The sequence below is a fragment of the Erythrobacter sp. BLCC-B19 genome (assembly GCF_028621955.1).
Classification (GTDB): domain Bacteria; phylum Pseudomonadota; class Alphaproteobacteria; order Sphingomonadales; family Sphingomonadaceae; genus Erythrobacter.
The window spans coordinates 2,993,600-3,050,378 of the sequence record NZ_CP117516.1 but is presented as its reverse complement, the minus strand read 5'-3'; the positions used below and the strand labels follow the sequence as shown (position 1 = coordinate 3,050,378).

53 protein-coding genes and 2 tRNA genes (2 of these 55 cut by a window edge) are annotated in these 56,779 nt (G+C 65.7%); 27 read left to right on the top strand and 28 right to left on the bottom strand.

The features are described 5' to 3' along the window. Positions 1–2,166, top strand: the 3' portion of a protein-coding gene (locus PS060_RS14350) for a ComEC/Rec2 family competence protein (protein WP_337960222.1). 60 nt of this gene lie to the left of the window's left edge; only the last 2,166 of its 2,226 coding nucleotides appear in the window; the start codon falls outside the window, past its left edge; the stop codon is at positions 2,164–2,166. A gap of 145 nt (positions 2,167–2,311) precedes the next feature. On the opposite strand, the gene lexA is transcribed toward PS060_RS14350, so the two are convergent. From lexA to PS060_RS14305, 9 genes are all read right to left on the bottom strand, one after another. Further along, positions 2,312–2,995 (bottom strand): transcriptional repressor LexA, encoded by a 684-nt coding sequence (lexA, locus tag PS060_RS14345; RefSeq protein ID WP_273984086.1) that lies wholly within the window; start codon positions 2,993–2,995, stop codon positions 2,312–2,314. 196 nt (positions 2,996–3,191) lie between these two features. Further along, complete coding sequence (locus tag PS060_RS14340) at positions 3,192–4,385, bottom strand: molybdopterin molybdotransferase MoeA (RefSeq protein ID WP_273984085.1); 1,194 nt, start codon at positions 4,383–4,385, stop codon at positions 3,192–3,194. Beyond that, entirely contained in the window at positions 4,382–4,855 is a 474-nt protein-coding gene (gene moaC, locus PS060_RS14335; RefSeq protein ID WP_273984084.1) for a cyclic pyranopterin monophosphate synthase MoaC, read from the bottom strand. Before moaC ends, PS060_RS14340 begins: the two co-directional genes overlap by 4 nt. Further along, on the bottom strand, positions 4,852–5,652 hold the full coding sequence (gene trpC, locus PS060_RS14330; RefSeq protein ID WP_273984082.1) for an indole-3-glycerol phosphate synthase TrpC: 801 nt from the start codon (positions 5,650–5,652) through the stop codon (positions 4,852–4,854). The genes moaC and trpC overlap by 4 nt, the downstream gene beginning before the upstream one ends. Positions 5,653–5,759: 107 nt before the next feature. Further along, the gene (gene trpD / locus PS060_RS14325; protein WP_273984080.1) at positions 5,760–6,752 is read right to left on the bottom strand and encodes an anthranilate phosphoribosyltransferase; all 993 of its coding nucleotides are present in this window, start codon (positions 6,750–6,752) and stop codon (positions 5,760–5,762) included. After that, the gene (locus PS060_RS14320) at positions 6,749–7,360 is read right to left on the bottom strand and encodes an anthranilate synthase component II (RefSeq protein WP_273984077.1); all 612 of its coding nucleotides are present in this window, start codon (positions 7,358–7,360) and stop codon (positions 6,749–6,751) included. The genes trpD and PS060_RS14320 overlap by 4 nt, the downstream gene beginning before the upstream one ends. After that, the gene (locus PS060_RS14315; protein ID WP_273984075.1) at positions 7,357–8,232 is read right to left on the bottom strand and encodes a phosphodiester glycosidase family protein; all 876 of its coding nucleotides are present in this window, start codon (positions 8,230–8,232) and stop codon (positions 7,357–7,359) included. Before PS060_RS14315 ends, PS060_RS14320 begins: the two co-directional genes overlap by 4 nt. Continuing rightward, complete coding sequence (locus tag PS060_RS14310) at positions 8,229–9,758, bottom strand: anthranilate synthase component I family protein (protein ID WP_443112386.1); 1,530 nt, start codon at positions 9,756–9,758, stop codon at positions 8,229–8,231. Before PS060_RS14310 ends, PS060_RS14315 begins: the two co-directional genes overlap by 4 nt. Before the next feature lie 19 nt (positions 9,759–9,777). After that, positions 9,778–11,715: a peptidylprolyl isomerase gene (locus PS060_RS14305; RefSeq protein WP_273984073.1), complete on the bottom strand. Its 1,938-nt coding sequence runs from the start codon at positions 11,713–11,715 to the stop codon at positions 9,778–9,780. Between the two features lie 246 nt (positions 11,716–11,961). Between PS060_RS14305 and tpiA the strand changes: the two genes are divergently transcribed. The 3 genes from tpiA (at position 11,962) to PS060_RS14290 (ending at position 15,019) form a co-directional block, all read left to right on the top strand. After that, positions 11,962–12,735, top strand: a complete 774-nt coding sequence (gene tpiA / locus PS060_RS14300) for a triose-phosphate isomerase (RefSeq protein ID WP_273984071.1) — start codon at positions 11,962–11,964, stop codon at positions 12,733–12,735. 127 nt (positions 12,736–12,862) lie between these two features. Continuing rightward, a complete protein-coding gene (gene secG / locus PS060_RS14295; RefSeq protein WP_273984069.1) occupies positions 12,863–13,255 on the top strand; it encodes a preprotein translocase subunit SecG in 393 nt (130 codons plus the stop codon). 126 nt (positions 13,256–13,381) lie between these two features. Next, complete coding sequence (locus tag PS060_RS14290; RefSeq protein WP_273984066.1) at positions 13,382–15,019, top strand: CTP synthase; 1,638 nt, start codon at positions 13,382–13,384, stop codon at positions 15,017–15,019. Between the two features lie 459 nt (positions 15,020–15,478). On the opposite strand, the gene PS060_RS14285 is transcribed toward PS060_RS14290, so the two are convergent. Next, positions 15,479–15,958, bottom strand: coding sequence for an Hsp20 family protein (locus PS060_RS14285; RefSeq protein ID WP_273984064.1), 480 nt, complete (start codon positions 15,956–15,958; stop codon positions 15,479–15,481). Positions 15,959–16,105: 147 nt separating this feature from the next. On the opposite strand from PS060_RS14285, the gene grxC reads away from it, so the two are divergent. The 4 genes from grxC (at position 16,106) to PS060_RS14265 (ending at position 17,782) form a co-directional block, all read left to right on the top strand. Further along, on the top strand, positions 16,106–16,369 hold the full coding sequence (gene grxC / locus PS060_RS14280; RefSeq protein ID WP_273984062.1) for a glutaredoxin 3: 264 nt from the start codon (positions 16,106–16,108) through the stop codon (positions 16,367–16,369). A 13-nt stretch (positions 16,370–16,382) separates the two neighbouring features. After that, entirely contained in the window at positions 16,383–17,204 is an 822-nt protein-coding gene (locus PS060_RS14275; RefSeq protein ID WP_273984061.1) for a carbon-nitrogen hydrolase family protein, read from the top strand. 6 nt (positions 17,205–17,210) lie between these two features. After that, entirely contained in the window at positions 17,211–17,678 is a 468-nt protein-coding gene (locus tag PS060_RS14270; RefSeq protein ID WP_273984060.1) for a DUF1178 family protein, read from the top strand. A gap of 27 nt (positions 17,679–17,705) precedes the next feature. Then, a tRNA-Arg gene (locus tag PS060_RS14265) sits at positions 17,706–17,782 on the top strand. A 152-nt stretch (positions 17,783–17,934) separates the two neighbouring features. On the opposite strand, the gene PS060_RS14260 is transcribed toward PS060_RS14265, so the two are convergent. Then, the gene (locus PS060_RS14260; RefSeq protein WP_273984059.1) at positions 17,935–19,161 is read right to left on the bottom strand and encodes an MFS transporter; all 1,227 of its coding nucleotides are present in this window, start codon (positions 19,159–19,161) and stop codon (positions 17,935–17,937) included. 125 nt (positions 19,162–19,286) lie between these two features. Here PS060_RS14260 and PS060_RS14255 point away from each other — a divergent pair, with 125 nt between their 5' ends. The 4 genes from PS060_RS14255 (at position 19,287) to PS060_RS14240 (ending at position 23,480) form a co-directional block, all read left to right on the top strand. After that, positions 19,287–20,456: an acyl-CoA dehydrogenase family protein gene (locus PS060_RS14255; protein WP_273984058.1), complete on the top strand. Its 1,170-nt coding sequence runs from the start codon at positions 19,287–19,289 to the stop codon at positions 20,454–20,456. A gap of 129 nt (positions 20,457–20,585) precedes the next feature. Then, positions 20,586–20,888, top strand: coding sequence for an FtsB family cell division protein (locus PS060_RS14250; protein WP_273984057.1), 303 nt, complete (start codon positions 20,586–20,588; stop codon positions 20,886–20,888). A 156-nt stretch (positions 20,889–21,044) separates the two neighbouring features. Then, entirely contained in the window at positions 21,045–22,112 is a 1,068-nt protein-coding gene (gene pdhA, locus PS060_RS14245) for a pyruvate dehydrogenase (acetyl-transferring) E1 component subunit alpha (protein WP_273984056.1), read from the top strand. Between the two features lie 3 nt (positions 22,113–22,115). Next, the gene (locus PS060_RS14240) at positions 22,116–23,480 is read left to right on the top strand and encodes a pyruvate dehydrogenase complex E1 component subunit beta (protein WP_273984054.1); all 1,365 of its coding nucleotides are present in this window, start codon (positions 22,116–22,118) and stop codon (positions 23,478–23,480) included. Positions 23,481–23,507: 27 nt separating this feature from the next. Here the strand turns inward: PS060_RS14240 and PS060_RS14235 are convergent, their stop codons facing one another. The 3 genes from PS060_RS14235 to PS060_RS14225 are packed head-to-tail and all read right to left on the bottom strand — an operon-like array spanning position 23,508 to position 26,808. After that, positions 23,508–24,197 (bottom strand): TadE/TadG family type IV pilus assembly protein, encoded by a 690-nt coding sequence (locus PS060_RS14235; protein WP_273984052.1) that lies wholly within the window; start codon positions 24,195–24,197, stop codon positions 23,508–23,510. Further along, on the bottom strand, positions 24,197–24,829 hold the full coding sequence (locus tag PS060_RS14230) for a TadE/TadG family type IV pilus assembly protein (RefSeq protein WP_273984051.1): 633 nt from the start codon (positions 24,827–24,829) through the stop codon (positions 24,197–24,199). The genes PS060_RS14235 and PS060_RS14230 overlap by 1 nt, the downstream gene beginning before the upstream one ends. Then, the gene (locus PS060_RS14225) at positions 24,826–26,808 is read right to left on the bottom strand and encodes a vWA domain-containing protein (protein ID WP_273984050.1); all 1,983 of its coding nucleotides are present in this window, start codon (positions 26,806–26,808) and stop codon (positions 24,826–24,828) included. The genes PS060_RS14230 and PS060_RS14225 overlap by 4 nt, the downstream gene beginning before the upstream one ends. A 248-nt stretch (positions 26,809–27,056) precedes the next feature. On the opposite strand from PS060_RS14225, the gene PS060_RS14220 reads away from it, so the two are divergent. Both PS060_RS14220 and PS060_RS14215 read left to right on the top strand, forming a co-directional pair. Continuing rightward, complete coding sequence (locus PS060_RS14220) at positions 27,057–27,716, top strand: hypothetical protein (protein WP_273984049.1); 660 nt, start codon at positions 27,057–27,059, stop codon at positions 27,714–27,716. Positions 27,717–27,782: 66 nt separating this feature from the next. After that, the gene (locus PS060_RS14215; RefSeq protein ID WP_273984048.1) at positions 27,783–28,223 is read left to right on the top strand and encodes a hypothetical protein; all 441 of its coding nucleotides are present in this window, start codon (positions 27,783–27,785) and stop codon (positions 28,221–28,223) included. A gap of 3 nt (positions 28,224–28,226) precedes the next feature. On the opposite strand, the gene trmFO is transcribed toward PS060_RS14215, so the two are convergent. Next, positions 28,227–29,612 (bottom strand): methylenetetrahydrofolate--tRNA-(uracil(54)-C(5))-methyltransferase (FADH(2)-oxidizing) TrmFO, encoded by a 1,386-nt coding sequence (trmFO, locus tag PS060_RS14210; protein WP_273984047.1) that lies wholly within the window; start codon positions 29,610–29,612, stop codon positions 28,227–28,229. A gap of 70 nt (positions 29,613–29,682) precedes the next feature. On the opposite strand from trmFO, the gene PS060_RS14205 reads away from it, so the two are divergent. Continuing rightward, positions 29,683–30,348 (top strand): lysoplasmalogenase family protein, encoded by a 666-nt coding sequence (locus tag PS060_RS14205; protein ID WP_273984046.1) that lies wholly within the window; start codon positions 29,683–29,685, stop codon positions 30,346–30,348. Positions 30,349–30,428: 80 nt separating this feature from the next. Here PS060_RS14205 and gyrA read toward each other — a convergent pair whose 3' ends face one another. Further along, positions 30,429–33,206, bottom strand: coding sequence for a DNA gyrase subunit A (gyrA, locus tag PS060_RS14200; RefSeq protein ID WP_273984045.1), 2,778 nt, complete (start codon positions 33,204–33,206; stop codon positions 30,429–30,431). Positions 33,207–33,543: 337 nt separating this feature from the next. Here gyrA and PS060_RS14195 point away from each other — a divergent pair, with 337 nt between their 5' ends. The 3 genes from PS060_RS14195 to PS060_RS14185 all read left to right on the top strand — a co-directional run bounded on the left by PS060_RS14195 (position 33,544) and on the right by PS060_RS14185 (position 36,453). Beyond that, on the top strand, positions 33,544–34,893 hold the full coding sequence (locus tag PS060_RS14195; protein WP_273984044.1) for a hypothetical protein: 1,350 nt from the start codon (positions 33,544–33,546) through the stop codon (positions 34,891–34,893). Between the two features lie 139 nt (positions 34,894–35,032). Further along, positions 35,033–35,992: a lipoyl synthase gene (gene lipA, locus PS060_RS14190; protein ID WP_273984043.1), complete on the top strand. Its 960-nt coding sequence runs from the start codon at positions 35,033–35,035 to the stop codon at positions 35,990–35,992. Then, positions 35,992–36,453 carry a type II toxin-antitoxin system RatA family toxin gene (locus PS060_RS14185; RefSeq protein WP_273984042.1) on the top strand — a complete coding sequence of 154 codons (462 nt, stop codon included), beginning with the start codon at positions 35,992–35,994 and terminating at the stop codon, positions 36,451–36,453. Before lipA ends, PS060_RS14185 begins: the two co-directional genes overlap by 1 nt. Here PS060_RS14185 and PS060_RS14180 read toward each other — a convergent pair. From PS060_RS14180 to PS060_RS14170, 3 genes are read right to left on the bottom strand one after another with little or no spacing between them, the layout of a single operon-like run. Beyond that, positions 36,414–36,929, bottom strand: coding sequence for a CinA family protein (locus tag PS060_RS14180; RefSeq protein WP_273984041.1), 516 nt, complete (start codon positions 36,927–36,929; stop codon positions 36,414–36,416). The two genes, PS060_RS14185 and PS060_RS14180, sit on opposite strands and share 40 nt — an antisense overlap. Before the next feature lie 9 nt (positions 36,930–36,938). Continuing rightward, complete coding sequence (locus tag PS060_RS14175; protein ID WP_273984040.1) at positions 36,939–37,493, bottom strand: hypothetical protein; 555 nt, start codon at positions 37,491–37,493, stop codon at positions 36,939–36,941. Beyond that, entirely contained in the window at positions 37,490–38,668 is a 1,179-nt protein-coding gene (locus PS060_RS14170) for a bifunctional 2-C-methyl-D-erythritol 4-phosphate cytidylyltransferase/2-C-methyl-D-erythritol 2,4-cyclodiphosphate synthase (RefSeq protein ID WP_273984039.1), read from the bottom strand. Before PS060_RS14170 ends, PS060_RS14175 begins: the two co-directional genes overlap by 4 nt. A gap of 79 nt (positions 38,669–38,747) precedes the next feature. Between PS060_RS14170 and dusB the strand changes: the two genes are divergently transcribed. The 7 genes from dusB to hflX all read left to right on the top strand — a co-directional run bounded on the left by dusB (position 38,748) and on the right by hflX (position 48,130). Beyond that, on the top strand, positions 38,748–39,764 hold the full coding sequence (gene dusB / locus PS060_RS14165) for a tRNA dihydrouridine synthase DusB (RefSeq protein WP_273984038.1): 1,017 nt from the start codon (positions 38,748–38,750) through the stop codon (positions 39,762–39,764). Positions 39,765–39,767: 3 nt separating this feature from the next. After that, on the top strand, positions 39,768–40,862 hold the full coding sequence (locus tag PS060_RS14160) for a two-component system sensor histidine kinase NtrB (protein ID WP_273984037.1): 1,095 nt from the start codon (positions 39,768–39,770) through the stop codon (positions 40,860–40,862). 3 nt (positions 40,863–40,865) lie between these two features. Then, positions 40,866–42,308 carry a sigma 54-interacting transcriptional regulator gene (locus PS060_RS14155; RefSeq protein ID WP_273984036.1) on the top strand — a complete coding sequence of 481 codons (1,443 nt, stop codon included), beginning with the start codon at positions 40,866–40,868 and terminating at the stop codon, positions 42,306–42,308. Positions 42,309–42,408: 100 nt separating this feature from the next. After that, positions 42,409–44,637 (top strand): sensor histidine kinase, encoded by a 2,229-nt coding sequence (locus PS060_RS14150; RefSeq protein ID WP_273984035.1) that lies wholly within the window; start codon positions 42,409–42,411, stop codon positions 44,635–44,637. A gap of 46 nt (positions 44,638–44,683) precedes the next feature. Next, positions 44,684–46,066 (top strand): nitrogen assimilation response regulator NtrX, encoded by a 1,383-nt coding sequence (ntrX, locus tag PS060_RS14145; protein ID WP_273984034.1) that lies wholly within the window; start codon positions 44,684–44,686, stop codon positions 46,064–46,066. 160 nt (positions 46,067–46,226) lie between these two features. Beyond that, positions 46,227–46,811, top strand: coding sequence for an RNA chaperone Hfq (gene hfq, locus PS060_RS14140; protein WP_273984033.1), 585 nt, complete (start codon positions 46,227–46,229; stop codon positions 46,809–46,811). A gap of 50 nt (positions 46,812–46,861) precedes the next feature. Beyond that, complete coding sequence (hflX, locus tag PS060_RS14135) at positions 46,862–48,130, top strand: GTPase HflX (RefSeq protein WP_273984032.1); 1,269 nt, start codon at positions 46,862–46,864, stop codon at positions 48,128–48,130. Between the two features lie 6 nt (positions 48,131–48,136). Here the strand turns inward: hflX and mazG are convergent, their stop codons facing one another. The 9 genes from mazG to PS060_RS14090 are packed head-to-tail and all read right to left on the bottom strand — an operon-like array spanning position 48,137 to position 56,116. Beyond that, positions 48,137–48,904: a nucleoside triphosphate pyrophosphohydrolase gene (gene mazG / locus PS060_RS14130; RefSeq protein WP_273984031.1), complete on the bottom strand. Its 768-nt coding sequence runs from the start codon at positions 48,902–48,904 to the stop codon at positions 48,137–48,139. A gap of 38 nt (positions 48,905–48,942) precedes the next feature. Then, positions 48,943–49,140 carry a hypothetical protein gene (locus tag PS060_RS14125; RefSeq protein WP_273984029.1) on the bottom strand — a complete coding sequence of 66 codons (198 nt, stop codon included), beginning with the start codon at positions 49,138–49,140 and terminating at the stop codon, positions 48,943–48,945. Next, complete coding sequence (locus PS060_RS14120) at positions 49,137–49,919, bottom strand: MBL fold metallo-hydrolase (protein ID WP_273984028.1); 783 nt, start codon at positions 49,917–49,919, stop codon at positions 49,137–49,139. The genes PS060_RS14125 and PS060_RS14120 overlap by 4 nt, the downstream gene beginning before the upstream one ends. Beyond that, a complete protein-coding gene (locus tag PS060_RS14115; RefSeq protein ID WP_273984026.1) occupies positions 49,916–50,692 on the bottom strand; it encodes a TatD family hydrolase in 777 nt (258 codons plus the stop codon). Before PS060_RS14115 ends, PS060_RS14120 begins: the two co-directional genes overlap by 4 nt. Then, positions 50,692–52,245: a methionine--tRNA ligase gene (metG, locus tag PS060_RS14110; RefSeq protein ID WP_273984023.1), complete on the bottom strand. Its 1,554-nt coding sequence runs from the start codon at positions 52,243–52,245 to the stop codon at positions 50,692–50,694. The genes PS060_RS14115 and metG overlap by 1 nt, the downstream gene beginning before the upstream one ends. Continuing rightward, positions 52,238–53,194 (bottom strand): DNA polymerase III subunit delta', encoded by a 957-nt coding sequence (locus PS060_RS14105; protein ID WP_273984021.1) that lies wholly within the window; start codon positions 53,192–53,194, stop codon positions 52,238–52,240. The genes metG and PS060_RS14105 overlap by 8 nt, the downstream gene beginning before the upstream one ends. After that, positions 53,191–53,832 (bottom strand): dTMP kinase, encoded by a 642-nt coding sequence (gene tmk / locus PS060_RS14100; RefSeq protein ID WP_273984019.1) that lies wholly within the window; start codon positions 53,830–53,832, stop codon positions 53,191–53,193. Before tmk ends, PS060_RS14105 begins: the two co-directional genes overlap by 4 nt. Beyond that, positions 53,829–55,013, bottom strand: coding sequence for a D-alanyl-D-alanine carboxypeptidase family protein (locus PS060_RS14095; RefSeq protein WP_273984018.1), 1,185 nt, complete (start codon positions 55,011–55,013; stop codon positions 53,829–53,831). The genes tmk and PS060_RS14095 overlap by 4 nt, the downstream gene beginning before the upstream one ends. Positions 55,014–55,066: 53 nt before the next feature. Then, entirely contained in the window at positions 55,067–56,116 is a 1,050-nt protein-coding gene (locus PS060_RS14090) for a lytic murein transglycosylase (RefSeq protein WP_273984016.1), read from the bottom strand. Positions 56,117–56,203: 87 nt separating this feature from the next. Between PS060_RS14090 and PS060_RS14085 the strand changes: the two genes are divergently transcribed. Both PS060_RS14085 and PS060_RS14080 read left to right on the top strand, forming a co-directional pair. Beyond that, positions 56,204–56,293 (top strand) — tRNA-Ser (locus PS060_RS14085). After that, positions 56,253–56,779: the 5' portion of an energy transducer TonB gene (locus tag PS060_RS14080; protein ID WP_273984014.1), read on the top strand. Its footprint extends 187 nt past the window's final position; the window shows 527 of its 714 coding nt (coding positions 1–527); its start codon is at positions 56,253–56,255; its stop codon lies off the right edge, out of view. The genes PS060_RS14085 and PS060_RS14080 overlap by 41 nt, the downstream gene beginning before the upstream one ends.

Below are 56,779 nucleotides of genomic sequence, written 5' to 3'. Positions count from 1 at the left end.
GCCGCCGGGTTCGACCGGGCACCATGGCTGGCGGTGCTGTTTGCTGGCGGGATCGTGTGCTGGTTCAGCTTGCCGCAGATGTGGCAATGGTGCGCTGCGCTGGCGGGCAGTGCGGGCACCGCGCTTGCTGCTCTGGTGCTCTGGCCGCCGGGAGGTGCAGCCGATGAGACGCGGGCCAATCTGCGCCTTGCTGTTTTTGCCTGCGGCCTGGTGTTCGCCTTGGGGATTGCGGTCGTCTGGGCGCGCTCGGCGATTGTCGGCGCGCCGCCGGTCGCTGCGCCCCTCGTGCAGATCATCGACGGGCGCGTGCTTGAACGCGAGGATCAACCCGCCGAGGGGCGACTGCGCCTGACGCTGGCAGTGCGCGGGATCGGCGATGGGCCCGAGGCCGCGATCGCGCGCAAGGTGCGGGTCAATGTCCCGCTTGCCACCTTTGGTGAGAACGGGCTTCCGGCCGGACTGGCCGAGGGCGCGGTGGTGCGGCTGCGTGCACGGCTGATGCCGCCGGCGCCGCCGATGCTGCCCGGCAGCTACGATTTTGCCCGCGCGGCATGGTTCAAGGGGCTTGCGGCGACCGGAACAATGATCGGCCCACTCACCTTGCTCCATCCCGCGCCCGAGAGCGGCGGTCTGGCGAGCCTCCAGCGCGCGCTGGCCGCCCATGTTCGCGCACAGGTGCCTGGCTCGCCCGGAGCGATTGCGGCGGCCTTTGCGAGCGGCGACAGGGGCGGGATTGCGCCTGCGGATGAAGTGGCGATGCGCGATTCCGGCCTGACGCACTTGCTCTCGATCAGCGGTCTTCACGTCAGCGCGGTGATCGCGGCGGCATATGTGCTGGCCTTGCGGCTGCTGGCGCTGTGGCCGGGGTTGGCCTTGCGGGTGCGGCTGCCGGTGGCGGCGGCGGGCGCCGGGGCGCTCGCGGGGATCGGTTACACGCTTCTCACCGGGGCCGAGGTGCCGACGGTGCGCAGCTGCGTTGCGGCCTTGCTGGTGCTGGGCGCGCTGGTCGCCGGGCGTGAGGCGCTGTCCTTGCGGATGGTCGCTGTCGCCGCTGGTTTTGTGCTGCTGCTATGGCCCGAGAGTGCGATCGGGCCCAGCTTCCAGATGAGCTTTGCCGCGGTGCTGGCCATCGTCGCGCTCTCGAACAGCGCCCCGGTGCGCGCCTTTCTGGCCCCGCGCGAGGAGCCGTGGTGGGCCAGCATCGGCCGGCGGGTCGTGATGCTGTTCGTCACCGGCGTTGTCATCGAACTGGCGCTGATGCCGATCGTGCTGTTCCATTTCCACCGCGCTGGCATTTACGGTGCCTTTGCCAATGTGATCGCGATTCCCTTGGTGACATTTGTCTCCATGCCATTGATTGCGCTGGGTTTGCTGCTTGATGCGGTGGGGTTGGGCTGGCCTGTGTGGTGGCTGGTGGAACGCTCGCTCGCGCTCTTGCTCGGGATCGCGCACCTGACGGCGGGGCAGGCTGGCGCGGTCACATTGATGCCGCAGATCAGCGGGGTGACGGTGGCGCTGTTCGCAGCCGGTGGCCTGTGGCTTGCGCTGTGGCGCGGGCGGGTGCGGCTTGCAGGGTTACTGCCCGTCGGTCTGGCGAGCCTGCTCGTCTGGGCGACCCCGATCCCCGATCTGCTGGTGGCGGGCGACGGGCAGCAGGCGGGGATCACGCTTGCCGGGCCTGATGGAGAGACCCGCCTTCTGGCGCTGCGCGACAGCCGCTCGGCCTATACCCGCGACAATCTGATGGAACTGGCAGGCGTTGCCGCGGAGCCTGTACCGCTGGCCGAATGGCCCGGAGCGCGTTGCTCCTCGGCCTTCTGTGCCATCACGCTGCGGCGTGGCGGGCGGGACTGGTCCTTGCTGCTCGGACGGGGGCGGGCGCAGGTGGAGGAGCGCGCTCTGGCGGCGGCCTGCGCCGAGGCAGACATCGTTGTTTCGGAACGCTTTCTGCCTCGATCCTGCCGCCCGCGCTGGTTCAAGGCCGACCGGCGGATGCTCGAACGATCAGGCGGGCTTGCGGTTGATCTGGAAGCGCAAAGCATCACCACGGTTGCCGCGAGCCAGGGAGAGCATGGCTGGTGGCAGCCACCGGCAACACGCGCCCTGCCGCCAGAGCGGAGTATCCGGAAAGCTGCGATGATGCGGCAAAACCCTGCGACACCGTGACAAAAACCTGCGATGCGCCGACAGGAGCAGGGCAGGCGGGCACAAACGATGCGGTGCAGGGGCCGCCGCCACAATCCAACACGTCAGCCAGACCGATCAGGCCGGAAGCGCAGGGCTCGCGCCCTGCCTTCCGGCCCGCCTGTCGTCAGTGGTAGCGCCGCAGCAATCCGGCCAGCTTGCCCTGCACCTCGACTTCGCCGGGGGCATAGAACTGCGGATCATAGGCCGCATTGGCCGGATCGAGCCGCACCTTGCCGCCTTCGCGCCGCAGGTACTTGAGCGTCGCTTCCTCGCCGCGCACCAGTGCCACCACGATCTCGCCGTCGCGCGCGGTGTTGGTCCGCCGCACCAGGGCGAAATCGCCGTCGAAAATCCCGGCCTCGACCATCGAATCGCCCGAGACTTCGAGCGCGTAATGTTCACCCGGGCCAAGCAGCGCAGCAGGCACCGGCAGGGTCGACTGGCCTTCCAGCGCCTCAATCGGGGCACCCGCCGCGATCCGGCCGTGGAGCGGCAGTTCGATCACGTCATTGGCCGCTTCAGGCGCGCGCGCTGCCGGAGCAGGCATCGCCACGACATTGTCCCCCGCAGGCGCAGGCCGCGACGGGGTGGTATCGCCCGGTTCACGGATCACTTCGAGCGCGCGCGCCCGGTTGGGCAGGCGGCGCAGGAAGCCGCGTTCTTCCAGCGCGGAGATCAGCCGGTGCACGCCCGACTTGCTCTTCAGATCGAGCGCTTCCTTCATTTCCTCGAAACTCGGCGAGATCCCGGTTTCTTCCAGCCGCTGCTGGATGAAGACGATCAGCTCGCGCTGTTTTGCGGTCAGCATTGGTCAAACTCCTGTGGTCGCACCCACAACGCCCCCATGCTGGAGGCGCCGTGCCAATCCCTTGCGTGCGCCAAGAGGCACCCCGAAACAGGTGCGTTGATTGCACTTGTCGTCCGCCATTAAGGTGAACGAACAAGGAACAATTAGGAAACTAAATTACCCGAGTCAAGCGCGCCCGACGGCAAAACCGCGCAAATCAGCCATTTCGGAGCTGGAACACCGGAACGGGCGAGCCGGCGGCCAGCATCGGGGCGTGGGCGGGACGGTCGATCAGCGCGTCAGCAGCAGCCAGCGCCGACAGCGCCGAGGAATCCTGCGATCCGGCAAGGCGCACGCTCTCGCCTCTGATGAGGGCCCGCAGGAATTCGCGCCTTGGGCCGACCGCGGGGAGATCCTCGGCTGCCGCCATGATCACGGCGCGCGGCAAGGGCGCGGGATCGCCCATGCTGGCGCGCACCAGCGGAAGCGCGAAAAGGAACGCGGTGACAAAGCTCGATACCGGATTGCCCGGCAGCCCAAGGATGACTTGCGAGCCCTTGGCACTCTGGCGTGTGGCCACCAGCAGCGGCTTGCCCGGTTTGATCGCGATCTTCCAGAAGGCGATTTCGGCCCCCCAGTCCGCCAGCGCGGGCTTGATGAGATCGTGATCGCCCACCGATGCGCCGCCCGATGTGATGAGGATATCGGCCCCCTCGGCCAAGGCCAGCGCCTCGGCGAGCGCGGCGCGATCATCGGGCACCGGGCCAATGCGGGTGACCTCGCAGCCGAGCGGGGCGAGCATCGCTGCGATCATGGCCGCATTGCTGGCGGGGATCTGGTGCGGCAGGCAGTCAGCCGGATCGCGGGCAAGTTCGTCCCCCGAATCCATCACCGCAACCTTGACCCGGGCCGCGACCTCGATCGAGCCATGCCCGGCGGCCAGCACTAGCGCGAGACGGGCCGGGGTCAGCCGGGTGCCGCGCGTCAGCAGCAGGTCGCCCGCGTGAAAATCGAACCCCCGCGCACGGATGTGCCGCCCTGGCGGCGGAACTTCGGTTGCCGTGATGATCCCGGCCTCATCGCGGGCATCTTCCTGGAGCAGCACCCGGTCGGCCCCCGGCGGCACGATCGCGCCGGTCGAGATCCGCACGCACTGATTGTCCGACAGAACCTCGCGGAAGGGTGATCCGGCGCGGCTTTCACCCACCAAGCGCCACGGGCCTGCGCCCGGCGCGAGTGCATAGCCATCCATCGCTGACAGATCGGCCGCGGGCTGGGTGCGGGCGGCGCGGATGTCCTGCGCGATGCACCGACCTGACGCGGTATCGACCGGCACGGTTTCATGGGCCGGCTGCGGCGCGAGGGCAAGCAGGCGGGCCTGCGCGTCTTCGAGCGCCAGCGGCGCGCTCAAGGCTGCGCGCTCCAGTCGCCGGACTTGCCGCCGGTCTTGGCGATCAGGCGGACTTCGGAGATCACCATGCCCTTGTCGATCGCCTTGGCCATGTCATAGATTGTGAGGAGTGCGATGGAAGCGGCTGTCATCGCTTCCATTTCCACGCCGGTCTTGCCGGTCAGCGAGGCTGTGGCGGTGGCGCGGATCGCGCTTTCCTCATAGGCGAACTCGATATTGACGGCTTCGAGCCCGAGCGGGTGGCACAGCGGGATCAGCTCGCCGGTGCGTTTGGCGGCCATGATCCCGGCGATGCGCGCGGTGCCGAGGACATCGCCCTTGGGGGCATTGCCTGCGCGGATCGCTTCGAGCGCCTCGGCCGACATGGTGATCCGCCCCGAGGCGACCGCGCGCCGCGCCGTGGCGGGCTTGCCGCCGACATCGACCATGTGGGCCGCGCCGCTGGCATCGAGGTGGGTGAGTTTGCTCATGCCGCCGCTTGTGCGCCGAGCAGCGTTCGGGTGGCACTCGCAATATCGTCAGCCCGCATCAGGCTTTCGCCCACAAGGAAGCTGCGCACGCCTGCGGCTTCGAGGCGCTGGCAATCGGCATGGGTGTTGATCCCGCTCTCGCCCACGATCAGCGTGCCGGGCGGCATCAGCGGGGCGAGCCTTTCGGTGACGGCGAGCGAGGTGGTGAAGGTCTTGAGGTCGCGATTGTTGACCCCGATCAGGCGCGATTGGAGCGTGGCGGCGGCGCGTTCGAGCTCGGCCTCGTCATGGACTTCGACCAGCACGTCCATGCCCTGTTCGCGCGCGGCGGCTTCGATCTCGGCCATCTGCGCGTCGGAGAGGGCGGCGACGATGATCAGGATCGCATCGGCCCCGATGGCGCGGGCTTCGAGGCATTGCCAGGGATCGACCATGAAGTCCTTGCGCAGCACCGGCAGTGCGCAGGCGGCGCGGGCGGCGATGAGGTAATCCTCGTGCCCCTGAAAATAGGGCGCGTCGGTGAGGACGGAGAGGCACGCGGCACCGCCTGCTTCATAGGCGGCAGCATGGGCGGCGGGGTGGAAATCGGCGCGGATCAGGCCCTTGGAGGGGCTGGCCTTCTTGATCTCGGCGATCAGGGCATAGCCGCTGGCGGCGCGGGAGCGCAGGGCAGCCTCGAACCCGCGCGGGGCGCTCTGCGCGGCAGCAGCCCCGGCGAGCGCGGCGGGGGTGGTCGCGGCCTTGCGGGCGGCGACTTCGAGAGCCTTGTTGGCGCAGATTTCTTCGAGCTTGTTCAATTCAAAAACCGTTCGTGCTGAGCCTGTCGAAGCACCGTTCTTCGTCTTCAAGCGGCAGATAAGGGGAAGGACAGCCCTTCGACAAGCTCAGGGCGAACGGGAATGGGTTATTTGGCGAGCGCGATCCATTTCTCCAGGAGCGCCAGTGCCGCGCCTGAATCAAGCGCTTCGGCCGCCATCGCGGCCCGCTCGCGCCAGTCCGCGCCGCGCCCGGCGACCAGCAGCGCGCCCGCCGCGTTGAACAGCACCGCGTCGCGGTAGGGGCCAGGGGTGCCCATCAGCAGCGCCTTCAATGCCGCCGCGTTGTGCTTGGCATCATCGCCCCGGATCGCTTCGATCGGCGCATGGGGGAGGCCCGCCGCGCCCGCATCGACCCGCTCCATGGTGAAGGCATGGCCGGTCACCACCGCGACCTCGTTGCCGCCTGCGAGGCTCAACTCGTCGAGCCCCTCGTCGCCCGAAACGATCAGCGACTTGCCGGTGCCGAGCCGCGCCAATGCGCCCGCATAGATCGGCACATAGGCAGGCCGCGCAATGCCGATCAGCTGGCTGGTGACGCCTGCCGGGTTGGAGAGTGGGCCCATCAGGTTGAAGATCGTGCGCTGGCCGATCCGCACCCGGATGGGCTGGATCCGCGCCATTGCCGGGTGGTGGTTTCTGGCGAACAGGAAGCAGATGCCGATTTCCGCGAGGGTCTTTTCGGCGGTTCGTCCCGCCGCGTCCATGTCCAGCCCGAGCGCTTCCAGTGTGTCCGCAGCGCCTGCTTTCGAAGATGCCGCACGGTTGCCATGCTTGGCGACCGGCACCCCGCAGGCCGCGACCACCAGGCTGACGGCGGTGGAGACATTGAGGGTGTGGTGCCCGTCGCCCCCCGTGCCGCAGACGTCGATTGCGCCTTCGGGGGCATCAATCGGGATCAGCCGCGCCCGCAGCGCCCGCGCCGCGCCCGCGATCTCGTCCGCCGTCTCACCGCGCGCGGAGAGGGCGACGAGGAACTGCGCGATTTCGTCCTCGGTCGGCGCGCCATCGAGCAGCACGCCGAACGCCGCCTCGGCCTCGGCCTCGGACAGGGGTGCGGTGATATCGGGCAGGGCGCTCATGCCGAAAGCCTTGCGGGCAGCACCGGATCGAGACCGCACAGCTTCACGAAGTTGGCGAGCAGCGCATGGCCATGCTCGGTGGCGATGCTTTCGGGGTGGAACTGGACCGAATGGATCGGGAGGCTGGCGTGGCGGAAGCCCATCACGCTGGGGTGATCGCTGCCGGGCGTTTCGGCATGGGCATTGGCGACCAGCTCCGGCGGCACATTCACCACCTCAAGGCTGTGATAGCGCGTGGCGATGAAGGGCGAGGGGAGCCCTTCGAACACCCCCGTCCCGTCATGCGTCACCGGCGAGGTCTTGCCATGCATCAGCCCCCCGCGCTGCACCGTCCCGCCGAAATGCTGGCCGATGGCCTGATGGCCGAGACACACGCCCATCAAGGGCTTGCCCGCATCGGCACAGGCCGCGACCAGATCGAGGCTGATCCCCGCCTCATTGGGCGTGCAGGGGCCGGGCGAAATCAGGAACCCCGCCGCATTGGTCCGCAACGCCTCCGACGCGGTCAGCGCATCATTGCGCTCGACGCGCACTTCGGCCCCCAACTCCATCAGGTAATGGACGAGGTTGAAGGTGAAGCTGTCGTAATTGTCGATGACGAGGATCATTGTGCCTCTGCCTCTGCCTCTGCCGATGGCTCTGCCGTCGGAGCCGCCTTTGCCGCGCGCTTGCTCACCAAGATGATCGGCCCCACGCGGCCCTTGTCCATCCGGGCGGTGGCCGGGTCCCACAGGCTCGACACCTGCCCATCGAGATAGAGCGCGGTCGCGACCTTCAGCTCGTCGCGATAGAAGCGCGCCAGCTGGCCGAAGCTGATCGGCGCGCCCGAGATCACGAAATGCGCCTTGCCGCTCGCGTCCACGCCCACGCCGTTGCGGATCGCCCTCGAGGGGCCGTCGTCCTGAATTTCGGGGTGGAGCTTGCCATCAATCAGCAGCAGCGGGCCCGATTGCGTGCCGAAATCGGGACGATCCCCCACCGTCTCGAAGAAGGTGTTGCTGCCCAGCACGCGCCACTTGCTCCCCGTGCCGAAGAACACCCCGTTGGGCTTCATGTAGAAATTGCCCTCACCCGCGGCGCGGTTCAGCTCCTTCAGCCGCTCGCCCTTCTGGACGAAGTAGCCGATGGGCTTCAGATCATCGCCATACATCCCGCCATTGACGGCAAAGGCGATGGCGGCGGGATCGACGCTGGCGGCGAAGGCGGAAAGCGAGCCGAAGGGCTGCTTGTCGGCCCCGAGGTTTGCCATCTGGATGGAGTGCTCGGCCGGATCGGCGGTGCAGACGGTGAGCGGCACCTGTTCAAACGTCACCGACTTGCAGGCCGAGGGGCCAGCAGGCGCGGTGGCCGTGGGGGCAGGGGCGGGGTCTTCCTCCTGCGATCCGTCCAGCCTGGTGGTAACCAGCGCTTCGCCTTCGGGCTGTTCGGAACAAGCAGTCAGCGCCAGCAGGCCTGCAAGGATCAACGCGGCGCGCTTCATTGGCCATACCCCGGCTCGCCCGCCACGCGCACCGCCTCGCGCGCGGCGGCGATGAGAGCGCCCGACTTGGCGCGACATTCGGCGAGTTCGTAATCGGGGTCGGAATCAGCGACGATCCCTGCGCCCGCCTGCACGTGCATCACCCCGTCTTTGACCACGGCGGTGCGCAGGACGATGCAGGAATCGAGGCTGCCATCGGGCGCGAAATAGCCCACGCCCCCGGCATAGGCCCCGCGCGTTTCGGGCTCCAGCTGGGCGATGATCTCGCAGGCGCGGATCTTGGGCGCGCCCGAGACGGTGCCCGCCGGGAAGCCCGCAAACAGCGCGTCGAGCGCATCCTTCGAAGGGTCGAGCCGCCCCACCACATTGCTGACGATGTGCATGACGTGGCTGTAACGCTCGATGGTGAAGCTGTCGGTGACCTCGACCGTCCCTGCCGCCGCCACCCGGCCGACATCATTGCGCCCCAGATCGAGCAGCATCAGATGCTCGGCGCGTTCCTTGGGATCGGCCAGCAGGCTTGCCTCGTTGGCCTCGTCCGCCTCGCGCGTGGCTCCGCGCGGGCGGGTGCCGGCGATGGGGCGGATCGTCACTTCGTCATCCCGCACCCGCACCAGAATTTCAGGGCTGGAGCCAACCAGCGCAAAGCCCGGCAAGTCGAGGAAATAGAGGAAGGGCGATGGGTTCACCCGCCGCAGCGCGCGGTAGAGTGCCAGCGGAGGGAGGGGGAAGGGGCAGGTGAAGCGCTGCGCCAGCACCACCTGAAAGATGTCGCCCGCGACGATGTATTCCTTCGCCGCCAGCGCCATCGCCTTGTAGTCATCGGGCGCGATGACGGGGGCGAGGTCGGGCAGGCTTGCGGGCAATTCGGACGTGCTGTCTGCGGGCATCGCCGTTCCGAGCTGGCTCAGCGTTGCGTCAATCCGCTCGCCCGCGCGCGTGACGGCGGCCTCGGGATCGGAGGCTTCCCACAAGGGCGCGATCGCGAACAGCGCGTCGGTCAGGCGGTCGAACACCAGAATGACCGTCGGCCGCACGAACAGCATATCGGGTAGGTCGAGGCTGCTCGGTGCGGCGCGCGGCAGGGTTTCGACAAGACCGATGGTCTCATAGCCGAAATAGCCCACCAGGCACGCGAGCGCCGGCGGCAGGCCTTCGGGCATCGGCTCGATGCGGCAGGCGGCGGCGAGCGCGCGCAATTCGGCCAGCGCATTGCCGGGGAGCGGGGTGAAAGCCTCGGGCGCGAGCTTCCAGTCGCGGTTCATCGCGGCGTCCGCTCCCTTGGCGCGGAACACCAGATCAGGGTCGAGCCCAAGCAGGCTGTAGCGCCCGCGCACCTCGCCGCCCTCGACGCTTTCAAGCAGGAAGTCGCCGCGTCCCGGCACGATCAGCCGCCGCGCCGCGCCCACCGGCGTGTCGCTGTCGGCGATGATGCGGCGCCACACCAGCGCAGGCTTGCCTTCGCGCAAGGCAGCAATGGCAGCGGCGGCGTTTTCGGGCAGGAGGCCGGGTTCTGGGTTACTCACGGACGCGTCACACCCCGGCTCACTGATCGCCGGAGAGCTGCTTGCGCACCGCGGCGATCGCCGGATCGTTGCGGGTCACGCCAAGCTCCTTGCGCATCGCAGAGGCGGCCTGCTGGCGATATTCCTCGCCCAGCGCGGCGCCCAACTGCTGGCGGGTCTGGGCAACCAGCTCGGGCTCCTTCTCGATCGGAAGCGTGCTGATGTCTTCCAGCGCCACGACATACCAGCCGAGATCGCGCGGCCCTTCGAGCGTCTTGACGGTCCTTTCGGCCATCGAGAACAGCAGCACCAGCGGCGGCGGCAGGTTGCCGCGGCCGCGTTCGAGCAGCTGGCGGCGGGTGAGGTCGATCGGTTCGCGCTCGAACCCGGTCTTGTTCTCAGCGGCGAGCGCGGCGGCAAGCGGCGTTCCGGCGCGCACCTTGGCGGTGATCCGCTCGGCGGCCTGCTTGGCGAGCACCGCGCCCTGCGCACGCTTCCATGCCACGATGGCGGCATCGCGCACCTGCGCGAGCGGCGGTGCAGCGGCTTCCTCGACCTTGGCGACTTCGAAGATCACGAATTCCTTGCCCGGAACCACTTCAGCCAGCTGCGGCTCGCTTTCTTCCATCTGGAAGGCGGTTGCCAGGATCGGGGCAAGCTGCGGCACGATCTGCGCCTGGGGCTGGCCGAAAACCTGACCATTGGCGAGCAAGGCGGGCGTGGTCTCGACCTTGAGGCCATAGGCCTTGGCGACCTCGGCCATGGCCGTGCCGCCGTCGATCTCGCCTTCGATTTCCGACACGCGGTCAGCGATGGCAGCGGTGCGCTTCTCGGCAGAGAGCGCCTTGGTGATCTCAGGCGTGGCGTCGGCGAGGCTGCGGGCAGCGATGCGCTCGATCTTGTCGACGCGGGCGACATACCAGCCGAGCGTGCCCTGCGCAGGCTCGATCACGCCGCCCTCTGCCGCCTTGAACGCGTTCTGGGCAAAGGCAAAGCTGGTGGCACCGGCCATGGCTTCACGGTCGCGGGCTTCGGCCTTGGAGGCGGTGAACCCGGCCTCACGCGCAACAGCCTCGATCGAAGCGCCGCCGCTGACGCGCGCGGCCAGCGACTTGGCGGCATCCTGCGTGGGCACGACAAAGCTGGTGACGACGCGCTTCTCGCTCGCCTGATACTGGGCGGCATCACGCTTGTAGCGCGCGGCGATTTCAGCGGCGGTCGGCGTGTCGTTGACGGTCAGACCGTCGGTGCTGAACACCGCAAAGCGCAAGGTGCGGCGTTCGGGACGGGTGAACTTCGCGCGGTTCTTGCCGTACCAGTCGGTCAGCTGCGCGTCAGTTGGATTGGCGGTGGGCGCGTAGAGATCGCTGCGGATCAAGGCGATCTCGCCCTTGCGCTTTTCCAGCACCAGCGTGGCATATTGGCGCGCGACCTTTTCGGGCATTACCGGCATCGCCAGAGCCGGCGACATCAGCTGCTGCTCGATCATGTCGGCGGTCAGTTCGCGGCGGAAGGTCGCATCCGTGCGCCCCTTGGCGGCCAGCGCCGCGAGATAGGCCTGCTTGTCGAACCCGCCGGTCAGATTCTGGAATGCCGGGATGCGCAGGATTTCACTGTCGATCAGGTTCTTGCCCGCGCGCAGGCCGTATTTCTTGCCGTATTCGGCGACGGCATAGCGATCGATCAGCTGGCGCAGCACTTCATCAAAGCCGCCCTCACCGACGAATGCGGGCATCGTCAGCGTCGGGTTCTGCTGGCGCACCTGATCGAGCGCGGTGTTGGCAGAGAGCGACAATTCCGACACCGGGATCGCCTCGTCACCGACCACTGCAATCCGGTCGCCATTCGATACGCCGCCAAAGGTGGTGGAGCCGGAAATGTCCGAAGCCGCAAAGGCCAGCGCCATCAGCGCGAGAAAGGCGAGAAAGATCGGCAGACCGATCTTCGACTGGAAAAAGCGGCGGAAAAACGAAAACATGGCGTATCTGACCCCGTCCGAGGCTGGGTGGTGGGGGGAGTTGGCTATCCCGAAGCGGCAGCACAAGGCATCGCGCTGCGCGGTGCGCTTTAGAGCCCCTGCGACCGCGCGGCAACAGGTTCGCGCGGTTTTGACTAGCCGGGCTTACTTCGCTAGCGGGCGGCGCTTGCGGGCACTACAGCACACACCAGAATCGTGGCTCGCGCGAATTATCCCTCTCTTTTTACAACAGGTGCAGGACAGATCATGACCCGCCGACCCTACATCGTCGGAAACTGGAAGATGCACGGCACCCGCGCAATGCTTTCCGAAGCGCGCGCGATCGACCGTGCGGCCCAGCGTCACATGAAGGTCGAGGTGGCGCTCGCGCCGCCTTACACGCTGATCCACCCGATCCACCGGGAGGCCGAGCAGATCGCCGTCGGTGCGCAGGATTGCCACCATGCCGATGGCGGCGCCTTCACCGGTGACATTTCCGCCGCGATGATTGCCGATGCGGGCGCGAAGTTCGTCATCCTCGGCCATTCGGAACGCCGCGAAGGGCATGGCGAAGGCGATGCGATGGTGCGCTCCAAGGCGCAGGCCGCATTGGCGGCCGGCCTCAGGATTATCATGTGCTGCGGCGAGAGCGCGGCGACCCGCGATTCGGGTAAGGCCGTGGCTTTCGTGAAGCGCCAGCTCAAGGCCTCGCTCCCGCCCGCCGACCAGATGCCTGCCGACATCGCCGAGCGCGTGACTGTGGCCTATGAACCGATCTGGGCCATCGGCACCGGCAAGGCGGCCACCACCGACGACATCGCCGAAATGCACGGGGCAATCCGCGCGCTGCTGGTCGATCTGTTCGGAGAGGAGCAGGGCAGCGAGGTGCGGATCCTCTATGGCGGCTCGGTCAAACCCGAGAATGCCGCAGCCATCTTCGCCGTGCCCGATGTCGGCGGTGCGCTGGTTGGCGGCGCAAGTCTGACCGCCGACAGCTTCATGGGCATTGCGCTCGCCGCCAGCGAGCCGTTCGACAGCTAGTCTGCGCGCGAACCCATCGCGCATGGGCCTGTCGCACATGGGGTTGCCGCAGGCGGCTCGCGCGCCTACATGGCGCCCATGCTATGCCACCGGGCGCAGCTTTGCGCCCTGTACACGAGATCATTTCATGTCCCTGTTCCTGTTCCTCACCGTGATCCAGGCCTTGGTGGCCGCCGCGCTGGTCGGCGTGGTGCTGATGCAGCGCTCCGAAGGGGGCGGGCTGGGGATCGGATCGAGCCCCAGCGGCGCTTTCGGCGCGCGCGGGGCCGCGGATTTCCTCTCGCGCTCGACCAAGTGGCTGGCGATCGCCTTTGTCACGCTGTCGATCGTGCTTGCGGCTCTGGCCGTGCGCGAAGGCAGCGTTGATTCGGTCAGCTCCACCCTCGATCGCGATGTGCCTGCGGCCGCTCAGCCCGATATTCTCGGCGGCGACCCGGCAGCAGCACCGGCACCGGCCGCGCCTGCTCCGGCAGCACCGGCAGCACCGGCCCCGGCCGGTGAGGGCCAGCCCGCACAATAAGACCGGACAGGCTGCACCTGCGGCCTGATCCTTTTGCATCTCCGTCACGGCATTGTGGATGGCGCGTGCCTGCGCGCGTCAATTCGCTTGCCCCGAATCCCTCTCGACGCTTAAGGCCCAACTCCCATGGCGCGGTTCATTTTCATCACCGGCGGCGTGGTCTCCTCGCTCGGCAAAGGTCTCATGGCAGCCTCCTTGGCGGCCCTCCTCCAGGCGCGCGGCTACAAGGTGCGCATTCGCAAGTTCGACCCCTATCTCAACGTCGATCCGGGCACGATGAGCCCGTATCAGCACGGCGAGGTCTATGTCACCGACGACGGGGCCGAAACCGATCTCGACCTTGGCCACTATGAACGCTTCACCGGCGTTTCGGCGCGCCAGAGCGACAACATCACCTCGGGCCGCGTTTATCGCGACATCATCGCCAAGGAGCGGCGCGGCGACTATCTCGGCGCGACCGTGCAGGTGATCCCGCACGTGACCGACGCGATCAAGGAATTCGCGCTCGCCGATCAGGGCGACCATGATTTCATCCTGTGCGAAATCGGCGGGACGGTGGGCGACATCGAATCGCTGCCCTTCATGGAGGCGATCCGCCAATTGCGGAACGAGCTCGAACCGTTCCAGACGGTCAGCGTCCATGTCACGCTGGTGCCCTACATCAAGGCGGCGGGCGAGCTGAAGACCAAGCCGACCCAGCACTCGGTGCGCGAACTGGCGGCGCTCGGCATCAAACCCGATATCCTGTTGTGCCGCGCCGAGCATCCGATCCCCGAAAGCGACCGCCGCAAGATCGCGCAGTTCTGCAACGTGCGCGCCGAGGCGGTGATCCAGGCGCTCGATGCGCCATCGATCTATTCGGTGCCCGAGCAATATCACGCCGAAGGGCTCGACCGCGAAGTGCTGCGCGCTTTCGGCATCACCGATGCGCCTGCGCCCGATTTGTCGGCGTGGAAGGACGTGACCGACCGCCACTTCAACCCCGAAGGCGAAGTCACCATCGCGGTGGTCGGCAAGTATGTCGGCCTGCCCGATGCCTACAAGAGCCTCAACGAAGCGCTGGTCCACGGCGGTCTCGCCAACCGGGTCAAGGTCAACATCCGCTGGATCGACGCGGAGATCTTCGAAGGCGACGACCCTTCGCAAATCGTGGCCGCGCTCGAACCGATGCACGGCATTCTGGTGCCGGGCGGTTTCGGCGAGCGCGGGAGCGAGGGCAAGATTTCGGCGGTGACCTTCGCCCGCACCCGCAATGTGCCGTTCTTCGGCATCTGCCTCGGTATGCAGATGGCCTGTATCGAAGGCGCGCGCGCGGCAGGGTTCGAGAAAGCCTCCTCGACCGAATTCGGGCCGACCGATACGCCGGTGGTGGGGATCATCACCGAATGGATGACCAAGGAAGGTCTCCAGCAGCGCGAAGAGGGCGGCGATCTGGGCGGCACGATGCGTCTGGGGGCTTATCCGGCCAAGCTGTCAGCCAACAGCCATACCTCGCGCATCTACGGCGGGGCCGAGCTGATTTCGGAACGCCACCGTCACCGCTACGAAGTCAACAGCGCCTTTATCGAACCGCTGGAAAAGAGCGGGCTGATCTTTGCGGGCATGAGCCCCGATGGGCTGCTGCCCGAGATCGTCGAGCGGCCCGATCATCCGTGGTTTGTGGGTGTGCAGTTCCACCCCGAGCTGAAATCGCGCCCCTTCGATCCGCACCCGCTGTTCGCCGGGTTCATCGCCGCCGCGCTCGAACAGTCGCGTCTGGTGTAAGGATACCCCTCGCAATAATACGAGGGGTGTCTTGGCGCAGTAAGGCAGCTAGCCGGTTTGCGCCCTAGGTCGGATCAAGGATAAGCAAGCGTTTGCAATCCTTTGTTTCACAAGCACGAGTTCTTGTGTCGTATCCTTACAAGTATTGAAGATAGGCCTTGCGTGTTATTGCCATTCCGCATTAGACGAAGCCCGGTTTTCACGGTTTTCTAGGGATCGCAGGGCTAGGTTCGATCTGTCGCTGGGAGTATATCACAGCGTGAGTCGGGCCGACCGCCAGGACGATCCCGCAAATCGAGCTTGTATGGTCTTGTCCGTCTTCTGCGACCCGGACGGATAGGCCCAGACAGGGCGACGCAAGTCGCGGGGGCGGATCGCAAGATCCGCCCCCTTTTGGTTTGTGGTGCCGGATCGCAAGATCCGCCCCCTTTGCTTTTGTGGTGAAGGGCAGGGCCGCGATTAAGCGGCGCTGGCGGTGTCCTCGCCCTCGATCGTCGGCACCGCGGTCAGCGTGGGCGTGCCGCCAATCGCAATCTTGCGGGGCTTCATCGCATCGGGAACTTCGCGCACCAGATCGATGATCAGCAGGCCATCGGCAAGGTCGGCCCGCTCGACTCGCACGAAATCGGCAAGTTCGAACCGGCGTTCAAAGCCGCGGTTGGCGATCCCGACATGGAGCAGTTCGGAGCCGTCTTCGACTTCCTCACGCTTCTTGCCCTGCACGGTCAGCAGGTTCTGCTGCGCGGTGATGTCGATGTCGCCGGCGCGGAAACCCGCAACGGCCAGCGTGATGCGGTAATTGTCATCGCCGCGGCGCGAGATGTTGAAGGGGGGGTAATTGTCCCCGGCGTTGAGGCGCGCCTGGTTTTCGAGCAGGTCGAACAGGCGGTCGAAGCCCACGGTGGAACGGCGATAGGGAGTGAAATCGAAACGCGACATGGTCAAATCCTCTTGATGAGCGATTCTGTCTGACGCGGGCCTGCCGGATGCAGCACCCGCCTTGCCGCCGTTACCGTTTCCCAACACTGGCGAAACGCGGCGACTGCCTCTATCTGGTTTGCCGAACCAAGCTTTCAAGAGGTGCAAATGGCCGCCCCGCAGATCGACATTTACACGAAGTTCGCCTGCCCCTTCTGTGTGCGCGCCAAGCGGCTGCTGACCGAGAAGGGCGCGGTCTTTACCGAACACGACATCACCATGGGCGGCGCCCGGCGCGATGAAATGCTCGCCCGCGCGCCGGGTGCGATGACCGTGCCGCAGATCTTCATCGGCGAGACCCACGTGGGCGGGTGCGACGATCTCCACGCGCTTGAGGCAGCAGGCAAGCTCGACGCACTGCTGGCCGGATAGGGCGGGCGCGCCGATGCCGAAGATTGCGCTGTTCCAGATGACCTCAGGGATCGATCCCGAGGCCAACTGCGCGGCCATCGAACAGGCGGCGCGCGCGGCGGCGGGGGAGGGGGCGGCGATGCTGTTCACCCCTGAAATGTCGCTGCTGCTCGACCGCAACCGGGCGCGGGGCGCAGGCCATATCGTGTCACAGGCGCAGTCGCCCTTCGTCCCCCGCCTTGCCGCGCTGGCGACCGAGACGGGAGTGACCATCGCGCTCGGATCAATGGCGGTGGCGCTCGATAACGGGAAGAACGCCAACCGTTCGATGGTTTTTGCCCCCGGCGCGGCGGAGCCGGTCACCTATGACAAGATCCACATGTTCGATGTCGACCTTGCCAGCGGCGAAAGCTGGCGGGAAAGCAACGCCTATGAACCGGGGCGCGAGGTCGTGACGCTCGACGACACGCCGGTCGGAAGGCTCGGGCTGGCGGTGTGTTACGATTTGCGCTTCCCGGCGCTGTTCGGCGCGCTGGGTGACCGGGCGTGCGACTGCCTGACCGTCCCTGCCGCCTTCACCCGGCCCACGGGCGCTGCGCATTGGCACGTCATGTTGCGCGCGCGCGCGATCGAGGCGCAGGCCTTTGTGATTGCCGCCGCGCAAGTGGGCCACCACGCCGACGGGCGCGAGACCTATGGCCATAGTCTGGTGGTCGATCCGTGGGGTGAGGTGCTGCTCGACATGGGGGGCGAGGCGGCGGGCCTTGGTTATTGCGACATCGATTTGGCCCGCATTTCCGAGGTGCGCGCGCAGGTTCCCGCTCTTGCCAACCGGCGGGAAATCGCCAAATCCTGATGTGCCATGATCGTCTATGACCTCTCCTGCCGCGATGGGCACCGCTTTGAAGGCTGGTTCGGCTCGTCAGCTGATTTCGAGGATCAGCGCGCACGCGGGCTGCTGTGCTGTCCGGGCTGCGGTTCCTCGGATGTGACCAAGGCACCGATGGCCCCTGCCGTGCCCGCCAAGGGGAACAGCAAGCAGGAAGTGCTTCCGCCAGAATCCCCACGCCCGATGGCCAACACACCGATGCCGCGGCAGGTGCAGCAGGCACTCGCCGCGCTCGCCAAGGCGCAGGCCGAGGCGCTGAAGAACTCGACCTGGGTGGGCGACAGGTTCGCCGAGGAAACCCGCAAGATGCACTATGGCGAGCGCGACGAGGCCCCGATCCACGGGCAGGCCAGTCTCGCCGAAGCCAAGGCGCTGATCGAGGAGGGCGTGCCCGTCGCCCCGCTGCCATTCCCTGTTGCACCGCCCGAGAAGTTGAATTGAAAGAAGTGGGTGCTATGAGGGCCTCGGGACCCCGTAGCTCAGCAGGATAGAGCATCAGATTCCTAATCTGAGGGCCGCGCGTTCGAATCGCGCCGGGGTCACCAGTTCCTGCTCATGCCTGAAAAGTAAAAGGCGCTCGGCCCGACCGGGAGTGACGGAGGGATTGGCCCGTCAATCGGTCTCTGGCCGTAGCGCCTTTCGAAATCCGGTTTAACGTCAAATCCTTAACAAGTGGTAAAGCCTGACACGGCTTTTGTCAGTCGGCTTGGACACTTGCCTGAACGTGCCAGCGCCGCGCAGCCAGCAGCGAAAGCGCCACAACCGCGCAGGACATCGTCATCAGCAAGGCGCAGGCCGCGCCCCATCCGCCTGCGCCATAGACCGATGTGCCCGCCGCACTGCCCACCGCACCGCCGATGAACATGGCCACGATATAGCTAGTCGTGAGGCGGGTGCGGATGTCGGGGGCGAGCGTGAACAGCGTCATGCGCCCGGTCACGTCGACGGTCGGGCCGACAAGATTGACGATGAACAGCGGCACCATCACACCCCAGATCGAAGCGCCGAGCGGATAGAGCAGCGCAATCCCCGTCAGTTGCACCAGCGCTGCCACTACGCGCGCACGGCGCGGGCCAACCCGGTCAGCCCAGCGCCCGAGCCAGGGCGTGGTAATCACACTGATCGCGGCAATCCCGGCCAGATAGCCAACGTCATCGGTGCCATAGCCCAGCGCCGGGCTCGTCAGGTGAAGTGCCAGCGCCAGCCAGGTGGCGGTGAAGATCGCGAAATTGAGCCCCTGAATGGCCGCCGACAGCCGCATATCGGGATGCCGCGCTGCCAGGACAAAGACCGACACGATCAGCGCACCATATCGGGTCTCGCTCTGCTTGGGCGAGGCTGCTTCGCTGCGCATTGCCATCGGCAAGAGGGCGGTGACAGCGGTCATCAGCACGAAGGCACCGACATAGACCGTGTGCCAGTCCGCCCGCGCGGTGACGATGCCCGCACCGACCCGCGCGATCAGGATGCCGAAGATCACCGCCGCCGTAAGCTGCGCCGTGACCGCGCCAAGGCGTTCAGGCGCGACGCGTTTCGAGGCGAAGGCAGGTATCAGGTAGGGCGCGATGGTGCAGAAGCCGAGCAGAGTGGAGGCGGCGGTAAAACTCGCAAAGCCGGGGGCCAGCACCATCCCGCCAAGACACAGCGTCTGTCCGGTGACGAAGATCAGGCACAAGGTGCGATTGGGGTAGAAGTCCCCCAGCGGCAGCAGCAACAGGATCCCCAGCGCCAGCGCCAATTGGTTGAGGGCCGGCACCAGTCCGATCTCTGCTTCGCTCACGCCAAATCCGCGCGCGACCTCGCCGATGATCGGGTGGATGTAATAGGCATTGGCCGTCACGACCGCGATGATGAGCGCCAGCGCCCGCTCTTGTGTGCGGGTGAGGCGGGCGGGGGAGGGCGGCGCGGCAGGTTCGGACATCATGTTGGTCGGTAGCAGATCGAAACGGGATTGCCACACTGCACAGCCTCTCCGAAAGCACCCAAATTGGTGAGGTGGACTTGGGTGACTGAAGCAGGCAATCCGGCCGCCCCAACAGGAGAAATCGCGTGCCCCAAGCTGCCCATGAACCCGAGGAACTCGCAGAAATCCGCCGCGCGGTGCGTGCCTTGTGCGATTGCTTCCCCGGGGAATACTGGCGGTCGAAGGATGCTGTGCGCGAATATCCGGCCGAATTCGTCGATGCGCTGACCAAGGCCGGCTTCCTCGCCGCGCTGATCCCGGTGGAGCATGGCGGCAGCGGCCTCAGCCTTGAGGCGGCCTGCGTGATCATGGAGGAGATTCAGGCCTCCGGGTGCAATGGCTCCTCCGCCCACGCGCAGATGTACATCATGAACACGCTGCTGCGTTACGGCTCCCCTGAGCAGAAGGCCCAATACCTGCCGCGCATCGCCAGCGGGGAATTGCGGTTGCAGGCCTTCGGGGTGAGCGAGCCGACCAGCGGCACCGATACCCTCAGCCTCAAGACCCGCGCCGTCCGGGATGGCGACGACTATGTCATCAACGGCCAGAAGATCTGGACAAGCCGCGCCGAACATTCCGACCTCATGCTCCTGCTCGCCCGCACCACCCCGCGCGAGGAGGCAGCAAGCAAGACCGAGGGGCTGTCGATCTTCCTCGTCGATATGCAGGCGGCTTTGCAGAACGGGATGACGGTGAAGCCGATCCGCACGATGATGAACCATTCGTCCTGCGAGGTGTTCTTCGATGATCTGCGCATCCCCGCCAGTGCGCTGGTGGGCGAGGAGGGGAAGGGCTTCCGCTACATCCTGTCAGGGATGAACGCCGAGCGCATCCTGATCGCCGCCGAGTGCATCGGGGATGCCAAGTGGTTCATCGAGAAAGCCACGGGCTACGCAAAAGACCGCAGCGTCTTTGCCCGGCCCATCGGCCAGAACCAGGGCGTCCAGTTCCCGATCGCGCGCTGCTATGCCCAGATGCGCGCCGCCGAGCTGATGGTCCACCACGCTGCGCGGGTCTATGACGAGGGCGGCAATCCGGGCGAGGAGGCCAACATGGCCAAGCTTCTCGCCTCCGAGGCCAGCTGGGCCGCTGCCGATATGTGCGTGCAGACCTTTGGCGGTTTCGGATTTGCCGAGGAATACGATGTTGAGCGCAAGTTCCGCGAAGCGCGGCTTTACACGGTGGCGCCGATCTCGACCAACCTGATCCTGTCCTATCTTGCCGAACATGTGCTCGGCCTTCCCCGTTCCTACTAGAAACGCCGCGATCCTGCTGAAAAGAAACTCCTGACCACCGGAATTCCGCGCATTGTGGCGCTTCCCACTTGCGGCGAGGGCGCAAGTGTGATTCTGTGTTTTTCGACGAACAGGGGATCTTTCGCCACAATGCGCAAACCGGGGACAGAAAGCAGGCTCAAGCGCTATGGCGCGCTGTGTGGCCTGCTGTTGCTGGGCGGTCTGGCGGTGGCTGGCCCCACGGGACTTCTTGCCTGGAGCGAGAATGCGTCGGCGCTCGAAGTGCGCGAAGCCAAGATCGCCGAACTCACGGCCAAGCGCGATGCCTTGCGCAACCGCGTGATGCTGCTCGATCCGGAGGCCGCCGATCCCGATCTGGCGAGCGAACTTGTGCGCGATCAGCTGCGCGTGATGCGCGAGGACGAGGTCGTCATCACGCTTGAAGACGAGTAATCGCTCTCGGGGTGCCAAGTGGCCCTGATTTCGTATGCGCGTTCGGATTTCTGCAACGCCTTGCCGTTGCGTCACCCCCGCTAGCCTGCCTATAGAGAGACGCATTGGACGGCGCTTCTCCTCCCCTTGAGCGCGCCAGAGAGAGGGATACTTATCTTGGCCAAAAAGCCCGCAAAACCAGCCGCGACGGCGGCTGACGACAGCGATTTCATCCTGCATTCCTTGCAGGAGGCATTCGAAGCGAAGAAGCGCTACGCCGCCTCGGAAGCCGAGATGCTCGAATTCTACCGGCAGATGCTGCTGATCCGGCGGTTTGAGGAAAAGGCCGGCCAGCTCTACGGCCTCGGCCTGATCGGCGGGTTCTGCCATCTCTACATCGGGCAGGAAGCCGTTGCGATCGGGCTCCAATCGGCGCTTGATCCCGACAAGGACAGCGTCATCACCGGCTACCGCGACCACGGCCACATGCTCGCCTACGGGATCGATCCCAAGGTCATCATGGCCGAGCTGACGGGCCGCGAGGCCGGGATCTCGAAGGGCAAGGGCGGGTCGATGCATATGTTCTCGACCGAGCACAAGTTCTACGGCGGCCACGGCATCGTCGGCGCGCAGGTGGCGCTGGGTGGCGGCCTCGCGCTCGCGCACCAGTACAACAACGACGGCGGCCTGTGCCTTGCCTATTTCGGTGACGGTGCGGCCAACCAGGGCCAGGTCTACGAGACCTTCAACATGGCCGCCCTGTGGAAGCTGCCGATTGTGTTTGTGGTCGAGGACAACCAGTACGCGATGGGCACCGCCTCTTCGCGCTCGTCGGCCGAAACCCGCTTCCACCGCCGCGGCACCGCGTTCCGCATCCCCGGCATGGAAGTGAACGGCATGGACGTGCTCGAAGTGCGCGCCGCGGCCGAGGTGGCCTTCGCTCATGTTCGCGCGGGCAAGGGACCGGTGCTGATGGAGTGCAACACCTATCGCTACCGCGGGCACTCGATGTCCGACCCGGCCAAGTATCGCACGCGCGAAGAAGTGCAGGAACAGCGCGAACAGCATGATCCGATCGAAGGGCTGAAGAAGACCCTGATCGCAGCCGGCAAGACCGAGGACGAATTGAAGGCGATCGACAAGGCCATCCGTGCCGAAGTGGCGGAAAGCGCCGATTTTGCAGAAACCTCGCCCGAACCCGCGCCGAGCGAACTCTACACCGATGTTCTCGTGGAGGAGTATTGAGCCATGGGGATCGAACTGAAGATGCCGGCCCTGTCGCCGACAATGGAGCAGGGCACGCTCGCCAAGTGGCTGAAGCAGGAAGGCGACCGGATCGAGCCGGGCGACATCATCGCCGAGATCGAGACCGACAAGGCGACGATGGAATTCGAAGCCATTGATGAAGGCGTGCTCGAAAAGATCCTCGTGCCTGCGGGCACCGAGGATGTGGCGGTGGGCGCGGTGATCGCGTTGATCGCCGGGGAAGGGGAGGCTGCCGCGCCTGCGCCTGCGGCCCCTGCCGAACCTGCGCCTGCCCCGGCGCCCGCTGCGGCTCCTGCCCCCAAGGCCGAGAAGCCCGCTGCGGCAGCCCCTGCTGCTGACCCGGCCATTCCCGCCGGCACCCAGCTCGTCAGCACCACGGTGCGCGAGGCGCTGCGCGACGGCATGGCCGAAGAAATGCGCCGCGACCCGCGCGTTTTCGTGATGGGCGAGGAAGTCGCCGAGTATCAGGGCGCCTACAAGGTGACCCAGGGCCTGCTTGCCGAGTTTGGCCCCAAGCGCGTGATCGACACCCCGATCACCGAATATGGCTTTGCCGGGATTGGCACGGGTGCGGCGATGGGGGGTCTGCGCCCGATCGTCGAATTCATGACCTTCAACTTCGCGATGCAGGCGATCGACCACATCATCAACTCGGCCGCCAAGACCAACTACATGAGCGGCGGCCAGATGCGCTGCCCGATCGTGTTCCGCGGCCCCAACGGCGCGGCGAGCCGCGTCGGCGCGCAGCACTCGCAGAACTACGGCCCGTGGTATGCGAGCGTGCCGGGCCTGATCGTCATCGCGCCCTATGATGCGGCCGATGCCAAGGGTCTGATGAAGGCTGCCATCCGCTGCGAAGACCCGGTCGTCTTCCTCGAAAACGAGCTGGTCTATGGCCGCAGCTTCGATGTGCCGGATGTGGAAGATTATGTTCTGCCAATCGGCAAGGCTCGGGTCGTGCGCGAGGGCAAGGACGTGACGATCGTGTCCTATTCGATCGGCGTCGGCATGGCGCTGGATGCGGCAGCAACTCTGGCGGATGAGGGCATCGATGCCGAGGTGATCGACTTGCGCACGCTGCGCCCGCTCGACAAGGAAACGGTGCTCAAGAGCCTCGCCAAGACCAACCGGCTGATCGTGGCCGAGGAAGGCTGGCCGACCTGCTCGATCGCGTCGGAAATCATCGCGATCTGCATGGAGGAGGGCTTCGACCACCTCGATGCGCCGGTGCTCAGGGTGTGCAACGAGGACGTGCCGCTGCCCTATGCGGCCAACCTCGAAAAGCTCGCGCTGATCGACGCCGCGCGCATTGCCGAGGCTGCGCGCAAGGTGTGCTACAAGACGTGAACCGCTTCGGCGGGCCGCCCGGCCGGATCAGGTCGGGCGGGCCGCCGAATAGGTCGAGCAGCTAGCCACCGGGCCGCCACTGTAGAGTCGGGTCAGATCGCGGTTGTCGCGGACGTTGAAAGCCGCGGTGTAGACGATTTCCTGACTGTCGAAGATGCTGATCGGCGTCGGAGAGCGATAGTCATAGGCAACCTCGACAAACATCACCGCTGTCCCTGACGACGCCGTGATGCGGTTGCTCGCACTGCCCATGCCGGGAAACGACGTCCCCGTCGCCCCCGCGCCCTGCAACCCGTGGGTCGAGTCATAGCGCTTGGCGCCGCGGCACCGTTGCCAGGCGATCCATTGGCCACCTTGCGCGTTCTGCTGCAAGCTGGAGACAATCACGCGGCCCTGCTCGAAAATGTCCATCGTCGCGCCGAGCTTCTCGGCACCGATCAGCGTTTCGGCGATGTCGCGTTCATAGACCTTGCGCGCGGTCAGAACGTCCTGTTCACCCACGCGCGAGGCGTTGTCGGCGACCTGCATCGCGATCTGGCTGACCTGGAGATGGGTGATCACCATGTAGGCGGTTTCGGTGCCCAGCATCCCCATGCCCAGCACGAGCGGGGCGGCAAAGGCGAATTCGATCAGCGCCAGCCCGGAACAGTCACCGCGCAGGCGACGAGCGAAACGGGCGAGCTTGCCGGGCAGCGACACGGGGTTGGCCGAGCTCATCAGCAGCTCCTCTCGGTGGTGTTGCGATCCTGTTCGTCGAAGGGCTGGTTGCGCAGCACAGTCGACGCTTCGAGGGTGATGTTCGAAGGAAGTCCAGCCATGGTGTACATCGGGAACATCCGCGGATAGGTGACCGTCACGGTATAGAGCACGGCATCGCGCGCGCCCCCGATCCCGTCCTTGCCCCGGTCCGGATCCCAACGGTTGTTGCCATTGGAATCAATGTACCGCTCGCCCTTGGCGGCTTCGCAAATGCCATTGCCAGCCGCGCCTGTGGGATCATCGCCAAGGATCGTCTCGGGCTCGCCAATGTCGGCAAAGTCGAAGTGCGACAGCTCCTCGAAGTCGATCACGGCCCCCGGCGGCATGACCGTCGCGATCTGGTCACGCACCCGGGCCTCGATCGTGGCCTTGGATGAGTTGGCGCTCTCCAGCGTCAGGTCGCGGCCGGCCTTCTGCACGGCACCGTTCAGCACCGAAGCGGTGTATTGGGTGTGCGCAAGGTCGAACAGGCCCATGATCATCAGGATCAGCACCGGGCCGACGAACGCAAATTCGACGAGGGTTACCCCGTTGCGGTCGGCGCGAAGCCGCCGCAACAGAGCGCGCGAGGTGGCAAGGGCGCGGATCATGACGTAAGCCTCAGCGCTGCGATCTTCTGGGCGATTTCCTGGAAGCGCGCGTTGAGCGTCGCGGAATCGCTCGCCTGGAAGGCACGGCCAGGTGATGCACAGTCGACCAGGTTCTGCGTCAGCGCCGTACCGAAGGCGACCACCCACACCGTGATGTTCTCCTGCTGCGCGGCGCGGCAGATGGCTTGCAGGCGGGAGGCGCGGCGGTTGAACTCGCGGTTGCTGTCACCGTCACCCGTGATGCGGCGATCCCACCATTCGACCCCGTGGATCGAGTAGTTCTCGACCGAGTTGACCTGCGCACCATCGGTCATGAACACGATGTGGCGCGAGATCGCATCGCCGTTGGGCGCGGTGGTGTTCTCGGCGGCAAACAGGCCGCGCGGCGAGATGAAGCGGCTGCCCCACAGCATCCCGATGTCGTGATAGGTCTGGCCGTTCGGCGTCAGTCCATTGACGTAGGTTTGCAAGGCAGTGCGGCTGATTTCGGTCAGCTTGCGCGCAGCAGGGGGGCAGACCCATGACGGGCGATCCTGGCTGTTGGCGCTAAGCTGCGCGACCGTCATGTCGACGTTTGCGGTCGTGCGCGCATCGTCGCTCACACGCCGCCGCTCCCAGACAACCGTGTTCAGCGCCGGCTTCCACTTTTGCGATTCACTGGCCGGCACGAGGTTGATGTTGAGATCGTGCGCATCGGCCGGGATCGGGCTGTAGTTGTCGGTCTGCACCGTATCGGGCTCTTCGATACAGCCCGTCCAGGTGTGGGTCTGCATCACGCCCAGATCGCCGGTCGGCATATCGATCCGGTTGTCGTCATAAAGCGTCGCGAGGTCGACCGCTTCCCAGCCTGCCGGGCTACCCGCCGGATTGGTGACACCGCATTGCGTGCTGTTGGCGGTGTTCACCTGACAATAGCGGTAGTCCATGAACTGGACTTCCTGGCGGTAGGTATCGGGGATCACGTCCGCTTCAGTTGCAGGACGGGTCTTGCGCACTGTGCCTCGGCAACCAGCGCGCGTGGCCAGCGGCGCCGATGGGTATTGGTTGAGCACATAGGTCGTGGCGCTGATCGTCCAGGTCTGTTCGCCCACCGTAAAGGTGCCGCGATTGGTCGACTGGCAGCGCGTGCGATCGGCGCTATCGGCCTGGTTCGCGTTGTTGCTGCGGTTGTTGTAGTAGTAATGGCTCTGCGTCGCCGAACCCAGATTGCTGGTGAGGCGCGTAATCCACTCGGTCTGCTGCGAGATCAGGATCGGATCACCGATCTTGACCCCATTGCCGGGCACCAGCACGTCCACGATCTGGTAGCGGGGAACCCGCGACTGATAGGTATGCGCATTCGCCATGTATTCGCGCGGCAGCGAGAAGCCGACATTGACCTGCTGCGAATAGGGAACGATCCCGTAACGCACCTGCGCGTTTTCGGAGGTTGCCGCTTCGACCGTATCGTAGAAGTTCATCACCGCGCTGCGCAGCGCAACGATCTTCGAGCTGGAATTGGAATTGCACTCCGTCCCGTTGGGGCACTGCGACATCGACCCGGTGACGTCGAGCACGAACATGATGTCCGAGTTCGAGATGTTGATTTCGGCCGAGCAGGTGACGGCGATGCTGAATTGGTCGTAGCCGAAGGTGCCCATGATGGTGGTGGGCAGGGTGGCGCTGGCGGTGCCGATCACCTTGCCATCGCCGTCGCTGGTGTAATTGCGCGTCCGGCCATCAACGCCGAACATCCCGTCGTTGAAGTTCTGATCGAAGAAATTGAGGCCGATCTGGCGGTGGCTGGTGGTGAAGGTGTCGTTGGTCATTGCGCGGCGCGCGGCGAGGGCGCCGGCGTCACACGCGGCCTGCATCCGCGCTGCGGTCATGTAATAGCGGCTGGCATCGATACCGCCGCCCACCATCGCCATCAGCGGAAATAGCGCAGCCGCTGAAATCGCGAGCGTATTTGCGGCTTTGTCGTGCAACAGCTTGCGCATGAATGACGTGCTGTTCTGCAAGTCTCGCCCCATCGGTTCGGTGCCCTTCCCCTGACGTCCCCACGCACTTCGCCTGCGGACATTCCAGATGCATCCTCCGCCCTTAATTCAGTCTGGTAAGCGGATTACCAAAGAGCATGGTTAACAAACTCTTGCAGGGGTTCCCGGGGGGCGATGAGCTTGGCTGCGTCCCGGTGCGAGACAGGTTGCTTGCCAAGCGTGTAAATCCGCGGCTAGGCGCCGGAACCGTGACCAATGAAGACACTGATATTCTGCCGCCCGAGGCGCAGTTGGCGCTGGCCTGGAGCGGCCCAAAGGTTCGCGGGCCGTTAAGCATAGCTCTTCAGCTTGATCGCCGTCTGGCCCGGATCGTGGCCCGCACCACTGAGCCTATGCTCGGGCAGATGCGGCTTGCGTGGTGGCGCGAAATGCTCGGCAAGCCCCTCGCAGAGCGGCCGCGCGGCGATCTGGTGCTGGACGGGATCGGGCAGCATTGGGCGGGCCGCGAGGCAGCTTTGATCGCCATGGTTGATGGCTGGGAGGTTCTGGTTACTGCCGAGCGGCTCGGCCTTGATGAAGCGCGGGCCTTTGGTGCGGGGCGGGGCGCGTTCTTTGCGGCGCTGCCGGGTGCGCCTGCAGGCATTGATGGCGAACGCCTTGCCGGGGCGGGCGCGCGCTGGGCTTTGGGCGATGCCTCCATCATGGTCTCCGACCCCGAAGAGCGCACGGCGATACTGTTCGCCGGCCGCACCGTGCCGGCGCCGATGGGTGCATGGCCGGGCCGATGGCGCGGTCTTGCCCTGCTTGAGGCACTCGCCCTGCGCGCCCTGCGGCGCGGCGGGCGGCCCTTGATGGAAGGGCGGGGCGCGGCGCTGACTGCGCTCAGGGGTGCTATCTTTCTGGTCTGATTAGGTATATTTGCAGTCCCCTCGAAGCAAAGAGGGGGCAGACCTTTGCGACAAGCCGTGTTGGGAGTGCTCGGAGGCCTGGTCCTCGCAGGCGTGGGTGTGTTCTGGTGGCAGGGTCGTGCCGCCACCGAGTCAGGCGCTCCGCCGCCCGCGCCGCAAGCCGCGCCGCGCGATCCCGAAGCGCTTCCGCTTGCCGATCCCGGCACCCTGCAAGGCCCGGCGCCGCCCGAATTGAGCGAGCTCAGCAAGGAAGAGCAGCGCTTCTTCCGCTATGATCGCAACCGCGACCGGCTGATCACTCGCAACGAAATGCTATCGACCCGCACCGAAGGCTTTCGGGCGCTTGATCGGGATGGCAACAACCTGCTGACTTTCGAAGAGTGGGCGGTCTCCACCGTGCAGCGGTTCGAAAAGGCCGATGCCGACAAGGACGAGCGCCTCTCTGCGCGCGAATTCGCGACGACCGCGCCCAAACCGGCAGTGAAGAAGCCGGCCTGCAAATGCTGAGTGTCAGGCGGCTACCGCTTCGCTCGTCTCGCTGATCCAGCGGGCCAGATCTGTCTTGGCGCGACCGGTATAGGCCTCCTTGCGGAGCTTCTTGCCGACCTCGTGGAGCGGCGGGAACAGGCCGAAATTGACGTTCATGGGCTGGAAGGTTTCGGCCTCGGCATCACCGGTGATGTGGGAGAGCAGCGCGCCCAAAGCGGTGGTTGCAGGTAGCGGTTGCCACGCGCGCCCGGCCAGCTCGGCAGCCGTCATCATCCCGGCAACAAGGCCGATCGCAGCACTTTCGACATAGCCTTCGCACCCCGTCACCTGCCCGGCAAAGCGGATATGCGGCGCGGCCTTGAGGCGCAGCTGCCGGTCGAGCACCTGCGGCGAATTGAGGAAGGTGTTGCGGTGCAAGCCTCCCAACCGTGCGAATTCGGCGTTCTCCAGACCCGGAATGGTGCGGAACAGCTCCACTTGCGCGGCATATTTGAGCTTGGTCTGGAAGCCGACCATGTTCCACAGCGTGCCGAGCTTGTTGTCCTGCCGCAGCTGAACCACGGCATAGGGCCAGCGGCCTTGCGGGAATTCCGGAGTGACATCGAAGGGATTGTCGAGGCCGACGCCCTTCATCGGCCCGAACCTCAGGGTATCGATCCCGCGCTCGGCCATGACCTCGATCGGCATACAGCCGTCGAAGTAAGGCGTGTCCTTCTCCCACTGCTTGAACTCGGTCTTCTCGCCCTCGATCAGCCCCTTGTGGAAAGCGAGATATTGTTCCTGCGTCATCGGGCAATTGATGTAATCGCCGCCTTCGTTGCTGGCCTCGGTGCGCTTGTTCCAGCGCGACTGGATCCAGACCTTGCTCATGTCGATGCTGTCGCGGTGAACGATCGGCGCGATGGCATCGAAGAAGGCGAGGCGTTCGGAGCCGGTGGCGCGCACGATGCTGCCCGCCAGCGCCTCGGCGGTGAGTGGCCCGGTGGCGACGATGGTAAGCCCCGCTTGCGGCAAGGCGTCCACCCGCTCTCGCACGATGGTGACATTGGGGTGCTGCGAAAGTGCCTTTTCGACTTCGGCCGAGAAGACATCGCGGTCGACCGCCATGGCGCTGCCCGCTGGCACCCGCGCAATGTGCCCGGCGCGCATCACAAGGCTGTCGAGCTGGCGCATCTCGTGGTGCAGCAGGCCGACTGCGTTCTTGGTATCGTCATCCGAACGGAAGGAGTTGGAGCATACCAGCTCGGCGAGGCCATCGGTCTGGTGCGCCGGGGTCATCTCACCCGACCCGCGCATCTCCGACAGGCGCACCCGCACCCCGCGCTGTGCCAGCTGCCATGCCGCCTCGCTCCCCGCGAGCCCGCCACCGATTATGTGCACATCGTGCATAGTTGCGCTTGCCGTCATGGCGGGGCAGGTAATTGCGTGATAGCCCCGCGGCAAGCCCCAAGGGGCAGTGACGAGGGAAGGGCAGGCAATGGCAAGGCGGGCATTGATCGAACAGCGGCCATGGCTGCTGGCGAGCATCACGGTGGCGACCGCCTATTATTTCCTGAGCGACAATCCGGTATTCGAGGGCACATGGGGCCTGCTCGCCAAGGGCGCGAGTGTAGGGTTGCTTGCGCTCTATGCGCTTCTCCGCGTGCCGCATGGCAAACACCGGGCTGATGGGTTTCTGCTGGTGGGTGCCTTGGCGCTGGCAGCGGCCGGCGACGTCGGGATCGAGCTCGATTTCATCACCGGAGGCGCGCTGTTTGCCGCGGCACATTGTGTGGCGGTGGTGCTTTACCTGCGCAACCGCCACCAGCGCCCCTCGCCGACCCAGAAGCTGACAGGGGCGATGCTGCTGATCCTGACCCCGCTTGTCAGCTACCTTGCGAGCGGCGCGGTGGAAATCGCGGTCTATGCCTGCTTCCTCGGCGCGATGGCCTCGAGTGCGTGGATGAGCCACTATCCGCGCTACCGCGTCGGCACCGGCGCGGTCTTGTTCGTGCTCAGCGACTGGCTGATCTTCGCGCGGCAAGGCCCGCTCGACCTCGAGCCTGCCAACACGCTGCTGATCTGGCCGCTCTACTACGCGGGCCAGCTGATGATCGCGACCGGCATCGTGCAGTGTCTGCGGGGCGAACAACCCGTCAGGTGACGTGTTGTTCTGGGGGCCTGCGGGGCGAACAACCCGTCAGGTGACGGGTTGTCCTGCGGGCCTGCGGGGCGAACAGCCGGTCAGGTGACGGGTTGCTCGCTCGCTTCTTCGCCGACCTCGCTGTCTTCACCTGCATCGTCGATCAGCGCCGCGCCGACGATGTGTTCATTGTCCGCGACGTTGAAGATCCGCACCCCGGAAGATCCGCGACCGGAAATGCTGAAGCCCTTGAGGTTCTCGAACCCGCCTTCGACAAGGTGGCGGAAATCGATGCCGAGGCGGATCAGCTTGGCCTGATCGGTCACCAGCATCAGCTGCGAGCCATGCTTGACCGGGAAGCTCGCCACTACCGGCCCGTTGCGTTCCGGATTGCTCTCCGGCGTGCCGATATTGGTGATCCCTTGCCCGCCACGCGCCGTCTTGCGGTATTCGTAGGCTGAGGAAATCTTGCCGTAGCCATTGGCGGTGATGGTGAGGATGAATTCCTCGTTTTCGGCCATCGCAGCGACGACCTCGGCGGGCAGGGTGGGCACCGCTTCGTTGTTCTTCCACGCGGCGGCGCGCAAGTAAGCCTCGCGGGTTTCCATGTCGGCAGTGAGCGGATCGACCACCGCCATGGAGACGACCTTGCCGCCCTTCTTGAGGCTCATGCCGCGCACGCCGATGCCGGTGCGGCTCTTTGTCTCGCGCGCGTCGGTGGCGGAAAAGCGGATCGCCTTGCCCGCATCGCTCGCGAGGAAGATTTCCTGATCCTCGGTCAGCAATTGCACCCCGATCAACCGGTCGCCCGAGCCTTCGACGAAGCCCATCGCATATTTGCCCGCTGTGGGAATGTTGGCGAAGGCGTCCATCGAATTGCGGCGGACCATGCCCTGTTCGGTCGCGAAGACGATGTTGAGGTTGGCCCAGGTCGCCTCGTCCTCGGGGAGGGGAAGGACGTTGGTGACGCGCTCCTCATCGCCAAGCGGCAGGAGGTTGACCATCGGGCGGCCCTTGGTCTGCGGCCCGCCTTCGGGCAGCTTCCACACCTTCATGCGGTAGACGCGGCCGGTGTTGGTGAAAAACAGCACGGGGTTGTGGGTCGAGGTGACAAACAGCTCGACCACCGCATCCTCGTCCTTGGTCGCCATGCCGCTGCGGCCCTTGCCGCCGCGGGCCTGGGCGCGGAAGGCGTCCAAGGGGGTGCGTTTGATATAGCCGCCGTGGGTGACGGTGACGACCATGTCCTCGCGCTCGATCAGGTCTTCGTCCTCAAGGCCATCCCATGCAGGAGCGATCTCGCTGAGGCGCGGGGTGGCGTAGGTCGCCTTGATCTCCTCCAGCTCGGCGCGCATCACCGCATAGAGTTTGAGGCGGTCAGCAAGGATCGCGAGATATTCCTCGATCGCGACCGCCAACTCCTTCAGCTCATCGCCGATTTCATCGCGGCCCAGTGCGGTCAGGCGGTGGAGGCGCAATTCGAGGATCGCCTTCACCTGCCGTTCGGACAGCTTGTAGGTGCCGCCCTCCTGATCGGCGCTCGGCTCGATCGCTTCGACAAGGCGGATATATTGCGCGATGTCGCCAATCGGCCAGTCCTTGGCGAGCAGGCGCGCGCGCGCTTCGGCCGGATTGCGGGCGGTGCGGATCATCGCCACGACTTCATCGAGGTTGGAGACCGCGACCACCAGACCCAGCAAGAGGTGCGCCCGTTCACGCGCCTTGGCGAGTTCGAATTTGGTGCGCCGGGTGATCACTTCCTCGCGGAAGGTGATGAAGGCCTGGATGAAATCGCGCAGCACCAGCGTTTCCGGGCGGCCACCGCGGATTGCCAGCATGTTGGCGGGGAAGCTCGATTGCGCAGGCGTATGCCGCCAGATCTGGTTGAGCACCACGTCCGGCGTTGCATCGCGCTTCAGGTCGATCACCACGCGCACACCCTCGCGCGAGCTCTCGTCGCGGATGTCGCTGATGCCCTCGATGCGCTTGTCCTTGGCGGCTTCGGCGATCTTTTCGACCAGCGCGGACTTGCCGACCTGATAGGGGATCGAGGTGAACACGATGCTCTGGCGGCCGTCGCTCTTGGCGCCGCGGGTGCTTTCGACCTCGTGGCGGCAGCGCATCAGGATCGACCCGCGCCCTGTGGTGTAGGCCTGCCGCGCGCCGTGCGTGCCGAGGATCAGCGGGGCGGTGGGGAAATCGGGGCCGGGGATGTAGCGGATCAACTCCTCGGAGGTGATCGCCGGATTGTCCATGTAGGCAAAGCAGGCGTCGATCACTTCGCCAAGGTTGTGCGGCGGCACGTTGGTCGCCATGCCGACCGCGATCCCGCCCGCGCCGTTGACCAGCAGGTTGGGGAAGCGCGCCGGCAGCACCGTCGGCTCCTTGCGGCTGCCGTCATAGTTGTCGGTGAAGTCGACCGTGTCCTTGTCGAGATCGTCGAGCAGGCTGTTCGCCACCCGCGCCAACCGGGCTTCGGTGTAGCGCATCGAGGCCGGCGGATCGGGGTCCATCGAACCGAAATTGCCCTGACCATCGATCAGCGGCACGCGCATCGACCAGGGCTGGGTCATGCGGGCGAGGGCATCGTAGATCGCGGAGTCGCCGTGGGGGTGGTAGTTACCCATCACGTCGCCGACGATCTTGGCGCTCTTGCGATAGGGCCGTCCGGCGACAAAGCCGCCTTCCTGGCTGGCGAAGAGGATGCGGCGGTGCACCGGCTTCAACCCGTCGCGCACATCGGGCAGCGCGCGGGAGACGATCACGCTCATCGCATAGTCGAGATAGCTCGAACGCATCTCGTCGACGATGTCGACACGCTCGAAGCCGCTCATCGGCACGGGGGCGGGGGAATCGATGATGTCGCTGTCGTCGCTCAAGGTCGGGGCCGTTTCTGTGAGTGTTCTGTACGCGCCGCTGATGGCGCGCCGGGCCATAGCAGGGCCGCAGGGTCACCGCTATTTAGGCACAAGCCGGGGGTTTCGCCACTGGTGGAGGCGAACACAGGGGGAACGGTGTGGATTTTTCCACACTTGCAAGCCCCGCAAGGCGGCAAGAGAGCGGCAGGATGGAGCGCGACATTCAAAGTCCGTTCAGCACGCCCCGCCTAGCGGGAATTGCAAATCCCGTTCGGGCCGTCCAAAGGCCTATGCGGAATTCGTCGCACCGTGCGCACCCCAACCCGGCGCGCGGCCTGCGCAACTTGTGGAGGATGCAGTGACCAATATGTCTTCGCCCCGTCGTCCGGCCCGCCTTGCGCGCCAGCTTGCTCTGGCGGTGGCGCTCGCCAGCGGAACCGCTCTGCTGGCCGTTCCGGGCCTGACCGATGCGGCCTACGCGCAGAAAAAGAAGAAGAAGGGCGAAGATGAAGCGCCCAAGCCGACCTTCTCGGAGGCCTATGTGGCTGCCTATAAGCCGGTTGATGCCGCGCTGAAGGGGCCGACGCCTGATGTCGCCGCGCTCAAGCCGCAAATTCTGGCGCTCATCCCGCTCGCGACCACGCCTGATGACAAGATGTCGCTCGGCGGCCTGATCTATAATGCCGGGATCGCCGGCAAGGATCAGCCGCTGCAATTGCAGGGCATGGAAATCATGCTCGCCAGCGGGCAGGTGAAGCCCGAGGACAAGGGCAAGTATACCTTCCTCGCCTTCCAGCTCGCCAATGCGCAGAACCAGTACGACAAGGCGCGCGATTACCTCCAGAAGGTGATCGACATGGGCTACACCAGCGACACCACCTCGGCGAGCGACCTGCAGCTGACCATGGCCGAACTCTACTTCGCGCAGGATCAGAACGTCGAAGGGGTGAAATACCTCATGGACGCGATCGCCGCGCGCAAGGCTTCGGGTCAGCCGGTCGACGAGCGCTGGTATCGTCGCGGGGTCTCGGTGACCTATTCCAACGAAATCGTGCCGCAGGTCTATGACTTCGTGCAGGGCTGGGTGATCGATTATCCCAAGCCCGAAAACTGGCGCGATGCGGTGAACCTCACCCGGAACCTCAACGACTTCGACGGTCCGGTGCTGCTCGATCTGCTGCGCCTCGGCAAGAAGATCGGCACGCTCAAGGAAAAGAACGACTATATCTTCTACATCGAGGCCGCCGATACGCGCCGCCTGCCGGTGGAAGTGAAGGCCGTGATTGATGAAGCCTATGCCGCAGGCACGATCCCCAAGGGCAGCGACAGCTGGGTCGATGAACAGTACAAGACCGCATCGGGCCTCGTCGCCGAAGACCGCGCCGCGCTGCCGACGCTCGAGCGTGATGCCAATGCACCGGCGGCCAAGCTGCGCACGGTGCTCGCGGCGGGCGACACCTTCCTCAGCTATGGCGAATATGCCAAGGCAGCGGGCTTCTACGAAAAGGCGCTGACCATGCCCGAGGTTGACCGCGATCTGGCTTTGACCCGCCTCGGGATTTCGCAGATCGGGTCCGGCAACATCGAGGGCGCGCGCGCGACCTTCAAGCAGGTGAGCGGCGTGCGTGCACCGCTCGCGATCCTGTGGAGCGCCTATGCCCAGCAGCAGGCAGGGGCCGCAGCGCCCGCTCCGGCGGCGGCCTACTGATCCAGCGCTTCAGCCACCACGATAGAGGCGCCGGACGGGTTGACCGTCCGGCGCCTCTCTTTTTGTCAGGGGCAGGTGTCACAATTGCAACCGGCAGCGCGCTTGCGGCAGCGGGAATGCGCGCCTAAATGGGCGCACGATGAACGACCTCGCCAGCACGCCGCAGCCGACCCCTGCCGAAGACCGGCCCGCCCGCCAGCGCAAGCCCGACTGGATCCGCGTGCGCGCGCCGGTGAGCGAGGGCTATAACGAGACGCGCCGTCTGATGCGCGAGCTCAATCTCCATACCGTCTGCGAGGAAGCCGCCTGCCCGAATATCGGCGAGTGCTGGACCAAGAAGCACGCGACGGTGATGATCCTCGGCGATGTCTGCACCCGGGCCTGCGCCTTCTGCAACGTCAAGACCGGGATGCCCAAGGCGGTCGACCCGTTCGAGCCCGAGAACACCGCGATTGCCGCAGCCAAGATGGGCCTCGAACACATCGTCATCACCAGCGTCGACCGCGACGATCTGCCTGATGGCGGGGCAAGCCAGTTCGTGAAGGTGATCGAAGCGCTGCGCCGGACGACGCCCAACACCACGATTGAAATTCTCACCCCCGATTTCCGCGGCAAGATGCGCCGCGCTGTCGAGATGATCTGCGAGGCCGGGCCGGACGTCTACAACCACAACCTCGAAACCGTCCCGCGGCTCTATCCCACCATCCGCCCCGGCGCGCGCTATTACGCCTCGCTGCGGTTGCTGGAGGAGGTGAAGGCCCATAATCCGCTGATCTTCACCAAGTCGGGCATCATGCTGGGTCTGGGCGAGCAACGGCTCGAAGTGCACCAGGTGATGGACGATATGCGCAGCGCCGAGGTCGATTTCATCACCATGGGGCAATATCTCCAGCCGACCCCCAAGCACGCGAAGGTCGAGGAATTCGTCACCCCCAAAGCCTTTGCCGCCTATGGCGCGATTGCGCGGGCCAAGGGGTTCCTGCAGGTCGCATCCTCGCCGCTCACGCGGTCGAGCTACCATGCGGGCGACGACTTCGCGAAGATGCGCGCTGCGCGGGAAGAAAAGCTGGCGCGCACCGGAGCCAAGGTCCAAGCCTAGTGCCCGGCATCCGCGAAACCCGCCGCCTGCCTTACAGCGCCGCGCAGATGTTCGATCTGGTGGCGGATGTGGGGCGCTATGGCGAGTTCCTGCCGTGGGTGATTGCCACCCGCGTGCGCAGCAATTCCGACACCGAGATGGTCGCCGACATGGTGGTGGGCTTCAAGGCGATCCGCGAAAGCTTCACTTCGCGCGTCAAGAAGGACCGACCGCGCGTTATCGACGTGCATTACCTCGACGGCCCCTTGAGCGACCTCGACAATGTCTGGACCTTCCGCGAGGTGGACGAGCACACCTGCGAGATCGACTTTCTCGTCGACTTCACCTTCAAGAACCGCCTGTTCGAGAAGATCGCCGGGCAATATTTCGACAAGGCCTTCCGCAAGATGGTCGAAGCCTTCGAAGCCCGCGCCGCCCAGCTTTACGGTAGCAGCAGCTCCAGCGCGCAGAGCGTCGCCTGACGGCGGATTTCGGCGCGTCCACCGGGGCCGTCGCCGCCGTCGAAGAACCGCAGTTCCCCCTCCGGATCGCCCACGGCATTGCGTACCACGCGGGCGAAGACCACTGTGCCGACAGGCTTCTGCGGTGTCCCGCCGCCTGGCCCGGCTACCCCGCTGATCGCGACTGCCACATCGGCCTGCGACCGATCGAGCGCGCCCTTGGCCATCGCCCATGCGCAGGCAATCGAGACCGCGCCAAAGGTTTCGATGATGTCGCCGGGCACCCCCAGCATCTCCATCTTGGCTTCGTTCGAATAGGTCACGAAGCCGCGGTCGAGCACGGCTGAGGATCCGGCAACCTCGGTCAGCGCGCCCGCAACCAGCCCGCCGGTGCAGCTTTCGGCCGTTGCGACCTTGCGCCCGGTCGCGGCGTTTTCAGCCACGACCCGGGCAGCAAGTGCGGCGATGTCATCGGGAAGGAGAGACAGGGGAAGCATGGCGCAGCGTTACTTTTTTGCCGTTCCCGTCGCTGCCGCGGCCGTGCAGATCGGCGGGTTCTTGAGATCGGTCATCTCGGCGATAAAGGCGATAAGGCCGCCCATATTCTCGGCCGGCAGAGGGCTCAGCAGTTCGATGCCGCGCTCGATCTTGCCGCAGCTGTCGCCCTTGATTTCCTCGGCGAGCATCTGACCGACCAGCGCATCGACGAAGGGCCGCAGCGCATCTTCCGGCATGGAAGACAGCATGGCGCCCATCTGGTCGTCGGAGCCGCCTTCCTTGTCCATGAAGGTCTTGAGGAAGCGGAACGCGCCCGGCCAGGCTGTGTCCTGCGTGGCGCGGAACTGGGCGATATAGGTTTCGCCGCGGGTGGCCATGAAGCCGTCGGCGGCAAAGCGGTTGGCGCAGGCTGTCTGCGCCGCATCATAGGCCAGCGGCATGGCATAGACGATCGCATCGGACAGGTCCTGCGCGTTGACGCAGGCCTGCTGCTGGGCTTGTGCGGTCTGGGCCGTGGCAAGCGCAGCAAGCGCGAGGGCGGGAGCAAGCAGGCGGGTCGTCATGTGGCAGTTCCCTTCGTGGCAAGCGTGACGCAAACGATGGCCTGTGCAGCAATTCCCTCGCCGCGGCCGGTGAAGCCGAGTTTTTCCGTGGTCGTGGCCTTGATGCTGACCGCGCTTTCGTCAAGTCCCATCAGCCGTGCCACCTCGGCGCGCATCGCCGGGCGGTGGGGGCCAATCTTGGGCGCCTCGCAGATCAGGGTCAGGTCGACATTGGCAACCGCATAGCCTGCGGCGCGGGCGAGGCCGACGGCGTGTTCAAGGAATTGCCCCGAGCGCGCGCCGCGCCATTGCGGGTCGCTGGGCGGAAAGTGCGTGCCGATGTCGCCTTCGCCGACCGCGCCCAGCACCGCATCGGTGATCGCGTGCAAGGCCACGTCGGCATCCGAATGGCCCGCCAGCCCCTTGTCATGCGGGATCAGCACGCCGCCGAGCCACAGTTCCTCGCCCGCTTCGAGCCGGTGGACGTCAAAGCCCTGTCCGATACGGAAGGCGGGTCGTGTGGCTTGCTCCATCAAGTCCTCGGCAAAGGTGATCTTCTTAAGGCGTTCATCGCCATCGACCAGCGCAACTGAACCATTGCTGGCCATCAGCACCTGCGCATCATCGCCCGCGTCTGCCGGGCCTGTCCAGTCACGATGGGCAGCAAGGATCGCAGAGGTGCGGAAGGCCTGCGGGGTCTGCACCCGGCGCAGCGCCTCGCGTGTCGCCTTGCCGATCATGGTGCCGTCGGTGCCCGCGACAGCGAGGCTATCGACCACCGGGAGAACCGGGATCGCGCCGGGGTGCTCATCGAGCGCCGCCAGCAGCCGGGCGATGACGGCCACTGGCAGGTCGGGGCGGGCGGCATCGTGGATCAGCACCCGCTCGGGCTGCGCGGTGGCAGCCAGAGCCTCGAGCCCGGCGCGCACCGATTGCTGCCGGGTCGCGCCGCCATGAACGAAGCGCACCCCTTCCACCCCTGCCAGAGCCTCTCTGGCAGCGCTTTCGGCGTCGGGTGGCACCACCACGAAGATAACATCCGCACCCGCGTGCGCGAGTGTGTCGACTGACCAGCGGAGCACTGGCTTTCCGCCTAGCATCCTGAATTGCTTTGGAATATCGCCGCCTACGCGCAAGCCCTTACCCGCCGCTACCACGATCGCTGCAAAAGGGGGGAGGGGAGGTGTGCCGGCCATCGGTGGGATCGCTTAGGCACTGGACGCGCTTTCGGCAATCCACTATGCGCCTGCCCATATTTTAGGCACCGCTCCGATAATGACGACGCTCCCCCCTCCGCCGGCCCTGAAGCCGATCTCTGTCGGCCCGGTAACGGTCGCCGAACCGGTCGTGCTCGCGCCGATGACGGGTGTCACCGATATGCCGTTCCGCACGCTGGTGCGTCGCTATGGCTCGGGCCTCAACGTCACCGAAATGGTCGCGAGCGAGGCTGCGATCCGCGAAACGCGTGTCAGCACCCAGAAGACCGCATGGGACAGGATCGAGGAACCCGTCTCGATGCAGCTGGTCGGCTGCGATCCGGCCAGCATGGCCGAAGCCGCGAAGATCCAGGAAGGCAATGGCGCGGCGATCATCGACATCAATTTCGGTTGCCCGGTGAGGAAGGTCGTCGGCCAGCTCGCAGGTTCGGCGCTGATGCGCGAAGTGCCGCTTGCCGTCCGGCTGATGGAAGCGACGGTCAAGGCGGTGAAGGTGCCGGTCACGGTCAAGATGCGGATGGGCTGGTGCCACGACAGCCTCAACGCGCCGGAGCTGGCACGCATGGCCGAGGACTTGGGCGTGCAGATGGTGACGGTCCACGGCCGCACCCGCAACCAGATGTACAAGGGGCAGGCCGACTGGGCCTTCGTCCGCAAGGTCAAGGACGCGGTGAAGATTCCGGTGATCGTCAACGGCGACATCTGTTCGATTGAAGATGCCGCCAAGGCGCTCGAACAATCGGGCGCGGACGGCGTGATGATCGGGCGCGGCGCCTATGGCAAGCCGTGGCTGCTGGGGCAGGTGATGCACTGGTGGCGCACCGGAGAGGCGCGGCCCACGCCGGGGATCGAGGAGCAATACGCCCTCGTCGTTGAGCATTACCACCGGATGCTCGATCACTACGGCCGTGAGACCGGGGTCAAGATGGCGCGCAAGCACCTCGGCTGGTACACCAAGGGGCTGCACGGCTCGGCCGAGTTCCGCAACATGGCCAATTTCATCGACGATGCCGATCAGGTGCTTGGCGAGATCGAGCGGTTCTATACCCCCTTCATGCTGCAACAGGCGGCCTGAGGCGTGGCCACGCACCCGAGCGACAGCGCGCCCGCAGACCGGCCCGATGCGCGGGCGCAGCTTTCGGGGCTGATCTTCGCGGTGATCCTGATCGACGGCGATGGGGTGATCGCAGAGGTCAACCATGCCGCCGAAGACCTGCTCGGCACCAGTGCGAACCGCCTTGTCGGCACCCGGCTCGCCGACCGGATCGGCCCGCTCGACCCGCGCGTCGAAGCGCGTCTGCTGGCCTTCGACGAGGCGCTTGTCGCGCGCGATCTGGCGATCCAGGTCGGCGCGCATGAGACCCGCGTCAACCTCACGGCCTCGCCACTTGGCGGCTTTCCGGGCTGGCAAGTGGTGACGCTCTCGCAGATAGGCCATGACGATGCCGCCAACCCGGCGGGCGGCGAGGCGATGCTCGGAGCGCCTGCCGTGCTGGCGCACGAGATCAAGAACCCGCTCGCCGCGATCCGCGGGGCGGGGCAATTGGCGGCACGCAAGCTGCCGCATGCCGACAAGAAGCTCGCCCGGATGATCACCGACGAGGTCGACCGGATTGCCCGGCTGATCGACCGGATGCAGCAATTGGGCAGTACCCGCACCGGCCCTGTCACGCCCTGCAACCCGCACGAAGCAATCCGCGCGGCCGTGGCGACGATGCGCGCGGCCAGTGGCTCGCTGGGCGAGATCGAAATTCGCGAGGAGTTTGACCCCTCGCTGCCCCCGGTGCTGGCCAATCGCGATGCGCTGGAGCAGGTGCTCATCAACCTCGTCTCCAACGCGCGCGATGCGGCGATGGCGGGCGGCGCGGGGATCGTGACCGTCCAGACCCGTTTCGTCAGCGGCCTCGCTTTCAGCGCGATCCGCAACGGGCGCGCGGTGCCGTTGCCGATCGAGATCACCATTTCCGACAACGGCCCCGGGATCGACCCGGGCTTGCGCGACCATGTGTTCGAGCCCTTCGTCTCCTCCAAGCCATCGGGGCAGGGCCTTGGCCTGTCGCTGGTGCGCAAGCTGGTGCGCGACATGAACGGCAATGTCAGCCATGATCGTGACGCGCGTGCCGGTCTCACCCATTTCCGCCTGCATCTACCTCAGGCGCAGGACATCGCCTAAGCCATGGCCGCAAACGCCCCCAATCCGATCCTGCTGGTCGAAGACGATGCCGCGATTGCCACGGTGATCATCGCGGCGCTGGAGGATGAGGGCTTTGCGATTGCGCACTGCACCAGCATCGCCGCGCGCGATGCGCAGCTGGCGGCGCGCCGTTTTGCGGTCATGCTCACCGATGTGATCCTCGAAGATGGCGACGGGCTTGCAAGCCTCACCGCGGTGCGCGACCGCGCGCCGGATATGCCGGTGATCGTCCTTTCGGCACAGAACACGCTCGATACGGCCGTCCGCGCGAGCGAGAGCGAGGCCTTCGAGTATTTCCCCAAGCCGTTCGACCTTGATGAACTGGTTCACGCCGTCCGTCAGGCGGCAGGCACACGTCCGGCAGCGCCCGATGAGGCCGGCGCGGCGATCCCGGGTGAGGGCGAGAAGATGCCGCTGGTCGGGCGCAGCCCGGCGATGCAGGGCGTCTATCGCATGATCACGCGCGTGCTGCGCAATGATCTGACCGTGCTGGTGACCGGCGAAAGCGGCACCGGCAAGGAACTGGTGGCCGAAGCGATCCATGAACTCGGCAATCGCCGCACCGGGCCGTTTGTCGCCGTCAACACCGCCGCGATTCCTGCCGATCTCGTCGAAAGCGAGCTGTTCGGGCACGAGAAAGGCGCCTTTACCGGGGCGATTGCGCAGGCGATCGGCAAGTTCGAACAGGCCAATGGCGGCACGCTGTTTCTCGACGAAATCGGCGATATGCCCGCCGAGGCGCAGACCCGGCTGCTGCGGGCGCTGCAATCGGGGCGCATCCGGCGCGTGGGCGGGCGGCAGGAGATTGCGGTCAATGTCCGCATCATTGCCGCCACCAACCGCGACCTCACCCCGATGATCGCGGCAGGCACCTTCCGCGAGGACCTGTTCTACCGCCTCAATGTCGTCCCCATCGTGCTCCCGCCCCTGCGTGAGCGGCGAGAGGACATTGCCGCGCTCGCGCAGCATTTCCTCGTGCTGGCGGCTGAGGACGGCCTGCCGCGCAGGCTGCTGACCCCTGAAGCGATCGAGCGGCTCGAGCAGCGCAACTGGCGCGGCAATGTTCGCGAATTGCGCAACGTGGTCTATCGCCTTGCCCTGATGGCGCGCGAAGAGCGGATCGATGCCGATGCGGTAATCGACATCATCGGCCCCGAGATTGTCCCAGCCAATCTGCCGCAGGATGGCGGGCAGGGCGGGTTTGGCGCCGCGCTGACGACGTGGCTGGCAGGGGAGAACCCGCCGCCGGGCGCGCTCTATCACCGCGCGCTCGCCGCCTTTGAAAGGCCGCTGATCGAGTATGCCCTCGGCCGCACCGGTGGCAACCAGCTGCGGGCGGCGCAACTGCTGGGGATCAACCGCAACACCCTGCGCAAGCGGATTGGTGAGCTGGGGCTTGAGCCTGACCGATTTTCCCCGCTCTGATCCCAACCGCCGCACATCCGGCACGTGATGGCGCAGCCATGCGGTGCGTTGCGACAATGGTCTTGCATTTTTGCCACACCATTGTTGTAAAGCGGCAACGATGGAGCAACTCCCGCCCTCAGCGCCGAGCATCCCGACCCGTCAGCCACCGCGCTGGTGGCGCCGGTTCCTGATCGCCGCCCGGCGCGCCAATGTATTTCTGTGGCTGGAGGGGGCGGCAGTGGTCGCGCTGCTTGCAGCGGTCGGCGCGACGTGGTCGGCCTTTTCGCGCTCCAGTGCGCCTGATGACCTGCTGCCGACCATGCAGGTCTCGATCCTGCTGATGGCAACGCTGGTGCCAGCGATGGCGCTGCTGGTGCTGATCGGACGCCGCCTTGCGCTGCGCCGCGCGGCGGGGAGCACGGCGCGGTTGCACGTCAGGCTCGTGTTCTTCTTCTCGATGGTCGCGGCCCTGCCGACGCTGCTGGTCGCCGCCTTTGCCGCCTTCCTGTTCCAGACCGGGGTCGACTTCTGGTTTTCCGACGAATCGCGCGGGCTGATGGAGAACGCCAACGCGCTCGCGCAGAACTATTACGACGCCAACCAGCGCGACGTCGAACAGAACACCGTCACGATGGCGACCGATATGCGCGACACGCTGGCGCGGGTGCCGATCACGGATCCCGATTTCCCCGATTTCTATGCCTATCAGGTGCAGGCCCGCGAGATTTCCGAAAGCGCGATCCTCCAGCGCATGGCGGATGGCTCGTTCCGCACCGCTGCCGCGCTCAACCTGCCGCGTGACACCAGCCCGCTGGAGTTCAGCCGCAATGCGCTGCCCCGGCTCGACCGCGGCGAGTTGGCGGTTGTCGTCGGCGGGCCCGAGCGGATCGAGGCGCTGGTGCCGATCGACGCGCAATCGGGCGTCTATCTCTACAATGCGCGCACCACCGAAGAGACGATGTTCAACTCCTGGTCAAAGGCGCAGTCGATCGTCACGGCCTATGACCGGCTGACCGGTAGCGCCCGCGCGCTGCAACTGCGCTTCAACCTTGCGCTGGTCGCGGTCAGCCTGCTGCTGGTGAGTGTCGCGATCTGGTTCGGTCTGCGCTTTGCCGACCGGCAGGTCGAGCCATTGACGGCGCTGGTGGGGGCGGCGCGCAAGGTCGGGCAGGGCAACTTCGCGCTGCGTCTGGAGGGGCGCACCGGGGCGGACGAGATCGGCCTTCTGAACCGTGCGTTCAATCGCATGACCGCCCAGCTCGACAAGCAGACCCAGGCGCTCGTCAGCGCCAACCGCCAGATCGACGATCGCCGCGCCTTCACCGAAGCCGTGCTCGAATCCGTCACCGCCGGGGTCGTGTCTGTCGATGCCGAGCGACACGTCACCTTGATGAACTCCTCGGCGCAGGCGCTGCTGACACCCGATGGCGAGGCAAGCCTGACCGGGCAGGCGCTGGGTCAGCTCTCGCCCGATCTGGCGCGGGTGATCGGCGAGGGCAAGGAGCGGGCGATCATCACCCACGCCAAGGGAGCGGAGATCCTGACCCTCGCGGTCAAGGTCGCACCCGGCACCGACGGCGGGCACGTGATTACCTTTGAAGACATCACCCGCCAGCTGCTCGACCAGCGCCAGGCCGCCTGGTCGGATGTCGCGCGCCGCATCGCACACGAGATCAAAAACCCGCTTACACCGATCCAGCTCGCGACAGAACGCCTCAAGCGACGTTACCGCACGCAGGTGGGCGATGATGACCGCGAGCTGTTCGACGACCTCACCAACACCATCGTCCGGCAGGTCGGCGACCTGCGCAAGATGGTCGACGAGTTCTCCAGCTTCGCGCGGCTGCCCAAGCCCGTGTTCCGCGATGAAGACGCGCTTGATCTCGTCCGACAGGCAGTGTTCCTGCAGGAAGTCGCGCATTCCGGCATCGCCTTCAGCGTCGCCTCCTCCGAGCTCATTGACCGCGAAGTGCGCTGCGATCGCCACCAGTTCGGTCAGGCCATGACCAACGTGCTCAAGAATGCGGTCGAAGCTGTCGAGGCCCGCGCAGCCGAGGCCAAGGGCGCCTTTGCCGGGGGAATCGCCGTCACCATGCGCGATGCCGGTGAGGCAATCACGGTCACCATCGAGGACAATGGCATCGGCCTGCCCGCCAATCCTGAACGCCTGACCCAGCCCTATGTCACCACCCGCGAGAAAGGCACCGGCCTTGGCCTCGCGATCGTCAACAAGATCGTCGATGAGCATGGCGGCAACATGAGCTTCGCCAGCGCGCCAAGTGGCGGCACGGCCGTGACCTTGCGCTTTGCCCGCAACCCCATCCCCGTCGAAGGCGGCCCGCTATGAGGCAGCTTTCGCTCTCCCGTGATCCCGCAACCCAAGGACCTGCCTGATGGCCCTCGAAATCCTGATCGTCGACGATGAACGCGATATCCGCGAGCTGGTGGCCGGCGTGCTTGGCGATGAAGGCTATGCCTGCCGCACCGCCGCCGACAGCACCGAAGCGCTTGCGCTGATCGACGAGCGCCGCCCTTCGCTGGTGCTGCTCGACGTCTGGCTCCACGGCAGTCAGATGGACGGCCTGGAACTGCTCGATGCGATCAAGGCGCGTGAACCCAACCTGCCGGTGATCATCTTTTCGGGTCACGGCAATATCGACACGGCGGTGGCGGCGGTCGGGCGCGGGGCGATGGACTTCATCGAAAAGCCCTTCGAGGCCGAGCGTCTGCTGCTGCTGGTAGAACGCGCCACTGAAACGGAACGGTTGCGGCGCGAGAACTCCCGCCTGCGCGAAGGCAGCTGGGGCAGCGCCGAATTCACCGGCAATTCGCCCGCCATCAACGCCGTGCGTGCGACACTCAAGCGGGTGGCGAGCACCGGCAGTCGCGTGCTGATCTCGGGCCCTCCGGGTGCCGGCAAGGAAGTCGCCGCGCGCTTGCTGCACGGGTGGAGCACGCGCGCGAACGGGGCTTTCGTTCTGGTCAATTCGGCCCGGATCACGCCCGAACGCTTCGAGCAGGAATTGTTCGGCGAGGAATCGGGTGGCAAGCAGGTGCGGCCGGGTCTCCTCGAACTGGCCGATGGCGGAACGCTCTATCTCGACGAAATCGCCGATATGCCGCTCTCGACCCAGGCGCGCATCCTGCGGGTGCTGACCGATCAGAGCTTCGTGCGCGTCGGCGGGACACGGCAGATCGGGGTCGATGTGCGCGTCGTCTCCTCCACCACCCGAGACCTTACGGTCGAGATGGCCGAGAAGCGGTTCCGCGAGGACCTGTTCTACCGCCTCAACGTGGTGCCGGTCGCGATCCCCTCGCTGGCGCAGCGGCGCGAGGACATTCCGGCGCTGGCCGAGCATTTCTTCACCCGCTATTCGAACGATCAAGGGCTGATGCCGCCCGAGATCGCGACCGAAGCGATGGCCGCGCTCCAGGCCTATGATTGGCCCGGCAATGTCCGCCAGCTGCGCAATGTCGTCGAGCGCACGATCATCATGACCCCGCGCGAACGGCTCGGCACGGTCGAGCCTGATATGCTGCCGCCCGAAATCATCGGCGGGCAGATCGGGCTGGCGAGCGACAGCCTCTCGGCGATCATGGGGGTGCCGCTACGCGAGGCGCGGGTCAGTTTCGAGCGGGAATATCTGGCGATCCAGATTCGGCGTTTTTCGGGCAACATTTCCAAGACCGCGAGCTTCATCGGCATGGAACGCTCGGCCCTGCACCGCAAGCTCAAGCTGCTGGGCATGGCAGACCGGCGCGACGAGGACGAATAAGCCTCGGTGATCGCGCGCGAAATTTTTGTCTGAAATCAATCCTTGTCGCGCGGGCGACTAGCGGCCATTATGCGGCCTGGGGCTGCCGTTCCCCGACTTTGCGGCAGCCTTGACGATCGCGGACCGCAGAACCGGCCGCCAAAAACAAGGAGCCACGACCATGTCCAGCGGGCGAACGCTCTCCCCCCGTCCGATTGCACGTGCCACGCAAAGTGCCGAAACGCGCAGTGCCGACAGCGGCACGCCGGTTGCCCGCGCACAGGGCAATCTTCAGGACGCCTTCCTCAACCTGCTGCGCAAGAACAAGATTCCCGTCACGATGTTTCTCGTGAAAGGCGTGAAGCTGCAGGGGATTGTCACCTGGTTCGACAATTTTTCGATCCTGCTGCGCCGCGACGGCCAGTCGCAGCTGGTCTACAAGCACGCGATCAGCACGATCATGCCCGGCACCTCGCTCGATCCGGCACAGTTCGGCAGCCAGCCCGGCAATCGCAAGCAGAAGCTGCTGCAGGACATTTTCCTCAGCCGTGTGGCCGAGGCGAATGTGCAGGTCACGATGTTCCTCGTGAACGGCGTGATGCTGCAGGGCCGCATCGCTGCCTATGACCTGTTCTGTATGCTGCTCGAACGCGACGGCGCGGTGCAGCTGGCCTACAAGCACGCGGTCTCCACCATCCAGCCCGCCAGCCCGGTCGACCTCAGCGTCGATGACGAGGATGGCGAAGATGACGGGGCGGACGACTGAGCTTCGACAGCGAATTTGCCGAAGAGGTCACCCGCGGCGCGCGGGCGCTGGTGCTGTGCCCCGATATCCGGGCGCTGCGCTATGACCTCGATGCGGCCGAACGTCTCGCCGAGGCCGAGGGGCTGGCGCTTGCCATCGGAGTGGTGATCGTTCACGCGGCGGTGCTGCCGGTGCGCCAGATGCAGCCCAACACGCTGTTCGGCTCCGGGCAGGTCGAGAATATCGCGATCTGGTGCGAACAGCACGAGGCCGAACTCGTGATCGTCGACGGCGCGCTCACCCCGATCCAGCAGCGCAATCTGGAAGACCGGCTGAAGCGCAAGGTGATCGACCGGACAGGGCTTATTTTGGAGATCTTCGGCGAGCGCGCGGCGACGGCGGAAGGGCGCTTGCAGGTCGAACTGGCGCATCTCGATTACCAGCAGAGCCGGTTGGTGCGCAGCTGGACGCACCTGGAACGGCAACGCGGCGGCTTCGGCTTCCTTGGCGGCCCTGGCGAGACCCAGATCGAGGCCGACCGGCGGATGATCCGCCAGCGCATGGGGCGGCTGCGGCGCGATCTGGAGCAGGTCAAGAAGACCCGCGCCCTCCACCGCGACCGGCGGGGCAGGGCGCCTTGGCCGGTGGTGGCGCTGGTGGGCTATACCAACGCCGGGAAATCCACGCTTTTCAATCGTTTGACGGGCGCTGCCGTGATGGCCGAAGACCTGCTCTTCGCCACACTCGATCCGACCATGCGGGCGATCAGCCTGCCGGGGGTGGAAAAGGCGATCCTCTCGGACACGGTGGGTTTCATCTCCGACTTACCGACCCAGCTCGTGGCCGCCTTCCGGGCAACGCTCGAAGAAGTGACGGCGGCGGATGTCATCTGTCATGTCCGCGACATGGCCAATCCCTCGCACGCTGCACAAAGGAAGCAGGTTCTGGAGGTGCTTGCGGATCTCGGCGTGGTCGATTCCGAGACGGGGACGAGCGCCATCCCGATCCTTGAAGTCTGGAACAAGTGTGACCTGCTTGATGCTGATTCACTTGAAGAATTGCGTGAGGCATCCGAAGGGCAGGGGGCAGTGATCGTCTCGGCTGCGACGGGTGAGGGGGTGGATGGGCTCGAAGCGGAGCTCGCGCGGCTGTTGACCGGCGGGGCGCGGGAGGTCAGCTTCATCCTCCCGGTCAGCGACGGGCGCCGGATCGCATGGCTCCACGCCCATGGCGACGTCCTGGCCGAGGATGAGGCAGGCGACAGCGAGCAAGGCCCGATGCGCCGCGTGACGGTGCGCCTGAACCCCAAGGAGCTCGGCCAGTTTGCCAGCCTTTCGTGAGGCTTGTCAGGCTTTCTTGACCTGCTGCCAAAGCTCTTCCTGCTGTTCGAGCGAGAGCGTGGCGAAGTTATCCGGCCCGGCGAGCGCTTCCATCGCCTTGAAACGGGCTTCGAACTTCGCATTGGCAGCGCGCAAAGCCTCTTCGGCACTGATGCCGTGGGCACGCACGAAATTGACCGCTGCAAACAGCAGGTCACCGGCTTCCTCAAGTCTGTGTGCATCTGAGGAGGCGGAGGTAAGTTCTTCGATCTCCTCGGCAATCTTGGCCCGCGAGCCGGACGGATCGGGCCAGTCGAACCCGGTGCGGGCAGCGCGCTTCTGAAGCTTCTCTGCGCGCATCAAAGCCGGAAGCGCCAGAGCTACGCCATCGAGCGCGCTCGCAACGCCCTTGGCGGTGCGCTCCTGCGCCTTGAGATCTTCCCAGCGCGCTTCGTCCATGGTTCCGCCGGCGCTGGCAAAGATGTGTGGGTGGCGCGCTTCCATCTTGTCGGCAATCGCGGCCGCGACGTCGCCAAAAGCGAAGTGACCGGCTTCTTCCGCCATGCGGGCGTGAAAGACCACCTGAAACAGCAGATCGCCGAGCTCATCGCGCAGATCGGCCATGTCGCCGCGCGCGATGGCGTCTGCGACTTCATAGGCTTCTTCAATCGTATAGGGCGCGATTGTGGCAAAGCTCTGCGCCAGGTCCCATTCGCATCCCGTTTGCGGATTCCGCAGAGCGGCCATGATCGCCAGCAGGCGGTCAAGAGGGGATGGATCGGGGGTGGCGCTCATGGCGATCCTCAAGTTTGATAATATATATTATGTTAAATCTACATGAGCGCCGAGGCTGTGCCCTGCGCGATCAGGAACCACTCTACCGCCAGGAACACCCCACCGAAAATCACCACCCACGCGATTGCCATCTTGGCCACCTGCCCGAACCCGAGCTGGTGTGAGCGGAGGCCGACACCGGCAAGGATCAACCATCCCATGCTCGTGATGATCGGCAGCAACAGGTCAGGATTCATGCGACAATCTCCAGCCCGTCATAACCCACGGTGACGAACGCCGGCACTTCGTCACACAGCGCGCGATAATCCATGCTCTTGTCGAGATGGCTCAGCACGACGCGGCCCGCCTTGCAGCGTTCTCCCAGTTCGATTGCCATGCCAAGATGCGCGTGGGTCGGATGCGGTTCGCGGCGCAGACAGTCGCTGACGAGCACATCAACCTTGTAGAACAGATCAATCATCTCATCGGAAATGGCACTGAAATCGGTCGCATAGCCGATACTCTTGCCATCAGCTTCGAAGCGATAGGCGGTCGTCTCACCAGGCCCGTGCGCCATCTGGCACCAGTCCACACCGAAGCCCGCGATCATCCTGAGCCGGTCGAGCGTGTCGATCGTGCAGATCGTCGGATAGCCGTCCTGCCCGGCAAAGACATAGCCGAAGCGCTGGCGCAGACGGCGAACGGTCTCGCTCGAGGCAAATCCGGGAATTGGTCCGCCGCGGCCGTAACGCAGAACGCGAAGGTCATCGATCCCGTGGCAGTGGTCGGCGTGGTCATGCGTCCAGAACACCGCGTCGACATGGCCGATCCGATTGGCAAGCAGCTGCGCCCGGCAATCCGATGACGTATCGACCAGCAGCCGCTTGCCTTCATCGCTTTCAACGAGGATCGAGACGCGCGTGCGGCGATTTCTCGGCTCGGCGGGATCGCAGTCACCCCAGTCGCCGGTGCCGTCGGGCCCGCCCAGTCGCGGCACCCCGGTCGAGGTGCCCGATCCGAGCATCACCAGCTTCACAGAACCGCCTTGCTGAAAAGGTTGAAGAAATTGGCGGTGGTGACCGCCTTCAGGCACTCGACCTCCATGCCGCGCAGTCCCGCGACAAAGGCGGCGGTGTCAGCGACATAGGCGGGTTCGCACACCCTGCCCCTGTGCGGAACCGGAGCGAGGAAGGGGCTGTCGGTTTCGACCAGCAGCCTGTCTTCAGGGATGGTCTTGGCGACCTCCTGCAACTCTTTGGCATTCTTAAAGGTGACGATGCCCGACAGCGATATGGTCAGCCCCAGCGCCAGCACCTTTTCGGCAAAGTCGGCCGAGGCGGTGAAGCAGTGGATCAGGGCGGGGAAAGCCCCCTTCTCCATCTCCTCGGCGAGGATCGCGTGGGTATCGCCTTCCGCATCGCGGGTGTGGATGATGAGCGGCAGCTGCGTCTCACGCGCCACATCAATATGCATACGGAACAGGGACTTCTGCGTCTCTCTGTCCGACTTGTCGTAATAGTAGTCGAGGCCCGTCTCGCCGATCGCGATCACCTTGGGATGGCGCGTCGCCTCGAGCAACGCGGCGCGGCCCAGATCCTGATGCGCGTCGGCCTCATGCGGGTGGATGCCGACGCTGGCGAAGACATCAGGCTCGCGTGCGGCGGTGCCGACCACCTGATCCCATTCGGATTGGCGGGTCGAGATATTGAGGAAGGCCCCTACCCCCGCCGCCCGCGCGCGGGCCAGCACGCCCTCACGGTCTTCGACGAGACCTTTGTATTCGAGGTGGCAGTGGCTATCGACCAGCATCAATCGGCCTCGGCGGGAAGTTCGAGCCGGGGGAACAGCGGGGTCGGCGCGATGATCTGGTAATCGCTCTCCGCAAGCGGTGAATACCAGTGGCTGCGGATCCCTTCGAGATTGCGCAGATCATCGGGAATACCCAGCATATCCAGCAGCTTGGCGCTGCTCGCGGGGATCACCGGGCTGATCGCCACCGCCAGCTGGGCGATGCATATGTAGAGCGTGGCGAGTACGGTCTCCATCCGCTCCGGATCGGTCTTGCGCAAAGTCCAGGGCGCCTGCGCGTCGATATAGGCATTGCAGGCGAACACCGCCTGAAGCCATGCCTCGACCGCCTGTTGGAGTGCAAGGCTTTCGAAAGCCTGCGGAATTTCCGTGGTGATCGCCCGGTCGACCGCTTCGAACAGCGCGGTGTCGGCAGCGTCGTGCCCACGGATCGCCGGCAGGTAGCCCTCGAGGTTCTTGGCGATGAAGCCGAGCGTGCGCTGCGCAAGGTTGCCAAAGGCATTGCCCAGCTCGCCATTTGCCCTTTGAACAATGGCTTCGGGCGAATAGCTGCCATCCTGTCCGAAGGCGACTTCGCGCATCAGGAAATAGCGCAAGGCATCGACCCCGAAGGTTTCGGCCAGTTCCACGGGATCGGTGACATTGCCGAGCGACTTCGATTCCTTCTGCCCGCGATTGAGCAGGAACCCGTGGCCGAACACCTTGCGCGGCAGCGGCAAATTGGCGCTCATCAGGAAGGCCGGCCAGTAGATCGTGTGGAAGCGCACGATGTCCTTGCCGATGAGATGCAGGCTGGCGGGCCAGAAATCGCCCATGTCGTCGGGATAGCCAAGCCCCGTCAGATAGTTGGTGAGCGCATCGACCCACACATACATGACGTGGCCGTCCGACCCCGGCACTTTCACACCCCAATCGAACGAGGTGCGGCTGACCGACAGATCGCGCAACCCCTGTTCGACAAAGGCGATCATTTCGTTGCGGCGGCTTGCCGGTTCGAGGAAGCCAGGGGTCTTCAGCAATTCAAGCAGTTGGCCTTCATACTTCGAAAGCCTAAAGAACCAGCTTTCCTCCACCGTCCATTCGACCGGGGTGCCCTGCGGGGAGAGCTTCTCGCCGCCCTCACCTTCCACCAACTCGCTCTCGTCATAGAAAGCCTCGTCGCGAACCGAGTACCAGCCTTCATAGCGGTCGAGATAGAGGTCGCCCGCAGCCTCCATCGCCTGCCAGATCGCCTGGCTGGCGCGGTGGTGATCGGGTTCGCTGGTGCGGATGAACCGGTCATAGGACACGTTAAGGGCGTCGCACATATCGCGGAAATAGCCTGACATTTCGTCAGCCAGCTCGCGCGGGGTGCGGCCCTGTTCCTCGGCCTTGCGGGCCATCTTGAGCCCGTGCTCGTCGGTGCCGGTCTGGAACCGCACACGGCGGCCCGAAAGGCGCTGGAAGCGCGCGATCACGTCGGCGGCAATCGCCTCGTAAGCGTGGCCGATATGCGGCTTCCCGTTGGGGTAGCTGATCGCGGTTGTGATGTAGAAGGGGGTGGTGTCAGCCATGGGCCGGTTCGCTAGCCGGGGCGGCGGCGACAAGCAAGCTGCCGATCTCGAAGGGCAGCATGCTCGCGTCGAAATTGGCCGTTGGCGCTTCGGCGGCGAGGCTGACGAGGGCGGCGTGGGCGTCGATCAGGCGCGCGCGCCGTGCGGGGTCATCGGCGGCCCGCGCAGACCGGGCGGCGAGCGATTGGGCAAGGTCGAGAACCGCCTGCACCCGCTCCCTGTCGGCGCGCGGGCCGATCAGCCGGGCAAGTTCGCCGCGCCCGGTCATGCCGCTGTCGCCACCTGCCAGCAGCGCCGACATGACCCGGGCGATGGGCGCGAGATCCTGCTCGGCAAAGCGCACCGCCGCGCCGAAACTGCCCTCGGCGGCAGCAATCGCCTGCGGGTCGGAGGGCAGGCCCTCTGCAGAAAGCATCGCCGCCAGCTGGCTGTCGCTCAGCACCGGGAAGCGCAAGGTGCGGCAGCGCGAGCGGATCGTCGGCAGCAGGCGCGCGGGGCGGTGTGTGACCAGCAGGAAGAACGTGCCGGCGGGCGGTTCCTCTAGGCTTTTAAGCAGCGCGTTGGCGGCGGATTTCTCCATGTCGTCGGCCGGGTCGATGATGATCGCACGGCGGCTGCCCAAGGTCGGGCGAGTCACCAAGCGGCGCTGCATCGCGCGGATCTGCTTGATCCGGATCGAGCGCGCGAGTTCGAAAGGCTTGCCCTCGGCCTGGGCCTTCTCGCCCTTGTCGTCCTTGGGGCCATAGGTAAGGACAATGATGTCGGGGTGATCGCCCGAGGGCTGTGGCACGCCGGGTTCAGCCACCAGCTCGCGCGCGGCGGCCATGGCGAAGTCGCGCTTGCCGAGGCCGCTCTTGCCCGCGAGCAGCCAGCCATGATGCATCCGCTCGCCGCTCAGCGCATCGCGCCAGGCGCGCCAGGCTTCGGCATGGTTGGGCCAGTCGGTCACGGCAGCACATCCGCCAGTGCCGCGAGGATGCGGGCGTGCACCTCCTGCGGTGCCCCAATCGCGTCGATGCGGGCAAAGCCGTGCGGGTCGCTTTCCGCCAGATCGCGGAAAGCGGCGGCGACGGCGCGATGATAGGCGGCGGGGCGGCCTTCGATGGCATCGGCGGCGTTCCCGCGCGCGGCGAGGCGGTCGGCGAGCGCGGCTTCGTCGCCCTCCAGCAAGATCACCCGGTCGGGCCGCAATCCGTCGCTGCCGAAGGCGTGGAGCGCGGTTATGGCTGTGTCGCCCAGCCCCCCTGCCCCGCCCTGATAGGCGCGGCTCGAATCGACAAAGCGGTCGCAGATCACCCATTCCCCGCGGGCCAGAGCCGGGCGGATCAGGTGCGCGACATGATCCGCGCGGGCGGCGGCAAACAGCAGCGCTTCGGCCTCAGGCGGCCAGCCTTCTGTCTCCTTGGCCCCAGGGGGCGACAGCAGCAGCGCGCGGATCGCCTCTGCCCCGGGCGTGCCGCCCGGCTCGCGTGTGACCACGACCGATAGCCCGCGCGCCCGCAGCGCTTCGGCCAGCAGCCGTGCCTGCGTGGACTTGCCCGCGCCCTCCCCGCCCTCGAAGGCGATAAAGCGGCCCGGCACACTCACGAAAACACGCCCGCGATGGCGTTGATGATGCGGTCGAGCGGCCCGGCGGTGCTCACGGCCTCGGCGGTGTAGAGCGGCACACGCGCGGGGCTTATGCCGGGGGCGGTAATCTCGAGCACCGCGACTTCCTGCCCCGCACCGAGCGGCGCGCGCAACGGGCCTTCGTAGCGGATTGTCGCGGTGAGCTGCGCCGCACTGCCGCGCGGGAGGTTCATCGTGACCGGGCCGGCCGCCTTGAGCGCCACGCTGCGCGCGTCACCGTTCTGGACGCGCGCGGTGCCCACGACCGCGCCACTGGCGAAGAGCGGGCGACGATCGAAGGCGGAAAATCCCCATTCGGCATAGGCGCGTGCGAGCTTGGCCCGCAGCCTGCCATTCTCGACCCCGGCCAGCACCAGCACCAGGCGCTGCCCGTTGCGGCGTGCGGTGCCGAGGTAGGAAAAGCCCGCTTCGTTGGTGAAGCCGGTCTTGATCCCGTCAGCCCCTGCCACCCTTCCAATCATCGGATCGTGATTGACCTGCGCGATGCCTTTGTAATCGAACCCGGCGCGACCGATGTAATAGCCGAACTTGTCGGGGTGGCGCGTGATCATTGCCCGCGCCAGCGTCACCAGATCGCTTGCCGTGGTGAAGGTGCGGCCTTCGTCGGGAAAGCCGTTGGGGGTGCCGAAATTGCTCCCCATCATGCCCAGCCCGCGCGCTGTGCTGTTCATCGCCATCACCCAGGCCGCGACCGATCCGGCCTGTCCCTCGGCGAGCACCGCCGCTCCGTCATTGGCAGAGACATTGGCGATCCCCAGCAAGAGATCATCGACCGCCACCTGCTCGCCTGCGTCAAGAAACATGGTCGAGCCCTTGCGCCGCCAGTCGCGGGCCACGCTAGGGCTCATCACGAAAACCTGCTTTGGATCGAGCCGTCCTGCCGCGATCAGCTCGAAGGCAAGGTAGAGCGTCATCACCTTGGTGACCGAGGCGGGCATGAAGCGCCGGTCGGGATCGCGCGCGTGGAGCACCTGGCCGCTCCCGAGATCGACCAGCAAAGCCACGGGCGCTTCGGCAGCGGTCGGGATGGCGGGGATGATCGGCGCAGTGTCCGGCAGGGCTGCTCGTGCGGGCAAGGCTGCGGCAGCGAGCAGGAGCGGTAACAGGCGAAAGGTCGGGCGCAGCTTCATCGGAGACATCACGCCGGGGGCTATACAAGCCGCCCATCGGATTGGCGAGGCAGGGCGGCGGCTCAGTTCACGATTTCGTCAGCGAGCAACCCGACGCTCAGAGCATAGTAGCTCGAGCAGTTATATTCGAGGATCGCGCGATAATTGCCCGTCAGCAGCCAGGCAGGGGCACCGGGCCCGTCGGGCTGAAAGAAGGCGACCATCACATCATCGGCAAGGCCACCTTGCGCTACCACGCCGGCCGCGCGCCATTCGGCCACAGTCATCCATCGGCTGAGCCGTTCGTGGACGCGCGGGCATACGGGCGAGACGAGCCGGGTGCGATAAGCGGCGGCATCGAACCCGGGCGCAACGCTGGCGCGCACGCCCCAGGGCTGACCGGGTCGCCATCCCGCGTCGCGGAAATAGTTGGCGATCGAGGCGAAGGTGTCTGCGCGGTTGGTGAAGATGTCCGCGCGCCCGTCCCCATCGCCATCGGTCGCAAGCCGCAGATAGACACTCGGGAGGAACTGCGGATTGCCAAAGGCGCCTGCATAGGAGCCGACCAATTGCGAGCGGTCGTAACCGCGCTCAGCAATCTTCATCAAGGCCACGAACTCGCCTGCGAACAATTCGCGGCGGCGGCCCTCCCATGCGAGCGTGGCAAGGCTTCGGGCGAGATCGAAGTCACCCTTCACCCGGCCATAGCTAGTCTCGTGCCCGAAGATCGCGACGATGATCGCTCCCGGCACACCATATTGCGCCTCGATCCGCGCGAGCAGATCGCGGTGCTGGCCATAAACGGCCCGCCCCCCGCCAATGCGCGCGGCATCGACATGGGTCGCGATATAGTTCGACATCGGCGGGTAGCCGCGCGTCGTGGCGCTGCCGGGTTGGTTGTTGTCGAGCGCAATCACCCGGGGGTTGGGCGTGAGCCCTGCGGTCATGCGGTCGAGTGTATCCTCCCGCACACCCTCGGCGCGGGCGCGGGCCTTCAAGAGTTCTAGATAGGCATCGAACGACACGCTATCGACACTCGCCTGCGCCGTCGCCGGAGCCGACGCGGGGGGCGCGCCAAGCGTGGCAAGGGCCGCAAGGGCAAGCGCAGCAGCAGGGAGAAGCCGGGGAATCATCGCGCCTTGGATGTCACACTCTGGCTGAATTCCCAACAACGGAACGGGGATGACTCACAGCGCAAGTGTGGCTAGGGGGCACTGCAAGGACAGGTGGCCGAGTGGTTTAAGGCAGCGGTCTTGAAAACCGCCGTAGGTGCAAGCCTACCGTGGGTTCGAATCCCACCCTGTCCGCCAAACAAACTTGGGGGTCGTCATGTCGCCGATTATGCTTGCAGCCGCCCTGGTTGCCGCACAGCCCGCCGAAGACACGGCTGCTCCTCAGGAAAGCGCTGCCTGGACTGAAGCGACCGCGAATCGCGCGCAGGTCAAAATCAGACCCAAATTGACCGAAGGTGATTTTCCGGTTCTGCCCGCAGCCGAAAAGGCGCTTGGGCATCATGGTGATGTCACGGTCTCCGGAATCCTGACGACCGAAGGCGTTTTGAGCGAAGCGCGGGTCTCGCAATCGAGCGGTGTTCCCGAACTTGATCGCATCGCCCTCGCAGCCGCGCAGAGCTTCCGCTTTGCGCCTGCACAGGACGCGCAAGGCAGCGTCATCCCCATCATTGCCACCATCCCGTTCAAATTTGCGGCCTATGCCGAAGGGGACGGTCTGGCAGGCGAATATCGCTGCGAACAGTTCCTGCTGGATCTTGCCTGGTGGCAATCGGCCAATCCTGA

Excerpts from the sequence above, each read along its gene's own strand:
- PS060_RS14090 (WP_273984016.1), bottom strand. The coding sequence starts at position 56,116 with ATGATTCCCCGGCTTCTCCCTGCTGCTGCGCTTGCCCTTGCGGCCCTT.
- PS060_RS14315 (WP_273984075.1), bottom strand. The coding sequence starts at position 8,232 with ATGAAGCGCGCCGCGTTGATCCTTGCAGGCCTGCTGGCGCTGACTGCT.
- hfq (WP_273984033.1), top strand. The coding sequence starts at position 46,227 with ATGTCCAGCGGGCGAACGCTCTCCCCCCGTCCGATTGCACGTGCCACG.
- trmFO (WP_273984047.1), bottom strand. The coding sequence starts at position 29,612 with ATGACGGCAAGCGCAACTATGCACGATGTGCACATAATCGGTGGCGGG.
- PS060_RS14170 (WP_273984039.1), bottom strand. The coding sequence starts at position 38,668 with ATGGCCGGCACACCTCCCCTCCCCCCTTTTGCAGCGATCGTGGTAGCG.
- PS060_RS14285 (WP_273984064.1), bottom strand. The coding sequence starts at position 15,958 with ATGTCGCGTTTCGATTTCACTCCCTATCGCCGTTCCACCGTGGGCTTC.
- PS060_RS14180 (WP_273984041.1), bottom strand. The coding sequence starts at position 36,929 with ATGCTTCCCCTGTCTCTCCTTCCCGATGACATCGCCGCACTTGCTGCC.
- lipA (WP_273984043.1), top strand. The coding sequence starts at position 35,033 with ATGAACGACCTCGCCAGCACGCCGCAGCCGACCCCTGCCGAAGACCGG.
- PS060_RS14275 (WP_273984061.1), top strand. The coding sequence starts at position 16,383 with ATGCCGAAGATTGCGCTGTTCCAGATGACCTCAGGGATCGATCCCGAG.
- PS060_RS14270 (WP_273984060.1), top strand. The coding sequence starts at position 17,211 with ATGATCGTCTATGACCTCTCCTGCCGCGATGGGCACCGCTTTGAAGGC.
- PS060_RS14150 (WP_273984035.1), top strand. The coding sequence starts at position 42,409 with ATGGAGCAACTCCCGCCCTCAGCGCCGAGCATCCCGACCCGTCAGCCA.
- PS060_RS14175 (WP_273984040.1), bottom strand. The coding sequence starts at position 37,493 with ATGACGACCCGCCTGCTTGCTCCCGCCCTCGCGCTTGCTGCGCTTGCC.
- PS060_RS14095 (WP_273984018.1), bottom strand. The coding sequence starts at position 55,013 with ATGTCTCCGATGAAGCTGCGCCCGACCTTTCGCCTGTTACCGCTCCTG.
- mazG (WP_273984031.1), bottom strand. The coding sequence starts at position 48,904 with ATGAGCGCCACCCCCGATCCATCCCCTCTTGACCGCCTGCTGGCGATC.
- PS060_RS14305 (WP_273984073.1), bottom strand. The coding sequence starts at position 11,715 with ATGTTTTCGTTTTTCCGCCGCTTTTTCCAGTCGAAGATCGGTCTGCCG.
- tpiA (WP_273984071.1), top strand. The coding sequence starts at position 11,962 with ATGACCCGCCGACCCTACATCGTCGGAAACTGGAAGATGCACGGCACC.
- PS060_RS14260 (WP_273984059.1), bottom strand. The coding sequence starts at position 19,161 with ATGATGTCCGAACCTGCCGCGCCGCCCTCCCCCGCCCGCCTCACCCGC.
- PS060_RS14115 (WP_273984026.1), bottom strand. The coding sequence starts at position 50,692 with ATGCTGGTCGATAGCCACTGCCACCTCGAATACAAAGGTCTCGTCGAA.
- trpD (WP_273984080.1), bottom strand. The coding sequence starts at position 6,752 with ATGAGCGCCCTGCCCGATATCACCGCACCCCTGTCCGAGGCCGAGGCC.
- moaC (WP_273984084.1), bottom strand. The coding sequence starts at position 4,855 with ATGAGCAAACTCACCCACCTCGATGCCAGCGGCGCGGCCCACATGGTC.
- PS060_RS14240 (WP_273984054.1), top strand. The coding sequence starts at position 22,116 with ATGGGGATCGAACTGAAGATGCCGGCCCTGTCGCCGACAATGGAGCAG.
- PS060_RS14320 (WP_273984077.1), bottom strand. The coding sequence starts at position 7,360 with ATGATCCTCGTCATCGACAATTACGACAGCTTCACCTTCAACCTCGTC.
- lexA (WP_273984086.1), bottom strand. The coding sequence starts at position 2,995 with ATGCTGACCGCAAAACAGCGCGAGCTGATCGTCTTCATCCAGCAGCGG.
- grxC (WP_273984062.1), top strand. The coding sequence starts at position 16,106 with ATGGCCGCCCCGCAGATCGACATTTACACGAAGTTCGCCTGCCCCTTC.
- metG (WP_273984023.1), bottom strand. The coding sequence starts at position 52,245 with ATGGCTGACACCACCCCCTTCTACATCACAACCGCGATCAGCTACCCC.
- PS060_RS14250 (WP_273984057.1), top strand. The coding sequence starts at position 20,586 with ATGCGCAAACCGGGGACAGAAAGCAGGCTCAAGCGCTATGGCGCGCTG.
- PS060_RS14125 (WP_273984029.1), bottom strand. The coding sequence starts at position 49,140 with ATGAATCCTGACCTGTTGCTGCCGATCATCACGAGCATGGGATGGTTG.
- PS060_RS14155 (WP_273984036.1), top strand. The coding sequence starts at position 40,866 with ATGGCCGCAAACGCCCCCAATCCGATCCTGCTGGTCGAAGACGATGCC.
- PS060_RS14205 (WP_273984046.1), top strand. The coding sequence starts at position 29,683 with ATGGCAAGGCGGGCATTGATCGAACAGCGGCCATGGCTGCTGGCGAGC.
- PS060_RS14290 (WP_273984066.1), top strand. The coding sequence starts at position 13,382 with ATGGCGCGGTTCATTTTCATCACCGGCGGCGTGGTCTCCTCGCTCGGC.
- PS060_RS14230 (WP_273984051.1), bottom strand. The coding sequence starts at position 24,829 with ATGATCCGCGCCCTTGCCACCTCGCGCGCTCTGTTGCGGCGGCTTCGC.
- PS060_RS14235 (WP_273984052.1), bottom strand. The coding sequence starts at position 24,197 with ATGAGCTCGGCCAACCCCGTGTCGCTGCCCGGCAAGCTCGCCCGTTTC.
- ntrX (WP_273984034.1), top strand. The coding sequence starts at position 44,684 with ATGGCCCTCGAAATCCTGATCGTCGACGATGAACGCGATATCCGCGAG.
- PS060_RS14225 (WP_273984050.1), bottom strand. The coding sequence starts at position 26,808 with ATGCGCAAGCTGTTGCACGACAAAGCCGCAAATACGCTCGCGATTTCA.
- dusB (WP_273984038.1), top strand. The coding sequence starts at position 38,748 with ATGACGACGCTCCCCCCTCCGCCGGCCCTGAAGCCGATCTCTGTCGGC.
- secG (WP_273984069.1), top strand. The coding sequence starts at position 12,863 with ATGTCCCTGTTCCTGTTCCTCACCGTGATCCAGGCCTTGGTGGCCGCC.